The organism is Aeromonas sp. ZOR0001 (assembly GCF_000801015.1).
Classification (GTDB): domain Bacteria; phylum Pseudomonadota; class Gammaproteobacteria; order Enterobacterales; family Aeromonadaceae; genus Aeromonas; species Aeromonas veronii.
Window position 1 is genome coordinate 9,856 of sequence record NZ_JRJY01000080.1, and the last position, 57,671, is coordinate 67,526.

The 57,671-nt window shown below is 59.0% G+C and carries 53 protein-coding genes (1 of these 53 running past the window's edge); 23 read left to right on the forward strand and 30 right to left on the reverse strand.

What is annotated here, in order from left to right; genetic code table 11:
* The coding region (locus tag L972_RS21880; RefSeq protein WP_047438227.1) for a 4Fe-4S dicluster domain-containing protein at positions 1-1,612 on the forward strand (1,612 nt) is incomplete at its 5' end.
* A gap of 111 nt (positions 1,613-1,723) precedes the next feature.
* Here L972_RS21880 and L972_RS09900 read toward each other — a convergent pair.
* Positions 1,724-3,100 carry an MDR family MFS transporter gene (locus L972_RS09900; protein WP_193556525.1) on the reverse strand — a complete coding sequence of 459 codons (1,377 nt, stop codon included), beginning with the start codon at positions 3,098-3,100 and terminating at the stop codon, positions 1,724-1,726.
* A 173-nt stretch (positions 3,101-3,273) separates the two neighbouring features.
* On the opposite strand from L972_RS09900, the gene L972_RS09905 reads away from it, so the two are divergent.
* Positions 3,274-3,876 carry an HAD family hydrolase gene (locus tag L972_RS09905; RefSeq protein WP_047437942.1) on the forward strand — a complete coding sequence of 201 codons (603 nt, stop codon included), beginning with the start codon at positions 3,274-3,276 and terminating at the stop codon, positions 3,874-3,876.
* An 84-nt stretch (positions 3,877-3,960) separates the two neighbouring features.
* On the opposite strand, the gene L972_RS09910 is transcribed toward L972_RS09905, so the two are convergent.
* From L972_RS09910 to tapM, 19 genes are all read right to left on the reverse strand, one after another.
* On the reverse strand, positions 3,961-4,215 hold the full coding sequence (locus L972_RS09910; protein WP_047437943.1) for a hypothetical protein: 255 nt from the start codon (positions 4,213-4,215) through the stop codon (positions 3,961-3,963).
* Between the two features lie 234 nt (positions 4,216-4,449).
* On the reverse strand, positions 4,450-5,247 hold the full coding sequence (locus L972_RS09915) for a DUF1338 domain-containing protein (protein WP_021229798.1): 798 nt from the start codon (positions 5,245-5,247) through the stop codon (positions 4,450-4,452).
* A 59-nt stretch (positions 5,248-5,306) separates the two neighbouring features.
* Positions 5,307-6,776 (reverse strand): succinylglutamate-semialdehyde dehydrogenase, encoded by a 1,470-nt coding sequence (gene astD / locus L972_RS09920; RefSeq protein ID WP_047437946.1) that lies wholly within the window; start codon positions 6,774-6,776, stop codon positions 5,307-5,309.
* Positions 6,777-6,848: 72 nt separating this feature from the next.
* Entirely contained in the window at positions 6,849-7,868 is a 1,020-nt protein-coding gene (astA, locus tag L972_RS09925; RefSeq protein WP_005334994.1) for an arginine N-succinyltransferase, read from the reverse strand.
* A gap of 76 nt (positions 7,869-7,944) precedes the next feature.
* Positions 7,945-9,162: an aspartate aminotransferase family protein gene (locus L972_RS09930; RefSeq protein ID WP_047437948.1), complete on the reverse strand. Its 1,218-nt coding sequence runs from the start codon at positions 9,160-9,162 to the stop codon at positions 7,945-7,947.
* A 276-nt stretch (positions 9,163-9,438) separates the two neighbouring features.
* Entirely contained in the window at positions 9,439-10,020 is a 582-nt protein-coding gene (locus L972_RS09935; protein ID WP_021229795.1) for an aminodeoxychorismate synthase component II, read from the reverse strand.
* 21 nt (positions 10,021-10,041) lie between these two features.
* Entirely contained in the window at positions 10,042-10,257 is a 216-nt protein-coding gene (locus tag L972_RS09940) for a hypothetical protein (RefSeq protein WP_005334997.1), read from the reverse strand.
* Between the two features lie 118 nt (positions 10,258-10,375).
* Complete coding sequence (gene trpS, locus L972_RS09945; RefSeq protein WP_005362251.1) at positions 10,376-11,380, reverse strand: tryptophan--tRNA ligase; 1,005 nt, start codon at positions 11,378-11,380, stop codon at positions 10,376-10,378.
* A gap of 42 nt (positions 11,381-11,422) precedes the next feature.
* Positions 11,423-12,091, reverse strand: a complete 669-nt coding sequence (locus L972_RS09950; protein WP_021229794.1) for a phosphoglycolate phosphatase — start codon at positions 12,089-12,091, stop codon at positions 11,423-11,425.
* Positions 12,078-12,752, reverse strand: a complete 675-nt coding sequence (gene rpe / locus L972_RS09955; RefSeq protein ID WP_005335006.1) for a ribulose-phosphate 3-epimerase — start codon at positions 12,750-12,752, stop codon at positions 12,078-12,080. Before rpe ends, L972_RS09950 begins: the two co-directional genes overlap by 14 nt.
* Before the next feature lie 189 nt (positions 12,753-12,941).
* Entirely contained in the window at positions 12,942-13,814 is an 873-nt protein-coding gene (locus tag L972_RS09960) for a Dam family site-specific DNA-(adenine-N6)-methyltransferase (RefSeq protein ID WP_005335008.1), read from the reverse strand.
* A gap of 70 nt (positions 13,815-13,884) precedes the next feature.
* Positions 13,885-15,465 (reverse strand): SPOR domain-containing protein, encoded by a 1,581-nt coding sequence (locus L972_RS09965; protein WP_047437951.1) that lies wholly within the window; start codon positions 15,463-15,465, stop codon positions 13,885-13,887.
* Entirely contained in the window at positions 15,455-16,537 is a 1,083-nt protein-coding gene (aroB, locus tag L972_RS09970; RefSeq protein ID WP_005362254.1) for a 3-dehydroquinate synthase, read from the reverse strand. Before aroB ends, L972_RS09965 begins: the two co-directional genes overlap by 11 nt.
* A 14-nt stretch (positions 16,538-16,551) precedes the next feature.
* Complete coding sequence (gene aroK, locus L972_RS09975; protein ID WP_005335014.1) at positions 16,552-17,070, reverse strand: shikimate kinase AroK; 519 nt, start codon at positions 17,068-17,070, stop codon at positions 16,552-16,554.
* A 191-nt stretch (positions 17,071-17,261) separates the two neighbouring features.
* Entirely contained in the window at positions 17,262-19,487 is a 2,226-nt protein-coding gene (gene pilQ / locus L972_RS09980) for a type IV pilus secretin PilQ family protein (RefSeq protein ID WP_047437953.1), read from the reverse strand.
* 16 nt (positions 19,488-19,503) lie between these two features.
* Positions 19,504-20,037: a pilus assembly protein PilP gene (locus tag L972_RS09985; protein ID WP_005335020.1), complete on the reverse strand. Its 534-nt coding sequence runs from the start codon at positions 20,035-20,037 to the stop codon at positions 19,504-19,506.
* Positions 20,034-20,633: a PilO family type IV pilus biogenesis protein TapO gene (gene tapO / locus L972_RS09990; protein WP_005353996.1), complete on the reverse strand. Its 600-nt coding sequence runs from the start codon at positions 20,631-20,633 to the stop codon at positions 20,034-20,036. Before tapO ends, L972_RS09985 begins: the two co-directional genes overlap by 4 nt.
* Positions 20,630-21,208 (reverse strand): PilN family type IV pilus biogenesis protein TapN, encoded by a 579-nt coding sequence (gene tapN, locus L972_RS09995; protein WP_005353997.1) that lies wholly within the window; start codon positions 21,206-21,208, stop codon positions 20,630-20,632. Before tapN ends, tapO begins: the two co-directional genes overlap by 4 nt.
* Entirely contained in the window at positions 21,196-22,257 is a 1,062-nt protein-coding gene (tapM, locus tag L972_RS10000) for a PilM family type IVa pilus assembly protein TapM (protein WP_040066887.1), read from the reverse strand. The genes tapN and tapM overlap by 13 nt, the downstream gene beginning before the upstream one ends.
* Before the next feature lie 300 nt (positions 22,258-22,557).
* On the opposite strand from tapM, the gene L972_RS10005 reads away from it, so the two are divergent.
* Positions 22,558-25,029 (forward strand): penicillin-binding protein 1A, encoded by a 2,472-nt coding sequence (locus L972_RS10005; RefSeq protein WP_047437955.1) that lies wholly within the window; start codon positions 22,558-22,560, stop codon positions 25,027-25,029.
* Between the two features lie 49 nt (positions 25,030-25,078).
* On the opposite strand, the gene oxyR is transcribed toward L972_RS10005, so the two are convergent.
* The 4 genes from oxyR to L972_RS10025 all read right to left on the reverse strand — a co-directional run bounded on the left by oxyR (position 25,079) and on the right by L972_RS10025 (position 29,528).
* Positions 25,079-25,978: a DNA-binding transcriptional regulator OxyR gene (gene oxyR / locus L972_RS10010; protein WP_047437957.1), complete on the reverse strand. Its 900-nt coding sequence runs from the start codon at positions 25,976-25,978 to the stop codon at positions 25,079-25,081.
* Between the two features lie 155 nt (positions 25,979-26,133).
* On the reverse strand, positions 26,134-27,771 hold the full coding sequence (locus L972_RS10015) for a methyl-accepting chemotaxis protein (protein ID WP_021229786.1): 1,638 nt from the start codon (positions 27,769-27,771) through the stop codon (positions 26,134-26,136).
* Between the two features lie 176 nt (positions 27,772-27,947).
* Positions 27,948-28,592 carry a DsbA family protein gene (locus L972_RS10020; RefSeq protein ID WP_047437959.1) on the reverse strand — a complete coding sequence of 215 codons (645 nt, stop codon included), beginning with the start codon at positions 28,590-28,592 and terminating at the stop codon, positions 27,948-27,950.
* A gap of 75 nt (positions 28,593-28,667) precedes the next feature.
* The gene (locus tag L972_RS10025) at positions 28,668-29,528 is read right to left on the reverse strand and encodes a Vmh family MBL fold metallo-hydrolase (protein WP_047438199.1); all 861 of its coding nucleotides are present in this window, start codon (positions 29,526-29,528) and stop codon (positions 28,668-28,670) included.
* A 126-nt stretch (positions 29,529-29,654) separates the two neighbouring features.
* Here L972_RS10025 and L972_RS10030 point away from each other — a divergent pair, with 126 nt between their 5' ends.
* Positions 29,655-30,554, forward strand: a complete 900-nt coding sequence (locus L972_RS10030) for a LysR family transcriptional regulator (protein ID WP_005362277.1) — start codon at positions 29,655-29,657, stop codon at positions 30,552-30,554.
* Between the two features lie 66 nt (positions 30,555-30,620).
* Here the strand turns inward: L972_RS10030 and L972_RS10035 are convergent, their stop codons facing one another.
* The gene (locus L972_RS10035; protein WP_021229782.1) at positions 30,621-31,400 is read right to left on the reverse strand and encodes a BPSS1780 family membrane protein; all 780 of its coding nucleotides are present in this window, start codon (positions 31,398-31,400) and stop codon (positions 30,621-30,623) included.
* Between the two features lie 302 nt (positions 31,401-31,702).
* Between L972_RS10035 and L972_RS10040 the strand changes: the two genes are divergently transcribed.
* Complete coding sequence (locus L972_RS10040; protein ID WP_047437961.1) at positions 31,703-32,524, forward strand: peptidoglycan DD-metalloendopeptidase family protein; 822 nt, start codon at positions 31,703-31,705, stop codon at positions 32,522-32,524.
* Positions 32,525-32,612: 88 nt separating this feature from the next.
* Here the strand turns inward: L972_RS10040 and L972_RS10045 are convergent, their stop codons facing one another.
* Positions 32,613-33,950 carry an MATE family efflux transporter gene (locus L972_RS10045; RefSeq protein WP_047438201.1) on the reverse strand — a complete coding sequence of 446 codons (1,338 nt, stop codon included), beginning with the start codon at positions 33,948-33,950 and terminating at the stop codon, positions 32,613-32,615.
* 155 nt (positions 33,951-34,105) lie between these two features.
* On the opposite strand from L972_RS10045, the gene mscM reads away from it, so the two are divergent.
* The 10 genes from mscM to L972_RS10095 all read left to right on the forward strand — a co-directional run bounded on the left by mscM (position 34,106) and on the right by L972_RS10095 (position 46,525).
* Positions 34,106-37,387: a miniconductance mechanosensitive channel MscM gene (mscM, locus tag L972_RS10050; RefSeq protein ID WP_047437963.1), complete on the forward strand. Its 3,282-nt coding sequence runs from the start codon at positions 34,106-34,108 to the stop codon at positions 37,385-37,387.
* A 24-nt stretch (positions 37,388-37,411) separates the two neighbouring features.
* Positions 37,412-38,095, forward strand: coding sequence for a glycerophosphodiester phosphodiesterase (locus tag L972_RS10055; RefSeq protein ID WP_047437964.1), 684 nt, complete (start codon positions 37,412-37,414; stop codon positions 38,093-38,095).
* 154 nt (positions 38,096-38,249) lie between these two features.
* Positions 38,250-40,127 carry a methyl-accepting chemotaxis protein gene (locus tag L972_RS10060; protein ID WP_047437966.1) on the forward strand — a complete coding sequence of 626 codons (1,878 nt, stop codon included), beginning with the start codon at positions 38,250-38,252 and terminating at the stop codon, positions 40,125-40,127.
* A gap of 509 nt (positions 40,128-40,636) precedes the next feature.
* Positions 40,637-42,421 (forward strand): fumarate reductase (quinol) flavoprotein subunit, encoded by a 1,785-nt coding sequence (frdA, locus tag L972_RS10065; protein ID WP_047437968.1) that lies wholly within the window; start codon positions 40,637-40,639, stop codon positions 42,419-42,421.
* Complete coding sequence (locus L972_RS10070) at positions 42,414-43,148, forward strand: succinate dehydrogenase/fumarate reductase iron-sulfur subunit (RefSeq protein WP_005335057.1); 735 nt, start codon at positions 42,414-42,416, stop codon at positions 43,146-43,148. The genes frdA and L972_RS10070 overlap by 8 nt, the downstream gene beginning before the upstream one ends.
* A gap of 16 nt (positions 43,149-43,164) precedes the next feature.
* The gene (locus L972_RS10075) at positions 43,165-43,563 is read left to right on the forward strand and encodes a hypothetical protein (RefSeq protein ID WP_005335058.1); all 399 of its coding nucleotides are present in this window, start codon (positions 43,165-43,167) and stop codon (positions 43,561-43,563) included.
* A 10-nt stretch (positions 43,564-43,573) separates the two neighbouring features.
* Positions 43,574-43,930: a fumarate reductase subunit FrdD gene (gene frdD / locus L972_RS10080; protein ID WP_005335059.1), complete on the forward strand. Its 357-nt coding sequence runs from the start codon at positions 43,574-43,576 to the stop codon at positions 43,928-43,930.
* A 252-nt stretch (positions 43,931-44,182) separates the two neighbouring features.
* Positions 44,183-44,911 (forward strand): nucleoside recognition domain-containing protein, encoded by a 729-nt coding sequence (locus L972_RS10085; RefSeq protein ID WP_005335061.1) that lies wholly within the window; start codon positions 44,183-44,185, stop codon positions 44,909-44,911.
* Positions 44,908-45,375, forward strand: coding sequence for a YjiG family protein (locus tag L972_RS10090; protein WP_005335063.1), 468 nt, complete (start codon positions 44,908-44,910; stop codon positions 45,373-45,375). The genes L972_RS10085 and L972_RS10090 overlap by 4 nt, the downstream gene beginning before the upstream one ends.
* Positions 45,376-45,400: 25 nt before the next feature.
* Positions 45,401-46,525 (forward strand): M20 family metallopeptidase, encoded by a 1,125-nt coding sequence (locus L972_RS10095; protein WP_047437970.1) that lies wholly within the window; start codon positions 45,401-45,403, stop codon positions 46,523-46,525.
* Between the two features lie 88 nt (positions 46,526-46,613).
* Here L972_RS10095 and L972_RS10100 read toward each other — a convergent pair whose 3' ends face one another.
* The 3 genes from L972_RS10100 to L972_RS10110 form a co-directional block, all read right to left on the reverse strand.
* The gene (locus L972_RS10100) at positions 46,614-47,399 is read right to left on the reverse strand and encodes a substrate-binding periplasmic protein (protein ID WP_047437972.1); all 786 of its coding nucleotides are present in this window, start codon (positions 47,397-47,399) and stop codon (positions 46,614-46,616) included.
* A gap of 55 nt (positions 47,400-47,454) precedes the next feature.
* Positions 47,455-48,681: a winged helix-turn-helix domain-containing protein gene (locus L972_RS10105; RefSeq protein ID WP_047437974.1), complete on the reverse strand. Its 1,227-nt coding sequence runs from the start codon at positions 48,679-48,681 to the stop codon at positions 47,455-47,457.
* 107 nt (positions 48,682-48,788) lie between these two features.
* Entirely contained in the window at positions 48,789-49,382 is a 594-nt protein-coding gene (locus tag L972_RS10110; protein ID WP_047437975.1) for a TetR/AcrR family transcriptional regulator, read from the reverse strand.
* Positions 49,383-49,489: 107 nt separating this feature from the next.
* On the opposite strand from L972_RS10110, the gene L972_RS10115 reads away from it, so the two are divergent.
* Positions 49,490-50,413, forward strand: a complete 924-nt coding sequence (locus tag L972_RS10115; RefSeq protein ID WP_047437976.1) for an ABC transporter six-transmembrane domain-containing protein — start codon at positions 49,490-49,492, stop codon at positions 50,411-50,413.
* 28 nt (positions 50,414-50,441) lie between these two features.
* Positions 50,442-51,830: an NAD(P)/FAD-dependent oxidoreductase gene (locus tag L972_RS10120; RefSeq protein ID WP_047437978.1), complete on the forward strand. Its 1,389-nt coding sequence runs from the start codon at positions 50,442-50,444 to the stop codon at positions 51,828-51,830.
* Between the two features lie 31 nt (positions 51,831-51,861).
* Here L972_RS10120 and L972_RS10125 read toward each other — a convergent pair whose 3' ends face one another.
* A complete protein-coding gene (locus tag L972_RS10125; RefSeq protein WP_047437980.1) occupies positions 51,862-52,509 on the reverse strand; it encodes a class I SAM-dependent methyltransferase in 648 nt (215 codons plus the stop codon).
* A gap of 144 nt (positions 52,510-52,653) precedes the next feature.
* On the opposite strand from L972_RS10125, the gene L972_RS10130 reads away from it, so the two are divergent.
* The 6 genes from L972_RS10130 to L972_RS10155 all read left to right on the forward strand — a co-directional run.
* Complete coding sequence (locus L972_RS10130) at positions 52,654-53,328, forward strand: thermostable hemolysin (protein WP_047437982.1); 675 nt, start codon at positions 52,654-52,656, stop codon at positions 53,326-53,328.
* The gene (locus tag L972_RS10135; RefSeq protein WP_047437984.1) at positions 53,325-54,821 is read left to right on the forward strand and encodes an AMP-dependent synthetase/ligase; all 1,497 of its coding nucleotides are present in this window, start codon (positions 53,325-53,327) and stop codon (positions 54,819-54,821) included. Before L972_RS10130 ends, L972_RS10135 begins: the two co-directional genes overlap by 4 nt.
* Positions 54,818-55,471, forward strand: a complete 654-nt coding sequence (locus L972_RS10140; protein WP_047437991.1) for a TenA family transcriptional regulator — start codon at positions 54,818-54,820, stop codon at positions 55,469-55,471. Before L972_RS10135 ends, L972_RS10140 begins: the two co-directional genes overlap by 4 nt.
* A gap of 42 nt (positions 55,472-55,513) precedes the next feature.
* Positions 55,514-56,383 carry an SDR family oxidoreductase gene (locus tag L972_RS10145; protein ID WP_042082681.1) on the forward strand — a complete coding sequence of 290 codons (870 nt, stop codon included), beginning with the start codon at positions 55,514-55,516 and terminating at the stop codon, positions 56,381-56,383.
* A 1-nt stretch (position 56,384) separates the two neighbouring features.
* Positions 56,385-57,017, forward strand: a complete 633-nt coding sequence (locus L972_RS10150; RefSeq protein ID WP_047437994.1) for a tetratricopeptide repeat protein — start codon at positions 56,385-56,387, stop codon at positions 57,015-57,017.
* Between the two features lie 130 nt (positions 57,018-57,147).
* Positions 57,148-57,671 carry the 5' portion of a response regulator gene (locus L972_RS10155; RefSeq protein WP_005335091.1) on the forward strand. The gene runs 163 nt beyond the window's last position, so only the first 524 of its 687 coding nucleotides appear in the window; its start codon is at positions 57,148-57,150; the stop codon falls past the right edge of the window.

The following is a 57,671-nucleotide window of genomic DNA, read 5'->3' on the forward strand; positions in this document are numbered from 1 at the left end:
GACCGTCACCGCCGCCATGCTGGCTGGGCTGGGTGACAACCTGCCGGTCTCCGCCTTCCCGCCGGATGGTACCTGGCCAGTCGGCACCACCCGCTGGGAGAAGCGCAATATCGCCAAGGAGATCCCCATCTGGGAGGCGGAGCTATGCACCCAGTGCAACTACTGTGTCGCCGCCTGTCCCCACTCGGCCATTCGCGCCAAGGTGGTGGAAGCGGATGCGCTGGCCGCTGCTCCCACCACTCTCGATGCGCTGGATGTGAAATCCCGTGACATGCGCGGCCAACAGTACGTGCTGCAGGTGGCGCCGGAGGATTGCACCGGCTGCAACCTCTGCGTCGAGGTGTGCCCGGCCAAGGATCGCAGCAACCCGGATCGCAAGGCGATCAATATGGCTTCACGCCTCGCTCACCTCGACGAGCAGAAGGCCAACTACGACTTCTTCCTCGATCTGCCAGAGCGCAGCGCCGAGCAGCTGGAGCGCATCGACATTCGCACCTCCCAGCTCATCTCGCCGCTGTTTGAATACTCGGGCGCCTGCTCCGGCTGTGGCGAGACTCCCTACATCAAGCTGCTGACCCAGCTCTATGGCGATCGACTGCTGATTGCCAACGCCACCGGCTGCTCGTCCATTTATGGCGGCAACCTGCCTACCACCCCCTACACCACCAACGCAGAGGGGCGCGGGCCGGCCTGGGCCAACTCGCTGTTTGAAGACAACGCCGAGTTCGGACTGGGCTTCCGTCTCACCGTCGATCAGCACAGGGAGCGGGTGCGCCGTCTGCTGGCGAGCCTGGGCGACACCATACCGGTGGCGCTGCGCGAGGTGCTCGGCGATGCCACCCTGCCGGTTGCCGAGCAGCGGGCCCATATCCAGCAGTTGCGAGCGCTGCTGCAACAGAGCAAGACTCCGGAGGCCCTTGAGCTGGCTCGCGATGCGGACTATCTGGTGGAGAAATCGGTCTGGCTCATCGGCGGCGATGGCTGGGCCTACGACATCGGCTTTGGCGGGCTCGACCATGTGCTGAGTCTGGGGGAAAACATCAATGTGCTGGTGCTCGACACCCAGTGCTACTCCAACACCGGCGGCCAACAGTCGAAGGCAACCCCGCTTGGGGCCATCACCAAGTTTGGCGAGCAGGGCAAGCGCAAGGGGCGCAAGGATCTCGGGGCCAGCGTGATGATGTATGGTCACGTCTATGTGGCGCAGATCTCCCTCGGCGCCCAGATGAACCAGACGGTAAAAGCGATTCAGGAGGCGGAAGCCTACCCGGGCCCCTCGCTCATCATCGCCTACAGCCCCTGCGAGGAGCATGGCTACGACATGGCCGAGAGCCATGAGCAGATGAAACAGCTGACTGCCACCGGCTTCTGGCCTCTCTACCGCTTCGATCCGCACCGCGCTGACGAGGGCAAGTTGCCGCTGGCACTCGACTCGCGGGCACCCAATGCCTCGCTGGCCGAGACCTTGCGCCATGAGCCCCGCTTCCAGCGGCTGGAGCGCCAGCTGCCGGAGGTGGCCAACCAGCTCTATGAAGAGGCGGAGCAGGAGGCCAATCGCCGCTTCGCCTGGCTAAGCCAGCTGGCAGGCAAGGAGAGTCCGGCGCAGGAGTAACTCGCGCATGGCTTGATGGCAACAGCCACGCTATTCGCCAAATAACAATCAGGGCTCCCCGCGGGGAGCCCTGATGCTATCTATGGTGAGCCTATGTCGGCACAGGCCGGATCAGGCGCTGATGGAGGCCAGCTCGTGGCGCTTCAACGCCAGCAAGGTGATGAGCAGCGCCAGCGTGGCGATCAGTGCCATGCCGATATAGGTTGCGCTGAAGCCCGGGGCCAGCAGATCGGGGGCGAGCCGGCTCAGATCGCCATCGCTGCCGGCTGGCAGGCGGAAATGAAACAGCATGGAGCAGATGGCCACGCCGACGGCACCGCCAAGCTCCCGCCCGAAGTTGAACAGCGACATGCCGATGCCGCGATCCTGCCGTGGCAGGGCATTTTGCACCACCACCGAGAGGGCGGGCAGCACCAGACCCAGACCAATACCCGCAAACCCGAGCGCCAGTCTGACCCAGGCATCGAAGTGGATCTGCCACAGCGCCACCGCCGCCAGCGCAAACCCGACCGCAACAAAGCTTTTGTAGTGACCGGTACGGCCAATCAGCTTGCCACCGACAAAGGCCCCGGCGGTGATGCAAATCATGAAGATCACCATGCTCATCCCGCTCTCGCTGGCGCTCATCCCCTTCTGCCACTGCATCTGCAATGGCAGATAGACCAGCACGGCAAACATCAGCAACTGGGAGAGCATCACCAGCAGCACGCTCACCAGATAGCCGGGCAACCGGGCCAGATGGGCGGGCAATATGGGGTCGTGGGCACGCCGCTCAATCAGAATCAGCAGCAGCAGTGCCACGCCCAGCGCCGCCGAAAGCCAGACGGCGGGCAGCGCCGCCTCCGGCGAGAGCAGCAACAGGGTGAGCGTGGTGACGGTAATCAGCAGACCCGCCCCCTTCCAGTCGAAGCGACTGTGGCGACGCACGTTGAGCTGCTTGAGGTTGCGGTTGATGAGAAAGACCGCCAGCGCCCCGAGCGGCAGATTGATCCAGAAGATCCAGCGCCAGCTGAGCTGCTCGGTGAAGTAGCCGCCGAGCAAGGGGCCGGCGATGCTGGAGACCGCATAGACCGCTGAGATGTAGCCCTGATATTTGCCCACCTCCCGCGGCGGAATGGTATCGGCAATCACGGTAAACGCGAGGGCAATCAGGCCGCCCCCCCCCAGCCCTTGCAGCACCCGCGCAGCCAGCAGGGTCTGCAGATCCTGGGAGAGGGCGCAGGCCACCGAGCCCGCCAGAAACAGGCCGATGCCGATATTGAGCATCCGCACCCGGCCAAAGAGATCGCTCAGCTTGCCGTAGAGAGGTAGCACGGCGGTGGCCGCCAGCAGGTAGGCGGTGACCACCCAGGTGAGGGCGGCACCGGCGTGCAACTCGGCGCCAATCATGGGCAGCGGGGTGGTGACTATGCTCTTTTCCAGTGAACCGAGCGCGATCACCAGCGCCACACTGGAGAAAATGGTTTTGGGGGATATTTTCGAGGTCATAAGCGGACTCGCTGATCTGATATGCCAAAGTATCCGGCAATGAACGGATTATTGTCTCACAAATCAGCAAGAGATAGAAAAAACGGCGGCCACAATCTGCCCAACCATGAGGCCGATCCCACAAAACGCCGACCATTTCTGTTAGCCTGCTCTATTTGATTCGAGGAGCCCCCATGAGCGAGCGTGAGCAGTACGGGTTTGATCACTACGATGCCCTGATTTTCGATATGGATGGCACTTTGGTAGATTCCATGCCCCTTCATCTGGATGCCTGGGAGCTCACCTGCGCCGAATTCGGCATCCCCTTCGAGCGGGAACAGCTCTATCAGTACGGCGGCATTCCCACCCGCAAGATCATCGCCATGCTGGCCGAGCAGCAGGGGCTGACGGTGGATGTCGAGGCTTTTACCCGCCGCAAGATTGCCCTCTACATGGCGCACATCGACAAGGTCAGCGTCTTTCCCAAGATGTGGGAGCTGGTCAGGCACTATCACGGCAAGGTCAAGATGGGGATTGGCACCGGCTCACCGCGCAATCAGGCGGACTCCATCCTGAAAAGTACCGGACTCGACGCCTATATCTCGGTGGTGGTGAGCGCCGATGATGTCACCAACCACAAGCCGCACCCTGATACCTTCTTGCAGGTGGCCGAACTGCTCGGCGCCAATCCCGCCAACAGTCTGGTATTTGAAGATACCCGGATCGGGCTTGAGGCTGGCAAGGCGGCAGGGATGGATACCGTGCTGGTTATCGAAGGTGACCTGCACCAGCGGTAAAGTACTCAGGGCAAGCAGGCAAACCGATAAAATGGTGCCATCACAGTGGCACCATTTTTTATTCACGTGAGCATAGCGGCAGCGTCAGTGCCCGGACAGAGTTGCGATCGCAGCCGGAATAGCGGCCACCGTCAAACAAAGGGCGTTGGCCTCGTCCTGTAGTGCCTGATGAATGCGAAGCAACTCAAGGGCTTCGGCCGGAGTATCTGCAAAGGTGGGGGCGGCGATGGCGGCAAATCCCTGTTCGACTAGTTGACGACGCTCATCGCTATAGCTGGGTGCATTGGCATCTAGATAGGTAAGCGCCTGACCCTGCTTGAAAAAGTGATAGTTAGGCATCGATTGGCCCCGCAAAAATAAAGCGCCATTCTACTCCTTTTTGCTCCGCCGCCAGCGTCAATCTGTGTCGTCTCAAGTGATCTAGTTCACATTTTTATCAACAAATTTTCACCTGTTAGGCGCCGTCCAAATCCCCTCTTCACGCGGCGTCAGACAACACCCGATACCGTCACTCGGCGCCAAACAAAACGCCTCCACAAAGGAGGCGTTGCGACTGAAACAGGGTGGCTCCCGTTACATGGCATTCGTCGATTCGAAGATCTTGTCCGCCGAAGCCTCGACGAAGCCCGGATAGAGCACGCCATCGGCCTGCGGATAGCGCAGGGCAAACTCGTAGAAGCAGCTCGGGATGGTACGCACCCCATCGCTGAACGGCACCTCTGCTTTGTCGGCCATGGTGGAGGATTGCTCCAGCATCACCTGCGGATCCCCTTTCACCTCGCCACCCACGCTGTTGAGCACGAAACCCGCCGCCTTGAGCGCCGCATTGACCTGATGGATGGTGTCGAAATCCTTCAACTTGTTGATATTGACCGTGAAGTGGTTGGCACGATAGCCCCATGCTGCCATCCAGGCCGCATACTCGCTCTCCGCCAGCAGAGTCTGATAATCGGCATAGGAGACCTGCCAGGGGGCGCCGGTGTAGAGAAATGCCGGGGTATCGGTCAGATGATCGGGCACCTGATCCGCCAGCTTGTGGATGATGGCCTGCGCCGCTGGGGAGAGCTCTTCCACCTTCAGCTCGCTGATAAACACCTTGGGAGCGTCCGGATCCTGATGCTCGAAGTGCTTGGCGTAGAGCTTCTTGGCCTTGAAAACGTACTCGCCCTTCTGCTCGTAACCGAGCGCCAGGAAGTGGGCGGCCAGCTTCTCCAGCCCCAGCTTGGGCAGGTTGTAGGTACGAAACGCCACGTGATCGTTGACGATGGGCTCGCCGCCACCCAGCAGGGTGTGCACCTTGAGGGCGCTCGGGGTCACCTTGATGTAGTTGTCCCACAGATGGCTGAACAGGGTGTCGATATCCTTTTGCATCTCTCTTTCCTTTGATTGCGGGTACAGATGGGGGCACCGCTGGATGCCCCGTGTCGTTATTAGAAGCGCAGGCCGGGCGACAGTTGCTCCGGCATGGCGGCTTTGCTGTCTTCAACGGAGGCAACTGGGTAAGCACAGTAGTCAGCAGCGTAGTAGGCGCTCGCTCTGTGGTTGCCGGAAGCGCCGATACCACCAAACGGCGCGGCACTGGATGCACCGGTAATGGGCTTGTTCCAGTTGACGATGCCGGCGCGGATCCGCTTGAAGAAGTGGTGCCAGTCCGCCTCCTTGTCACCCAGCAGACCGGCCGAGAGACCATAACGGGTAGCATTGCCCTGATCGATGGCGGCATCGAAATCGTCATAGCGAATGAGTTGCAGCAGCGGGCCGAAGTACTCTTCGTCAGGCAGCGCGCTCACTGAGGTCACGTCGATAATGCCCGGGGAGACAAAGCCGGTGCCCGCTTCCAGGTGCTTGAGGGTAAGCAGGCTCTCGCCACCGAGGCGCTGCAGGTTGGCTTGCGCCTCGACCATGCCCTGTGCTGCCTTCTCGCTTATCATCGAACCCATGAAAGGCTGCTCGGCGGCGTCATAGAGGCCGACCTTGATCTGGCTGACCACCTCGATCAGTCGCTTGACCAGCGCATCGCCCCGCTCGCCGCGCTCGACAAACAGACGGCGGGAACAGGTGCAACGTTGACCCGAGGTTATAAATGCCGACTGGACGATGGCATGGACGGCGCCGTCGATGTCGCTCACATCTTTCACGATCAGCGGGTTGTTGCCGCCCATCTCGAGAGCCAGAATTTTGCCCGGCTGACCGGCAAACTGCTGATGAAGGAAATGGCCGGTGCGGGAGGAGCCGGTGAAGAAGAGGCCGTCGATATCGAGGTTGCCAGCCAGCGCCTTGCCAGTCTCTACCTCCCCTTGCACCAGATTGAGCACCCCCTTGGGCAATCCGGCCTGCTGCCACACCTTGACCATGGCTTCCGCGACCATGGGGGTCAGCTCGGAGGGTTTGAACACCACGGCGTTACCCGCAATCAGCGCCGGGACTATATGGCCGTTGGGCAGATGGCCCGGGAAGTTGTAGGGGCCGAACACCGCCACCACACCGTGGGGCTTGTGACGGACAAACGCCTTGGCGCCCGGCATGGCATTTTCAACGGTGCCGGTACGCTCGTCATGGGCACGGATGGAGATAGCAATCTTGCCCTGCATGGCGGCTACTTCGGTACGGGTCTCCCACAGCGGTTTGCCTGTTTCGCGGGCGATGGTCAGGGCCAGCGCCTCTTTCTGCTCGCCAAGCAGGTCGGCATAACGACGCACTATGGCCAGACGATCCTCAAGGCTCATGTCCGCCCAGTGGTAGAAGGCGGCACGGGCGGCATTGACGGCGGCATCCACCTGCGCCGCACTGGCGGCAGCCCCCTGCCAGATCACCTCGTTCTTGGCCGGATCGGTTGACTCGAACGGCTTGCCTTCACCGGCAAGCCACTGACCGTCGATAAATTGCACTAACTGGCTCATCCATTCACTCCCTGTCGCTGGCAGGCAGCCTCGGCTGCCTGTCTGATAATCGGTTTGCTTGTCCTGTTTGCCTCAGTCGAGGTCAACCACCCGCACCATGTCGCCATCCTGCACCTTGAGTGCCGCCGCCATCTTGGGCGGAATGATGGCTTCGTGCTTGTCGAGATCGACCCGGATATTGCCGTAGCAGGCGCGGTAATGTTCGAAACGGCTGTTGCAGATAAGGTGGGTCTTGCCACCGATGGGCTCGCCCACCAGCACCCGCAGCTTCTTGCTGCGGCGCACGCTGCGGATATTCTTCACGTCGCACTCGACGGTGGGGCCCGCATCGAAAATATCGACGTAGCCACGGTTCACGAAGCCCTCGTCCTGCAGCATCTTGATGGCCGGGCGGGTCTTCTCGTGGGTCTGGCCGATAACGGCCCGCGCCTCTTTGCTCAGCAAATTGACGTAGATGGGGTACTTGGGCATCAGTTCGGCGATAAAACGCTTCTTGCCGATGCCGGTCAGATAGTCGACGGTAGGAAAATCCATCGAGAAGAAGTGGGTTTGCAGCCACTCGTAGAAGGGGCTGTGACCGTTGGCATCGGAGACGCCGCGCATCTCGGCGAAGACGGTCTCGTCAAACAGCTCGGGGTGCTCGGCCATAAACAGAAAGCGGTGCTTGGAGAGCAGGCGGCCGTTGAGCCCCTCGCGGGCACATTCGCGCAAAAACAGGGTGCAGAGCTCGGAGTTGCCGGTGTAGTCGTTAGAGAGGGTCAGGGTTTCAACGACGTTGTAGATGCCGAGCTTGGGAGAAGAGTGCACCACCTTGCCGATGTGGTAGTTGTAAAACGGCTGGGAGAGGCCAACCGCGGCATCGATGGCACAGGTGCCGACCATCTCGCCGGTCTCCAGATCCTCAGCCACGAAGAAGTAGAGGCAGTCCCCCTTGCCGGCGGGCTTGTCGGAAAAAGTCTGGGTAGAGGCATCAATCTTGCGCTGCAGCAGCTCATCGTTGACGGGCAACGAGGTCATGCCGGTGCCGGACTCGATGGCGCAGGTCTTGAGCCCGGCAAAATCTTTTTGCTCGATGGGACGGATAACCAACATAAATGACAACTCCCTTTCATTGACGACAGGTGGGGTCCCGGCTCCTGCCGGGAGAGCTCCCCACCTCAATTTGGAATCAGGCGTTAACCACCTGGGCAACCGCCTTCTCGAAGCGGACCAACCCTTCCTTGATGTCCGCTTCCGGGATCACCAGTGAAGGGGCAAAACGAACCACGTTGGTACCGGCTACCAGTGCCATCAGCCCCTGATCGATGGAGGCCAGCAGGAAGTCGCGGGAGCGCCCCTTGTAGGCATCGCTCAGGGCCGCGCCCAGCAGCAGACCCTTGCCGCGGATCTCGCTAAAGCAGTGGTATTTGGCGTTGATTGCTTCAAGGCCATCGCGGAACAGCTGCTCGCGTTGCTTGATGCCAGCCAGCACCTCCGGAGTATTGATCACGTCGATCACCGCCTCGGCGACCGCACAGGCCAGCGGGTTGCCGCCGTAGGTAGAGCCGTGAGTGCCCACTTTCAGGTAAGAGGCGATTTCGTTGGTGGTCAGCATGGCGCCGATGGGGAAACCGCCACCCAGCGCCTTGGCGCTGGTGAGGATGTCCGGCGTTACGCCCAGACCCATATAGGCATAGAGATCACCGGTCCGGCCGATGCCGGACTGCACTTCGTCATACACCAGCAGGGCATTGTGTTTGTCGCACAGCTCGCGCACCCCTTTGGCAAACTCGTCGGTAGGACGAATGATGCCCCCCTCCCCTTGCAGCGGCTCCATCACCACGGCGCAGGTGTTGTCGGAGATCACCTCGGCCAGCGCCGCCAGATCGTTGTAGGGAACATGGGTAATGTCACCGGGCTTGGGACCGAAGCCATCGGAGTAGGCTGCCTGGCCACCAACGCTGACGGTAAAGAAGGTACGACCGTGGAAGCCCTGATTGAAGGCGATGATCTGGGTCTTCTGCTCACCAAACTTCTCGATGGCGTAGCGGCGAGCCAGCTTGAGGGCCGCTTCATTTGCCTCGGCGCCGGAGTTGCAGAAGTAGACCTTGTCGGCAAAGGTGGCGGCGACCAGCTTCTTGGCCAGACGCAGGGCCGGCTCGTTGGTCATGACGTTGGAGAGGTGCCACAGCTTCTCGCCCTGGGTTTTCAGGGCCTCGACCAGCTTGGGGTGACAGTGACCCAAACCGTTGACGGCGATGCCACCGGCGAAGTCGACATACTCGCGCCCTTCCTGATCCCAGACACGTGACCCTTCACCACGCACCGGGATGATCTTGGCGGGCGCATAGTTGGGAACCATCACTTCATCAAACACTTCACGTGTCACTGCCAACAACTCTGACATATAGCTCTCCTTCGATTCGGCGACAGAATAATCCACCGCCCAAAAGTTAAATCCGTGTAAACGTGACGGGATTATCACAGAAATAAAGTAAAAAGTCTGTAACAAGACGGCCTATAAGGAACAATGTTCGATTGCTCTTGAGATTTTAGGCAACCGCATTGCATAACGACTCAGGGGGGCTTGGCAAGAGATAATTTGGGCAGGAGAGGGGGTGAATAAAGTGTCAGGGAAATTTTTTTTGCCTTCTCTCGAACTTGAGAAGGCGATCACAACTTTTTATGAACGCGCCAGAAAGTTGGCCAGCAACTGATGGCCCTGCTCGCTCAAAATACTCTCCGGATGGAACTGAACACCCTCGATGGGGAGCCTCTTGTGGCGCAGCCCCATGATCTCGTCAAACGAGCCATCGGCATGCTCGCTCCAGGCGGTAATGTCGAAGCAGTCGGGCAGCGTGTCGCGCTCCACCACCAGCGAGTGGTAACGGGTCACCCGAAGCGGGTTGTTGAGCCCCTTGAACACCCCCTCATTGCAATGGCGGATGAGCGAGGTTTTGCCGTGCATTACCTGACGGGCACGGACTACGCGGGCGCCAAAGGCCTGCGCCAGCGACTGATGACCGAGACAGACGCCGAGAATGGGCAGCTTGCCAGCAAAGTGGCTGATGGCATCGAGAGAGATCCCTGCCTCATTGGGCGTACAGGGACCGGGAGAGATCACCAGAAAACGGGGGGAGAGCTGCGCTATGGCATCAAGCGTCAGTTCATCATTGCGCTTGACCACAACCTCTTGTCCCAGGGCGCCGAAATATTGCACCAGGTTCCAGGTAAAAGAGTCGTAGTTATCGATCAACAACAGCATGAGATAACCAACAGCGGAGAATTAACGATCGAGATAACGACCCTGTTCCATTTCCCGTTCACGCTGACACTCGGCCAGATAGATGGCGGCAGCAACGGCAGGGGTTTTATGGTGCTTGTCGATGGCATTGGAGACCATCAACTGCAGGGTATTGAGGTTTTTCGCCTTGCGAAATTTACGTAGCCAGTGACCTTTGTCACTCAGCTCTTCAGCAGAAATAGTTGGTTGAACAGGCATGCTTTCTCTTGGGGATATTACCCAGGTTGAAATAAAGAAATTAAACAAAATAGCCGGGCAGAAAATAAAGAAAGCCAGGCAAATACCCAGCTCTCTTCTACTACACCTTCCCAGTATGTCAGGCTCGAGGAACGAAGCCGACTACATCATATACGCTGGTCAGGGTTTTTTCAGCTCTTTCGCGCGCCTTTTGTGCGCCTTCTGCCAGAATCGCGATCAGATGGGCCTCATCCTGACGCAACTCGTGGAAACGGGCCTGGATCGGTTCCAGCAGCGCAACCACGGCTTCGGCGGTTTCGGTCTTGAGGTGACCGTACATCTTGCCTTCGAAGTGCTGCTCCAGCTCGGGGATGGAGCGACCCGTCACCCCGGACATCAGGGTCAGCAGGTTGGAGACACCCGGTTTGTTTTCCGGGTCGAAACGCACCACCGCCGGCTCGTCGGAATCGGTCACCGCACGCTTGATCTTCTTGACGATCTGCTTGGGATCTTCCAGCAGGCCGATGAAGTTGGCTTCGTTGTCATCCGACTTGGACATCTTCTTGGTCGGATCCTGCAGACTCATCACCCGCGCCCCTTCGGTCGGAATGAAGGGCTCCGGCATGGTGAATACCTCACCATAGAGGTTGTTGAAACGGGTGCAGATGTCGCGGGTCAGCTCCAGATGCTGCTTCTGGTCGTTGCCGACCGGCACCTGATTAGCCTGATAGAGCAGGATGTCGGCCGCCATCAGCACCGGATAACCGAACAGGCCGACGTTGACGTTGTTCTCGAAACGGGCGGACTTGTCCTTGAACTGGGTCATGCGCGACAACTCACCCATCTGGGTATAGCAGTTGAGGATCCAGCCCAGCTCGGCGTGCTGCGGCACGTGAGACTGGATGAAGACGGTGCTCTTCTTGGGATCGATACCGACCGCCAGATAGAGGGCTGCCGCGTCCAGACAAGCCTTGCGCAGTGCAGCCGGGTCCTGACGAGTGGTGATGGCGTGCAGATCGACGATGCAGTAGAGGCAGTCGAACTCATCCTGCATGTTGACCCACTGACGCAGGGCCCCCATGTAGTTGCCGATGGTCAGTTGACCGGAGGGTTGCGCTCCGCTCAATACGATTGGTTTAGTCATGAGAGTGTTAATCCTTGTTATTCAGCCAGCCCAGCTGCGCTATTAGACCAAAAGTGCATCGAGCTGGGCAAACTGCTCGAATACCCAGTCTGGATGGGAGTCGGCGATGGGACGGCCATAGTTGTAGCCGTATGTAAGACCCACCACCTTCATGCCAGCCGCCTTGGCCGCCAGCACGTCATTTTCTGAGTCGCCCACCATTAGAGTGCGAGCCGGGCTCACCCCCAACTCTTGGCAAGCGTGCAGCAAGGGCTCCGGGCTCGGCTTCTTGACCGGCACGCAGTTGCCGCCAAGCCAGAGTTCGAAACAATCGCTGATGCCAAGGGCATCGAGGATGGGTGCCACGAAATCGCTCGGCTTGTTGGTAACGATCGCCTGCTTGTAGCCCAGGCTTTGCAGGCGACGCAGACTCTGGGCCACCCCTTCATACATCGCCAGCCCTTGCAGCAGGCAGGCGTTGTAGTGCTGGAAAAAAATCGGTCTGGCCTTGGCAAACAGCTCGGGATCGGCCTCGCGATAGGCGAGCGCCCGCTGGATCAGCTTGTCAGCCCCGTTGCCGACCCAGGTACGGATCACCGCTTCATCAGCCTGCGCCAGATCGAGGTCTGCCAGAGTCAGATTGACCGCCAGCGCCAACTGGGCGGCGCTGTCAATCAGGGTGCCGTCCAGATCGAACAGCACCAAATCAAATGCGCGCTCAGCGTGTGACATGAGCCAGCTCCGCACGCATCTTGTCGATCACCGCTTTATAGTCAGGCTGGCTGAAAATAGCAGAGCCGGCGACAAACATGTCGGCGCCGGCTTCGGCGATCTCGCGAATGTTGTCGACCTTCACCCCACCATCGATCTCGAGGCGAATATCGCGGCCGCTCTCGTCGATCAGACGACGCACCTGACGCAGCTTGTCGAGGGTGCCGGGGATAAAGCTCTGGCCACCGAAGCCCGGGTTGACCGACATCAGCAGGATCACATCCAGCTTGTCCATCACATACTCGAGGCAGGAGAGCGAGGTAGCCGGATTGAGCACCAGACCCGCCTGGCAGCCCATCTCCTTGATGAGGCCCAAAGAGCGATCAACGTGATCGGACGCTTCCGGATGGAAGGTGATGAGGGAAGCACCCGCCTTGGCAAAATCGGGAATGATGCGATCCACCGGCTTGACCATCAGATGCACGTCGATGGGGGCCTCGATACCGTAGTCACGCAGGGCCTGACAGACCATGGGGCCAATGGTCAGGTTGGGGACATAGTGGTTGTCCATCACGTCGAAGTGAACCACGTCGGCACCGGCAGCCAGTACCTTGGCTACATCGTCACCCAGACGGGCAAAATCGGCAGAGAGGATCGAGGGGGCAATCAGAAAGTCTTTCATCAGCATCATCCATTGGCAGCCAGGGAGAAAAAGCGGCGCAATTTTAACGTAAAAGGCGGGCGAAAACGACTCGAATGCGGGGTAAATGGGGCAATCACCTCCCCTCCCCCAGCAACCCGGGTTATAGGACATCGGCACGGGCGCGGACTCGCCCATAAAAAACGGCGCCCCTGGGCGCCGCATGGTCTGTTACGTCAGTGGCAGCAGTTCACTGTCGCTGGGATAGTAGCCCTGCTCCGGTTCGATTCCGGGCGGATAGAGCGCCAACAACTCGGCCACCTTGTTGCGGGTGCCGCCATTGCGGCTGATGGTGCGCTTGACCAGGATCTCGTCGAGGCGGGCACCGCGATAAAGCTCACGAGTCAGCTCAATATCGTGGTTGCTGATCAGCACCGGCACCCCTTTGTGAGCGGCTGTGTGGCGGGCCAATCGCGCCAGGATCGCCTGATCATCCAAAGTAAACCCACCGGAGGCATAGGTGGTGAAGCTCGCCGTAGTGGAGAGCGGCGCATAGGGAGGATCACAGTAGATAACCCAATCCTCTTCGGCACGCTTGATGGCGTCGGCGTAGCTCTCGCAGATAAAGGTCGCCTTCTGCGCCTTTTCGGCAAAGGCCCACAGCTCTTTTTCCGGGAAATAGGGCTTCTTGTAGGAACCGAACGGCACGTTGAAGCCGCCCTTCTTGTTGTAGCGGCACAGTCCGTTGAAACCGTGACGATTGAGAAACAGGAACAAGAGTGCCCGCTCGAAGGTGGTCTCGGTCTGATTGAACTGAGTACGCAGCCGGTAATAGGCCGCCTTGTGGTTGTGCTCTGCCACAAACAGCTTGCGCGCCTCGGCAATGAAACTGTCCGGCGTCAGCTTGAGGTGGTTGTACAGGCAGATCAGATCCGGATTGATGTCGTTGAGCACATACGCGTCGTAGTCGGTGTTGAGAAACACCGACCCGGCCCCGACGAAGGGCTCCAGCAACACACGCCCGGCCGGCAGGCGCTCGGCGATCTCTTCAACCAGGGAGTATTTTCCCCCGGCCCATTTTAAAAAAGCGCGTGTTTTTTTCATGGAAATCCGGTGTGTAAGAAGGCAAGACCCAAAAAGGGGGACGATTCTACCCCCTTATCCGGTATCAAGGCTATTGCTTCAGCTCTTTTTGTACCTGTGCAAACGACTTGGGCCAGGGCTGGCCTTTCAGCAAGGCTGGCGGAAGCTTGCGAATGGCACTCTTGGCCTGGGTCAGACCGGCATAATCCCCTTGCAGCACCACGTACCAGGGGCTGCCACGGAATTTGGTCTGATAGACCCAGACCTTACCCGCCAGACCATGCTCGGCGACAAACTGATCCACCGCCTTGGTGTTGCTCGCCCCCATCAGCTGAACGCTGTAGTGGTTGCGCGGCTTCTTGTTCAAGGTGGCGACCGGTGTCAGGGCCACCTTGGGTGCTGGCGCGGCAACCAGCTCGTTGCTGGCGGTTTTGGTGGTGGCCGCAGGCGTTGCGGTTGTCGCCGGATTCAGTGCTTTGGAGGTACTGGCTGGCGCCGTGGTTGCGATTGCACCACTGGGGGCTGTGCCACTCGGGTTCTTGCCGGTCAGCTCGTCCACCACGTCAGTAGGCAGTGCGCCGCTCACCTTGGGTTCGGTCATCAGCTTTTGCACGACCTCGTCAGAGATCACTACCCGACGCCCTTCGTAATTGGTTGATTCGGTGGTCACGGTTTCGCTCTCCACCGATTTGGGCAGCACTTTCGCCTCCGGCTGCCAATCCTTCACCACCCCGTTGGGATTACTGGCTGCAGCGCTGTTTTGCGCGCCTTGTGCTGCGGCATCGGTATTCGAACCGCCTGCGGTGAGGGGATCGCCTCCCGCTACCGGGATCGGCAATGCCGTGTTCTGCGCCGGATCCTGCAGCGCCGGTTTGCTTTCATTGTCAAACAGCGCAGGCAGCAGGTAGCTCAGCGCCAGCAGGCCGCCAGCGACCAGCGCGATAGCAGTGGCAATCTTCTTGACAGGCAACTCCGCCTGACGCTTCTTGGGCCTTCTGTCGGTCATGATATCCTCCAGTAACTGCATGATGGTGGACGGATGTCCGTTCGCCGTTTTCAGGATCTCCTCCACTTGCGGCTTGGGCAAGAGGGTCGCCGGGATCTTGAGCTCTTTGGCTTTTTCATACAAGAAGATGCGCTGCTCGGGCGGGCTCAGTGGCGGCACTTCCAGCTCAAGGGCTGGCATGGCACGCCCTTTGAGCTGCGGTCGTTGGGTACGACACCAGACGTCACTGCCCGAGACGATAATGGCCAGCTGATGGGGCGCCGCCAGGGTATCGTTATGACGGATGATCGCCCACAACTCTCCCAGCAATTCGGCCGGCAACTGATCGGCCCGCTCTATCAGTAGCAACAGGGTGGCTGGCTTGCTCCCCTCCAGCATGCGAAAGAAGCTCTCCGCCAGCGCATCCTGTGGATTGAAGAGCGGGCGCGCCACCACCTGTGGCAATAACAGCTGACGCACATCCACCATCTTCATGGCAGGTGTACCAATCAGGCTTACCACCCGCACTTTTTCCGGCAACACGCCGAGCAGGGATTCGCACAGCGTACCGCGACCACAACCGGGTTTACCGGAGAGAAAAATGAAAGGGTGATTGAATTCAATCAGATGCAGCAGCCGGTCAACCAGCTGCCGCTGGGAAGGAAGTTTTAGCAGTTTATTCGTCACGACCAGACTCGATCACCGCCAGCAACTCGGCATCGGACACATCCCCCACCACCTGCGCATGGCCGATGCCAACCGGCAACACCAGACGCAGCTTGCCTTCCAGCACCTTCTTGTCACGGCGCATATGGCGAATAAAGGCAGCGAAATCCATCTCGGCAGGCGCATGAATGGGCAGATTGGCGGCCAGCAGCAGAGCGCGCACACGCGCAACGTCCGCTTCGCTCATATCGCCACGGGCCTGCGCAGTCCAGGCTGCCAGCATGGTGCCAGCGGATACTGCTTCACCGTGCAGCCAGTTGCCATACCCCTGCTCGGCCTCGATGGCATGACCAAAGGTGTGGCCCAGATTGAGCAGCGCACGGACGCCGTGCTCGGTCTCATCCTGACCGACCACATCGGCTTTGATCTCGCAGCAGCGTTTGATGGCGTAGGCCAGCGCGGCAGGTTCCAGCTGTTGCAGACGCACCATGTTCTGCTCCAGCCAGCTGAAGAAATCAGCATCCCAAATGATGCCGTACTTGATCACCTCGGCCATCCCTGCGGCAAATTCGCGGGCTGGCAAGGTACTCAGACATTCGGTATCGATAACAACTTGTTTGGGCTGATAAAAAGCCCCAATCATGTTCTTGCCGAGGGGGTGGTTGACCGCGGTTTTACCGCCGACAGAGGAGTCAACCTGGGAGAGCAGAGTGGTCGGGATCTGGATAAAAGGAATGCCACGTTGATAGCTTGCTGCCGCAAAGCCCACCACATCCCCGATCACGCCGCCCCCCAGAGCGATCAGTGTCGTATCGCGCCCATGGTTGGTTTCAAGCAGAGCAGACATGATCTGCTCAAAGGTCGCCAGGTTCTTGTACGCCTCGCCGTCGGGCAGGATCAGGTGTTCAACCTGAAAACCCGACAGCAGAGCGGTTACCTGTTCAAGATAAAGCGGAGCAACGACCGTGTTGGTCACTATCATCACCCGCTTGCCCTTGATGGTCGATACCAGCGCCTCGGGGCGCTGCAACAACCCTGCAGCTATCTCGATGGGATAGCTGCGTTCACCCAGTTCGACCTTCAACCGTTCCATGGACGTCCTCTAGATTACATACCGATCAGCTTTACAATTTGATTGGCAACGATTTTTGCGCTCTGGTCATCGGTGTGCACAACAAAGTCGGCAACCTCTTCATACAGGGCATTGCGCTCTTGTGCCAGACGTTCCAGCACTTCGCGTGCCGGTTCTTCGGTCTGTAGCAGAGGGCGGCGTTTGTCTCGCTGTGTGCGCGCCAGCTGCTTTTCGATAGTGGTTTCGAGGTAGACCACGATGCCGCGAGCAGACAACTTGTTGCGGGTTTCGCGACTCTTGATGGCACCGCCACCCGTCGCCAGCACGATACCCTGCTGCTCTGACAATTCGCCGATCACCTTCTCTTCGCGAATCCGGAAACCTTCTTCGCCTTCAACATCGAACACCCAGCCGATATCAGCACCACTGCGGCGCTCAATCTCATGATCTGAGTCGAAAAACTCCATATGCAGTTGTTCTGCCAGATGTCTACCTATGGTGCTCTTGCCCGCACCCATGGGACCTATCAGGAAAATATTGCGTTTCTCAGCCATGTCTTTTCGTTAGTAATTACAAACTGTACGACCCCGATGAATACTGGATCGGGGTACCTATGAACCTTATCTTGCGATGGATCAGGAGGGGGATTATCTCAATAGATATCGGGACTGGCAACCGCAGCCCTTACGCCCCAGCCTCATTGGGGCGTAAGGTTATATGTGTTTTACCTTCACATGTAAAGCATTCAGAAGGCGTCGGTGACTATCTTGGGCGTCACGAAAATCAGCAACTCCCGCTTTTTGTTCTCGCTGGTGGTCTTGCGGAACAGGGCCCCCAATCCGGGGATATCGCCAAGCAGCGGCACCTTGGTCACATCGCTCTTGATGGTCTGCTGATAGATGCCGCCCAGTACCAGCGTCTCGCCATTGTTCACCAACACCTGAGTGGTGATAGACTGGGCGTTGATGGAAACCGCATCACCGGTACCAGTCGGTACCGTTTCACCCTTGGTATCCTGGGTCACGGTCAGATCGAGAATCACCCGATTGTCAGGGGTGATCTGCGGAGTAACCTTCAGGCTCAATACCGCCTTCTTGAAGGTAACCGAGGTAGCGCCACTGGAAGAGGACTCCACATAGGGGATCTCGGTACCCTGCTCGATCAGCGCCGGTTTCTGGTTCGCAGTGGTCACGCGCGGACTGGCTATAATCTCGGCCTTGCTCTCTTTTTCCAGCGCCGACAACTCGAGATCCAGCAAGGTGCCATCAGCCAAACGGGCAACCTGGAAGGCCAAAGTACCGGCCGCATTGGTCACCGGCAGGTTGACGTTCAACCGATCGTCTGCTGTCGGTCTGGTAATTGTCGAGCCACCATTGTTGTTACCAGAGCCATCATTCCCCGCTATGGAACCGGACGTACTGTTGCCATGACCATCGTTTTTGGTCACTCCCCACCGCACCCCGAGCGCTTCATCAAAGCCGTCGTCAATGGTCACCATCCGCGCCTCGATAACCACCTGCTTGACCGGAATATCGAGGATATCGAGCATCCGTTTGATGCTGCTGATGACATCGGCGGTATCCTTGACCACCAGCACGTTGGTTCGCTCGTCAACGCTCACCGCACCACGGGGTGACAGCAACTTGGTACTTTCGGAAGAGAGCAGGGCAGCCACTTCCGAGGCCTTGGCATAGTTTATCTGCAGATATTCGGTATAGAGCTGCGCCAAATCAGCGACCTGATTGCGGCTCTCAAGTTGCTGCTTCTCGCGCGTTGCGATCTCTTCTGCAGGCGCTACCAGCAAGATGTTGTTATCCAGCCGCTTATCCAGACCCCGAACCTTCAAAATAATGTCGAGCGCCTGCTCCCACGGCACCCCATCCAGACGCAGGGTAATATTGCCCGCCACCGAATCAGTAGTTACCAGGTTAAGGTTGTTGAAATCTGCGATCAGCTGCAACACGGTACGGACTGGAATATCCTGGAAGTTCAATGAGATGGGCTTGCCCTGATACTGCTTGGATGCCGTGGCCGTCGTACGCTTTTTCACCTCGATAATGAAGAGCTTGTCTGCCTGATCGTAACGGTAATCAAACTGACCATTGATCGACAGTTCAAACAGGGTATCGCTCCCCTGCCGGGAGACTTCAACCTGAGAGACCGGCGTTGCAAAATCCTGCACGTTGATCAGATTAAGCAAACCATCCGGTACCCGAGTGCCATGAAACTTGGCCAGTACGGTCTGACCGCGGCTGCTCACATCAACAGCGGCCGAGCTGTTATCCAGCGTGACCAGGAACTCCCCCTGGCCATCTTTGCCACGACGAAAATCCACACCGGTAACCGAGTTGAAATAGGCGCCGCCCCCACTACTTTGATAGTTGTTGAGCACCGGCTTGCTGGCAGGCTGTGTGGCTACCGGCGTTGTCACGGGCGCAACAGGCATAGACCGGGCAACGACCTGAGGATTGAGCAGCGCCGAAGGAGAGGGTGTGGCCACCATAGCAGAGGGCGCTGGCACAGGAGTAGCCGAGGTTGCGGGTGCAATCAGGGCGCTCTCACCATTGATGAGCCCGGAAGAGGCCCCCTCGCCCAATGACACCAGTAATTTGTTCCCCTGTTGCTGCACCTGATAGGGAGCAAGCTGATCGAGTGCGATCTTGATATCCAGACCTGCGCCCTTACCCTCAACCTTGATATTATCTACCCCCAGGCGCTGGATCGGCAGCGGGTTCACTTTCAGCGCCCCTACCGCACCGGGAATATGCAACAACAGCTGATTGGGTTGGTAAGAGAGACGATCGGTAAAGCCCGTGACCGGCTCACTGAAACTGAGCTCCACCAGCAATTGATCGGCAAGCAGCGGATTGACCTTGATCTCCTGCAGGGTTGCCACTGCCCACGCCTGACTGAGGGCGCTGGCGCAAAACAGCAAAGCCACTTTGGATACACTCTCTATTGTTGTTCTCATTGCTGTTCGTCCCTGATTATTGTTTTTCTTGCACATTGGCCATTGCCAACTGGGTTTCTCTTGTTACCCAGCACCCCTTCCCGTCCGGAATGGTTTCCAGCAAATCCACGGCAGTGTCAGTGATCTTGATGACCCGGCCCTGATCAAGCCCCATATACTGGTTGAGCCCGACCCGCATCGATTTGCCATCCGGGGTGCTGATCAAGGCCCACAACTGACCCGCCTTACCCAAAGAACCATGCATCGACAGACTGGCCAGCGAATAATTTTCCAGCACCTCTTTCTCACGATCCATCAGGGTCTGTGCACAATCCGGCTGGGCCTTGGCAGTACTTGTACTTCCGACCGTCGCCTCAGGCTGGGGAACCATGAAGGGGCTGCGCAACTCGCGTTGCTGGTAGTGCATAGGGGCAAAAGGCTTGAGCTCGGGCAAGGGCTCGATAGGTATGGGTGGCCTTGCTTTGGTCTGGGCGACATAGCTATCCATGTCCTCCTGACCACCACACGCCGCTAGCAAGAGGGCAGGCAATAACCAGCAGATGCGTCTCATTGTTTCGGCTCCACTGTTTTACCGTTGTACTTGTAGGTCTTGGCCAGCATCGACATCGAAATCAGCTCCCCTTCATCCTTGCTCTGACCCAGAGTGAAGGAGTCAAGAATGACGATACGGGGCAAGGCGGCCATGTCAGCGGTGAACTTGCCAATTTGATGGTAAGTGCCCACGACTTCGATACGCATCGGTAGCTCTGTCGAAAACTCGTGCTTGACCTCAGGTTCCCAGTTGATCCGGTTCAATTTCAAGCCGTTGTCGGTAGCAATAAAGCTGATATCGTCCAGCAGACCGGCGACCTCATGGGTATTGGGCAACTGCTTGAGCTGGGTATCAACCAGTTGCTCAAGCTGAACCATTTGCGCCTTGTATGCCCCCAGGTTGGCAGCCAGCATCGCCTTGCTTTCAAACTGGGCTTTCAGTTCGGTCTCCTTCCCCGCTTCCTGAGTCAAACTGGTCAGTGAGTTGGCAATCACGTAGTAGTAGATGGCGCCGCCGGTCAACACGCAGCAGAAAAAGATGAAGACCCCTTTTGCCCATTTTGGCCAGCTTGCTATGTCATTGATATCCAACTCGTTGAGTTGCTGAAGGTTCATTGTTGCTCCTTGGCCACATTCCCTGCAGCCGCAGCATTGTTGGCGATCAGGAACATCATGGAAAACTGGCTCAATGACACTGGCGCAACATCAGCCGCAAAAATAGTGCTTATCTTTGCCTGACCCAACCAACCGGAACCATCAATCCGCCGCATCATGCTGGCCACTCGACCATAGGCTTCGGTCTTGCCATTAACATCAATAATATTGTTCTGCATCGAGAGGGTGTTCAGGTAAACCCCGTTGGGCACCAGTGAAGGCAGCTGATTGAAGAGGCGGACGGGCACATTGCGTCGCATCTGCAACTGCTCGATGAGCTGCATCCGATCGATCAGCTCCTTGCGACGCTCTTTGAGCAGACGGATCTCCCCCAGTTGGGCATCCAGAATAGTCATCTCCTGAACCAGCCGCTGGTTGCGCTGCTGTTGAGCAACGATCTGGCGATCAACCAGCCAGTTGGCAAAAAATCCCAGCGCGACCGTGGCCAGCACAAAAATCCCCAGCAAGGCCCCGAACTGTTTCTTTTGGCGCTGGGCCCGGGCTTCACGCCAGGGTAGAAGGTTTATATTTGACATGGTGTGAAACTCCTCAGAGCCAACCCGAATGCCGTCATATATTTAGCACCATGTACCAGCTCGGCCTCCCCTTTCGGCTTGCCAAACAGGGCGAACAGATCCGGGTGCAACACCTCGCAATTGACCTCTTCTTTTACCTGTACCAACAAACCGGGTAGCAGACTGCCTCCCCCCGTCAGCACCAGTTTTGCGATGTCGCGATAACCGGATGAACTGCAAAAGAGCTGGATATTGCGCCGCACTTGCTGCAGCAGCGAGTTGATGTGGGGCATCAGCACATCCAGCTCATGGTCAACAGGCAAGGTACCTTTGGTTTTAGCCTGCTCAGCCTCATCCAGCGTCATGCCATAAAAGGAGGAGAGCGCCTGGCTGTACTGATCGCCGCCGAAGTTTTGCAAGCGGGAGTAGATCACCTCTCCCTTGACCAGCGCCGCAAAGGTCATGGCACTGGCACCAATGTCGATCACTCCGATCGGCCGTTCACTCTCCTGCAATTCGGGCAGACAGGCCACCACGGCACGGCCCAGCGCATGGGCGCCCACATCCACCACCTTGACGGCAATACCGGCTTCGGCAAGGGCGCTGACCCGGCCGTTGACACTCTCGGTGCGGGCTGCGCTCAGCAGCACATCTTGACGATCTTCGCTATTGTTGGTGCTCAGCACCTCAAAATCGAGACTCACTTCATCGAGGGGGAAGGGAATGATCTGCTCGGCCTCCAGCTGCACCTGACTCTCCAGCTCCTTGTCGCTGAGGCGGGCATCAATCTGGATCACCTTGGTTATCACGTTGGAGCCGGTCACCGCAGTGGCGGCATAGTCGCTGTGAGTTGGGATCAGGCGCTTGAGAGTCTTGAGAGATTGGCTGACGCGCTCGATATCCTGCAATTGATAGTCAACCAGCGTCCCTTTCGGGGTGGCAATATCGGCGACCGATTCGAGATGAAGCTTGCCAGGTCGGCCACTGAGGGTAACGGCCTTGATGGTCTGGCTGCCAAAATCAATGCCCACCAGAGGGAGGAGGGATCCCTTGTTAAAAAGCCCAAACATATACACATCCATGCGTTATTTGGTTTTATTCCTGAACAGAGTGTAGGACACCCGATCAGAGGAGTGCTTCACTCATCCTAAATGCTCTAACTATCAATGTCATAAAGTTTATGTCGAAAAGTGACCCATCTCGCTTTCTTCATCGCAAGTGGCCCTCCTTGGTAATTGCTCCCTGTAGTGCTAACCTCTCGCATCCTTTTGAGGTGGGTGGCTCGCCACAGGAAAACCTCGAATTCCCGATGGCAAAAGGGCTATACTCTGCGCCCGTTGGCTAATTTTAAGACGATTGGTAGTTCTTCCATGCTGAAATGGCTCGTTCGCCTGTTTATTGTCATGATGCTGGGTGCAGTGCTGGGTGTTGCCAGCCTCATCGGTATCTACTTCTATATCAAACCCCAACTGCCCGATGTCACCGCACTGCGTGACGTCAAGCTGGCAACCCCGATGCGGGTTTACAGCCGGGATGGGGAGTTGATCGCCCAATATGGCGAAATTCGTCGCATTCCGCTGCGTCTGGACGAAATTCCGCAACCCATGATCGATGCCGTACTGGCGACCGAAGATGCACGTTTCTATGAGCACCCGGGCATTGACCCGATAGGTATCATTCGAGCTGCATCCGTCTGGGCTGTTTCCGGCCATGCCCGTCAGGGGGCCAGTACCATCACCCAGCAGGTTGCCCGCAACTTCTTCCTGAGCAATGAGAAGACCATCATCCGCAAGATCAAGGAGGTCTTCCTTGCCTGGCGGATCGAGCAGAATCTCTCAAAAGACGAGATCCTCGAACTCTACCTCAACAAAATCCCCCTCGGTTATCGCTCCTTCGGGATCGGTGCTGCGGCACAGGTTTACTTTGGTAAAGAGGTCAAGGATCTGGGACTGGACGAGATCGCCATCATTGCAGGTCTGCCGAAAGCCCCCTCCATGCTCAACCCCATCCGCTCCCCCGAACGCGCCTTTGCTCGCCGCAACGTGGTGCTGGGCCGGATGCTGGAAACCGGCAAGATCACTCAGGCCCAGTTTGACGAAGCGTCCAAAATGCCGATCAAGGCCCGTTTTCACGGCGCCGAAGTGACCCTGCACGCACCCTATCTGGGGGAAATGGTGCGTCAGAAGATGGTCGAGCAGTTTGGTGAAGATGCCTACACCATGGGCCTGCACGTCTACACGACCGTCTCTGCCGAACGTCAGCGGGCAGCAAGACAGGCACTGCTGGATGGCGTTTTTGCCTATGACATGCGCCACGGCTATCGCGGCCCGACGGCTCAGTTGTGGAAGGCTGGCGAGACAGCCTGGGATTACGAGCAGATCGTCGCTCACCTTGGCAAGCAGCCCACTTATGATCCGCTGATGGCGGCAGTCGTGACCAAGCTCGGTGATCGCAGCGCCACGCTGGTACTGAAAAATGGCAAGGAAGCAGAGCTCGGCTGGAACGGCATTAAATGGGCCCGCTCCTTTATTACCGACGACCGTCAGAGCTATGCCCCGAAATCGGCGCGCGATGTGCTGAAAGTCGGCGCCCAGATCTGGGTGCGGGAAGAGGGCGAAGAGTTGCTGCTGGCCCAAATCCCGGATGTGAACGCCGCGCTGGTTGCCATGAACCCGAAAAATGGGGCTCTGGAAGCACTGGTCGGTGGTTTCAGCTTCGAACTCTCCAAATTCAACCGAGTCGATCAGGCGCGTCGCCAGATCGGTTCCAATATCAAGCCTTTCCTCTATGCGACCGCGCTGGAGCATGGCTATACCCTGGCGTCGCTCATCAACGATGCGCCGATCAACCAGTGGGATCCGTCAAAAGGGCCCATGTGGCAGCCCAAGAACTCCCCGGCCGTTTATGATGGCCCCACCCCGCTGCGTCTGGGTCTGGCCAAGTCCAAGAACGTGATGTCGGTTCGACTGATGCGCGCCATCGGTCTGGATACCTATATCGACGGTCTGACCCGCTTTGGCTTCCCCCGCGACTTCATCTCTCCCCATGAGTCGCTGGCGCTGGGTGCTGCCGAATTCACCCCCCTCGAGGTAGTGCGTGGTTACTCGGTACTGGCCAACGGTGGCTTCCTGGTGACCCCATACTTCATCGACAAAGTGACCGACAGTCTGGAGAACACCCTCTATCAGGCCAATCCTGCTATTGCTTGCACCACCTGCGAACAGCAGGCCGCACCCGAGCAGAGCACACTGCCGGTGCCAACTGTTGATGGAGCCGCACAAGATGGCACGCAGACCCCTCTCGCGCCAACCATTGCCCCGCATACCATCAGTGCCCAGAGTGCGTTCCTGATCACCGACACCCTGAGCACAGCCATCTGGGGTGGCAACGGCTGGCGTGGTACCGGCTGGCGTGCAGCCCGCGACCTGAAACGTCACGACATCTCCGGTAAAACCGGTACCACCAACGAATCGCGGGATGCCTGGTTCTCCGGCTACACCCCGGACATCGTTGCTACCTCATGGATCGGTTTTGACAACCACCAGCGTGGCCTTGGCCGTGCCGAGTTTGGTGGTGGCGCCGCGCAGCCTATCTGGATCGACTTCATGAAAGTCGCCCTCAAAAAGCTGCCTGAGCACAAGATGCCGGTTCCCGAGGGGATCATGACGGTGAAGATTGATAGCGAAACCGGCCTGCTGGCAACCAGTGGCGGCACCGACGAATACTTCAAGGAAGGGACCGAACCGACCCGCTACGCAGCACCGAGCTCGGATGGCAATCAGGTCTACGGTGGTGACAACCCCGATGTAGAAGGGCCTGTCTCAACCGACGATATCTTCTAAGCTGCTCTCGCGGCAGAAGCAAAACCGGCAGCCTTGGCTGCCGGTTTTTTTATTGGGCCAACTGCTTGGTCATCAGCGTGGCGATCGAGGCGGCCAGCTCGTTGAAACAGGGGCGACGCACCGAGTAGTGGCGATAGAGCAGCGAGATGGTACGCCCCGGCACAGGGTCAACCACAGGTCGATAGCTCACCCCTCCCTCATCATGATCGGCAGGTACGGCCAACTTTGGCACCAAAGTCATGCCACTACCGGCGGCCACCATGTTGCGCAGGGTCTCGAGACTGGTGCCCTTGAAGCGTTGATCCTCACCTATCCCGCCGGCGAAACAGAATCCCATCGCCTGATCCCGCAAACAGTGGCCATCGGCCAGCATCAGCAATTTCTTGCCCTTGAGATTACCAAGCGGCACCTGTTTGGCCTGTGCTTCGGGGTGATGGCAAGGCACCGCCAGCCACATCGGCTCATGATAGAGCTGGATTGAACCAAACCCCTCCATCCCAGGCATCTCGGCCAGAATGACGCAATCCAGCTCCCCCTCTTCCAGCCGTTTGAGCAGGGTTTGAGTCTGCTCCTCATAGAGGTAAAACTCCAGCTGGGGAAAACGCTCACGCAGGGTCTGGATAATACGGGGCAACAGATAGGGGCCCACGGTCGGAATAAAACCGATATGGATTTCTCCGGACATCGGCTCGGAGAAGTGCTGACCGATGCTTTTGAGCTCGCGCACCTCCTTGAGCACCCGACGCGCCTGATGGGCCATGGCATCGCCAGCCGGAGTAAACAGCACCTTGCGCGAGGTACGTTCGATCAGAATGACCCCGAGTTCATCCTCCAGCTTGCGCAGCTGACCGCTCAGGGTGGGTTGACTGACAAAGCAGCGTTCGGCGGCTTTGCGAAAATGTTTTTCCTCATCCAGCGCCACCAGATATTCGAGATCGCGAAGATTCATACAGCAAGAGTCCTGCCTGGAAAATGGGCCATCAGCATGCACAATATCGTCCGGCGGGACAAGTCATCGGCTCGCAGTGAGCCTCTCTGGGTGCCCTTCAAAACAGAAAAGCCCGATCACCTTGCGGTAATCGGGCTGTTTGACTTGTCGAGGGATTACACCCTGAAACGGCGCACCATATCCTGCAGCTGGGTAGCCAGATGGTTCAGCTCGTTGCACGCCTGAGCCATCTGGGTGGCACCGGCAGCCACCTCTTCGGAAGCATGACTGATATTGACCACGTTGCGGTTGAGCTCCTCGCTCACCGCTCCCTGCTCTTCGGTGGCCGTTGCAATCTGGATGTTCATGTGGGAGATGCTGCTGACCGAGCCACTGATCTGGGAGATGGACTCGCCCGCTTCCCGCGCGGTAGCAACCGTGGTATTCATCAGCTCCTGACTCTGTTGCATGGTACTGCCCGCCTGTTCGGCACGCTGCTGCAACTCGGCAATGATGGTATTGATCTGGGAGGTAGAGTCCTGAGTGCGCTTGGCCAGAGTACGCACTTCATCGGCCACCACCGCAAACCCCCGTCCCTGCTCACCGGCACGGGCCGCTTCAATGGCGGCGTTCAATGCCAGCAGGTTGGTCTGTTCGGCAATGCCGCGGATCACCTCCAGCACCATGCCGATATTGCGGCTGTCATCGCCCAGTTGGCGGATCACCACCGCGGTACTCTCGATGGCACCGGCGACCCGTTCAATACGTTGAATGGAGTCATTCACCGTTTGCGCACCAAGTTCGGCCGTCTCACTGGCCGAGGTGGCGGCACTGGCCGCATCGCTGGTATTGCGAGAGACCTCCTGCACCGTGGCTTGCATCTCGTTCATCGCCGTCGCCAGCTGGTTCAGCTCATGTTGCTGAGCATTCATATTGTTGGCTGACTGCCTTGCTACGGCACTGATCTCTTCTACCGCAGAGCTCATCTGTACAACAGAACCGGATACCTCCCCAACCAGTTTGCGCAAGTTTTCTTGCATTTGCGCAAAGCCTTTCGCCAGTTGTCCTAATTCATCCTGATTAAACGCATTCAACTCCACACGATGAGTCAAATCACCAGCCGCGACGCTACCAACAAGTTCCAGCAAGCGATTAACGGGTCGTTTGATTTGCTGACTCAAATACCATGCAATCAACACCACGAAAATGAGAGTCGCTGCGCCAGTCAAGATACTGAGGAATTTGGAGCTGGTGTATGCCTCTTCACCTTGGGCATCCATCTCCTTGCCAATACGCTCATTTATCTCACGCAAATCCATCGTTAATTTTGTTGCCTGCTCCAGCGTGGTTCTGAGATTCCCTTGCAAAATCTCTCTTGTCTTGTCACTACTCTGTTTCACTGCCTGATATAGCGGGTCATGCGCTGTAAAAAAGGCATTTCCGGCAGTCTTCAACGCGTTAAAGGTTTGCTCTTCATCAGCAGCATTAAAAGCCAATCCGCCGTAATTAGCCGCAGCCTGCTCAAAACGTGCCTTTGAATCCATCACACCTTGTTGGGTTCGTTCAATATCCGCACTGTCGTTGTAGCCCATCGCGATCACCATAGATAATTGGAAACGCCGAGCATCAAGCAGTGCAATATGCATCTGACTTGCATAGCGAACAGAAGGGATAAGGTTCTCTGCCAATACAGTGTTTTGTTGATTGAGATACGACAGTCGTGAGACGCCATACCCGGCAAGCAGGCATACGCAAAGTGCCAGCACCGCAAAGCCAGTACTCAACTTCTGGCCTATGGACATATTCTGGAGCATAGATTCATCCTTAACTGCGTGTCATCGTTTAATGTCGGTTTTGATAGGAGCTATGTGTTCATGTTTTTGTAATTGAGCATAGCCGTAGAGCTGTGCTTTTGTAGTTTGCATAAGCACCATATATCGCTATCGACACGCAGAGAGGGCCACTTTAACTACCGCAGACTATTAACGGTTTACTCTATTGCACGCAACAGTCGTGGGATCAGCAACTCCGGCTCCCCCAGATACTGGTTGACCTCTATCCTTTCGAGTTTTCCCCCTCGTTCTATACCCAAAGTAGGATAACCCTGACCGCCTAGCCGCTTCATCCAGCCCTGGCTATCTGCCAGATGTTGCAGCAAGGGGGCCTGCAGATAAGCTTGCTGGAATGCCTCGGCTGCAATCCCCTGCTCTGCCGCCAGCGTGGCAAGAAACGCAGACTCACCAATCCAGATCCCGTCCCGATAGTGGGATTGCTGGATCCGGTGCAACATGGCCAGCCCATCGCCCCCCAATGTCGTGACTGCCAAAACCGCACGGATCGGCGGCTCGGAGTCCAGCAGACACCCTTCCCGCAGCAGCAGTTCGTTAAAGTAGCGTTCGCCAAAATGCTGGCCGGTCAGCGCTTCGATCCGCTGATCATGGGGGCGCACATAATCACGCAATGCCTCGCCCATCGGCTGACGGCGACTCCCCAGCCAGAGACCGCCCGCATGCAGATCGATCTTGAGCCCAGCAATGGTGGCGGCCGCCTGCAACAGGGGGGCGGCACCGTAGCACCAGCCACAGAGCGGGTCATAGACATAATGGAGGGTGGTTTGTTGTTCGCTCATCTTCATTCTCACTTCGATCTCGGATAAAAAACCGGGCCCTTAGGCCCGGTAAAAAAACACAGGGAAAGCAGGCTCAGTGGCTTACCACTTCATCTCGCCGGTATTGACCTTGGCACCGATGGCCAGACCATCGTCAACCGGCAGTGCCGGATAGGCCTTCTTCAGAGCCTCAATCAGCTCACTGGAGTTTTTCGCCTTGGCCAGCTCCTGTTCGAAACGCTCTACATAATCACGGGTAAAGCTCACAGCAGCAGTGCCTTTGGGAGCAGTGCCCAGGAAGTGGCCCGGTACCACACGCTCGGGTTTCAGGGCCAGCAGGTTATCCAGCGCCTTGACCCAGTTGCTGCGAGCCGCTTTGGTCTGACTGTCCGCCATCCAGACATGCACCCCGTGGTAAACCGGCACACCACCAAAAGCAGTCTTGATGGAAGGGGCCCAGAGGTAGGCATTCGGGGTGTTCATCTCTTTGATTTCAATCTTCTCGCCATCCAGCGTCAGGTGACTGGCGGTCATCACTTGCGGCACGGTCAGGCTCTTCGGTGCGCCCTTGCCGAGGATCGGGCTCCAGTAGCTCAGCTTGGCATCCTTGGTCTTGTTGATATGGTCAACCACATGCTGGTCGGCCAGCACTTTGACATCCGGGAACGCCGCCATGACCGGCTCCAGACCGAAGTAGAAGTCGGGGTCACCGGCACTGATATAGACAGTGGTCAGCTTCTTGCCGCTCTTCTTGATCATGTCGACCAGCGCCTGACCATTCTGCACGTCGAACTGGGCATCGATCAGGATGGCCTCTTTGTCACCGGTCACCAGTGAGGAGGAGACCGGGAAGATCGCCTTCTCGCCAGGGTTGTAGACGGTCACGCTCAGGGGGGCGGCCAGTGCGGCGCCACTCAGCAGGGTGGTCGCCAGAGTCAAGTTGCGGATCAGGGTGTTGTTCATCATCTATTCCTCATTAAGTATTCGGGGGTTCATTTGATGGACACAGTGTATTGGATCACTTAAGGTGCAAATACAGCATAAAAAGCGCATCACTGTTGCACATATCGAACATATAGAGAGCCATACATGGATCGACTGACCGCATTGCGGGTCTTTGTCAGCGTAGTCGAACAAGGGAGCCTGAGCGGCGCCGGAGAGAAACTGGATATGTCGCGCGCCATGGTGTCGCGCTATCTGGCCGAGCTGGAGAGCTGGATGGGCGCCCGCCTGCTGCACCGCACCACCCGTCGTCTGAGTCTGACCGGACCGGGAGAGGAGGCGCTGAACCGGGCCCGTGCCATGCTGGCGCTCGGCGAAGAGATGGAGCAGATCGCCGTGAAGGGGGATGACGCCCCAAAGGGGCAACTGCGGATCACCAGCAGCTACTCCCTGTCGGAAGCCTTGCTGGTCGGGGCTGCCAACGACTATCTGGCGCAATACCCGGGGACGGCCATCGACATTCTGCTGCTCGACAGAACCGTCAATCTGGTAGAGGAGCGGATCGATCTGGCGGTGCGCATCACCAACGACCTCGACCCCAATCTGGTGGCGCGCCGTCTCGGCACCTGCCACTCGGTGGTCTGTGCCAGCCCGGCCTATCTGGCCCGTCATCCGATGCCACACAAGGTGCAGGATTTGGCGCTGCACAACTGCCTCACCTACACCTACTTCGGCAAGAGCCTGTGGGAGTTCAATGGACCGGACGGTCCCGAGTCAGTGCCGGTCAGTGGTAACCTGAGCGCCAATATCTCCAACCTGCTGCTGGAAGCAACGCTGGAAGGCGCAGGGATCAGCCTGCAACCCCGCTACTCGGCCCAGCCCTATCTGGAGCGCGGGGAACTGGTGCCCCTGCTGACCGACTGGCAGCCCAAGCGCCTCGGGGTATACGGGGTGTATGCCACCCGCAAGCAGATGTCGCCGCTACTGCGCAGCTTCCTCGATTTTCTGCTGGCCCGCATGGCGGCGGATCCCATCTGGCAGGAGTAAGCACTCCGCACACCCAAACATAACGAAGGGGCCGCTGCGGGCCCCTTCTTCACTCTGATCCCTTGATTAGGCTTCAAATCCGAACGGTTCTGAGTGCGGCGCTTCCGGCTGCGCACTCTCGTCCAGGAAAATATCCCGATAAGCCACATAGATGGAGTAGTTGAGCGCCGGGATCACCACCAGCAGACCTACCAGCAACAGCACAGCGCCAAACAGCAACAAAATGGCTGAGAGCAGCCCCCACCAGAAGAAGGGCCACATATTGCGCCAGCAGCCGAAAAAGCTCAGCCGTACCGCCTGGATGATGCCGATATCGTGGTGGTAGATCAGCGCAGGAGCAAAGGTGACCCCCATCAGCACGGGAATGATGAGCAGCATACCCACCAGCAACACCAGCAGCAGCTGTTGCAACTGGCTGGCTGAGACCACCATGCTCTCGGGATCCTGCGTCAGCAGCGGGAGCAGCCCCCACATGGAGAGCAGACCGAGACAGACGAGGCCAACCAGGCTAAACAGCAGCAACACCAGCAGACCGCCGAGCATCAGCGGGGTCAGCTTGTGGCGAAAACCGGCGAAGAGATCGGCAAACTGCAGCGGCTCCCCCCGATAACCCCGAGCGGCGACCGCCACCCAACCCGCGCCCCACACCATGTAGAGCAGTTGGGAGATAAGGCCACCCGCCGGCAGTTGCTCCAGCAGCATGCCCACCATAAACCAGACCAGCACCATGGCCACGCTGATCCCCATCCCCTTGTTGAAGATATCGAACCCGCTGCGAACCCAGAGCCAGCCACGACCTGTCGTGTACCGGGCCGGAGTGGTGCGCAAAGGGGGTAATCCGTTCATATCGTCTCCTCGGAGTGTCGGTGGCATCAGTGCCGGAAGCCGATTCTAGAGCCAGGGCGGGGGCGACTCAATGGCGAAGCGGCCCGACCACGACATAAAACCTGACGCAGCTATGCACAAAAGGGGCGTCAGCCATGCCTCGCCTCTGGCTGCCCCGACTATAACGAGGCACAATCTGCCCCCTTCCCCAGCCGCGCCTGTCGTGGCCAGCATGCCGTGATCACCATTTAGTGATCGACGAATACCGGACAGGGGGTTGTCATCCCGCCATCCCGGGCGTTTTAACATCGAGTGGTATCGTCATGAGAGTTGTGTATTGTCTGTTGTTGTTACTGGCCAGCCAGTCAGCCCTGGCCGAGGGTTTTATCAGTCGCCTGCTCAACCATCCGGTGCCGGGTGGCGTTGCGGTGATCCCTCTTGGCGCATCTGCCACTGCCCCCACGGCCCGCTATCACGACAAACCCGTGCTGGTGGTACGCGAAGACAACCAGTGGATCGCCATCGTCGGCATCTCTCTCAAAAACCCGCTTGGGGCCCAGCAACTGACCACAGGTGATGGCCGTACTCTCGGCTTCACCGTCACCCCCAAGCACTACCGCGAGCAGCACATCAAGCTCAAAAACAGCCGTCAGGTCAATCCGCTCGCCGAGGATATGACTCGTATCAACCGCGAGCTGGCGGAGCAGACCCGGGCTTACCAGACCTTCAGCCCCAACCAGCCGAGCAACCTGATGTTCGACAAGCCGGTCAACGGCCCCCTCTCCAGCCCGTTTGGCCTGCGTCGTTTCTTCAATGGCGAGGAGCGCAATCCCCACTCCGGCCTCGACTTCGCCGTGGGCGCCGGCACCCCGATCAAGTCCCCCGCCGCCGGCAAGGTGATCCTGATCGGCAACTACTTCTTCAATGGCAATACCGTCTTTGTCGACCACGGTCAGGGGCTCATCAGCATGTTCTGCCACATGTCGAAGGTAGATGTGAAGCTCGGCCAGAGCCTGCCGCGTGGCGGCATCGTCGGGCGAGTCGGTTCGACCGGCCGCGCTACCGGCCCCCATATGCACTGGAACGTCAGCCTCAACGACACCCGGGTCGATCCCGCCATATTTATCGGTGCCTTCAAGCCCTGAATCGGCAGAGCCCGTTAACAAAACATCCTCTAACAAAACAGGCAGCCCATGGCTGCCTGTCTGCTATCTGCACGTCGTTCCTCATTGCCTATCCGGCCAGTGCGTGGGCGCCGGACTCCCGACGCATCGCCCGCCACATCACCAACACCAGCAATGAGCTGCACGTTGGCAATGCAAGCCAGACCCCGGGCACGCCCCACAGGGTCGAGAATCCCCACAAGAAACCGCCGATCAGCACCAGCTTGCCACCGGTGAGCAGGGAAGCGATGCGGGCCCGGTTGATGGCCTGGAAGTAGGTGGCCCCCACCAGCAGCAAGCCCTCCATCGGCAGCCCCCAGAAGTAGAGCCAGATCCCGAGGCTCGCCACCGGCAGCAGGGTGGCGTTGTCCCCGGCAAACAGATAGACCGCCGCCTCCGGCCACAGATAAAGCGGGAACATGGCGCACAGGGCGATCCCCAACGTCACTCCGAGTGCCAGATTGCGGATCCGCAGCACCCGCCGCCAGTGACCGGCGCCCGCGTTAAAGCTGGCGATGGGCTGGATACCCATGGCGATACCCTCAAACACCAGATAGAAGAAGGCCTCGGTGTAACTGATCACCCCGTAGGCCGCCACATGCAGCGAAGTACCCACCGCCAGCAACGCCTTGTTGTGCAGCGCCAGCACTACCGAGAGATAGAGGTACATCAGAAAACTGGATATCCCGAGGCGCACCGTCTCGCCCATCAGCCGCAGATCGGGGCGCAAGGTGTACCAGCTTATCCTCAGCTGGCTGCGCGGCGTGAAGAAGTGCCACAAGCAGGCGAGTCCCGTCACCGCCTGGGAGAGCATAGTGGCCGTCGCCACCCCGGCCAGTCCGAACGGAAACACCACCATCAGCAGATAATCGAGCAGCACGTTGAGCAGCCCCCCGACTACCATGATGAGGGTGACAAATCCGGGGCGGCCATCGTTGCGCAGCAGCGAGCTGAACGCCATCGACAGCACCGCAAAGACGCCCAGCCAGGCGTAGGCCTGCAGGTAGGAGAGCCCGGCGGTGAAGATCTCCCCCTCCGCCCCCATCCAGGCCAGCATGGGCTCGCCATAACGGATCCCGATAAAACTGAGCAGTGCCGAGGCAAGCAACACCATCACCAGGGCATTGCCGACGATATGGCGGGCTTTGGCCGGATTGCCCTGCCCCAGATAGAAGGAGACCAGCGACGAGGCCCCCATGCCGATCAGCGCCCCCACCGCATAGAGCACGGCGCAGATGGGATAAGCCAGCATCAGACCGGCCATGCCATCCTGACCCAGCACATGGCCAACGAAGATGCCATCGATGGTGACATAGATGCCGGTGATCAGCATGGCCGCCACGGTCGGGGTTACGTAACGCCAGAAAAGGCGAGATAGCGGGGCTGTGCCCAGATCAACAGCTGACATATTCGACTCGGTGGAGAGAAAGCAGCCGGGATCATAGCGAAACGGCAGCACGACTTCCTGTTATTTGTGTTATGAATCATTAATATAGACTGCTTTACCCGCCTCCCTGCCCTGTTTTAGGCTAGGGCCACCTCTTCTGAACGGAAACGAGCCTCATGTTGCAACGCCTGCTCACCCTCTTGCTGCTCTCCCTTATCTTGTTGCCGTCAGCCGTGCGCGCCGACGATGCCATTGCCCAGGCCGAATCCCTGTTGCAGAGCGTGCCCAAGAGCGATACCCCGGAAAACCAGAAGCTGCGGGAGAGCTATCAGCAGGCGCTGCAATTTGCCAGAGAGGCCGAGCGCTACCGGGAGCAGAGCAAAGCCTATCAGCAGATCCTCATCGATTACCCCAAGGAGTCGGCACGCCTCAAGGAAAGCCTGCACAACTATCAGCCCGCCGCTCGCCCGCCGCTGGCGAGCCTCAAGGAGGAGGCGCTGCGCCAGGCCATAGGCTTGAGCAGCAACCGCCAGCTCAACCTGCGCAAGGAGCGGCAGGGGGTGATGGACAGCCTCAACCAGCTGGAAAGCACCGGGCAGGAGTATCACCTGCGGGTGGATGATCTGCGCAAACAGCTGCAACTGACCCGCAGCCAGCTGGAGCGACTGAGCTTCAGCAGCGAATCGGATCGCCAGCAGGAGGCACAACTGCTGCTGACCAGAATGAAGGAGCAGAGCCTCTCCGACCGGATCCAGATGCTGGAGCTGGAGCAACTCTCTGCCCAGCAGCGCAACGATCTCGGCAAGCTGAAGCTGCAGGAGCTCAATCTGGCCATCGCCGACGAGGATGAGTGGCAAGCCAGCCTGCTGACCCAGCAGAACCAGCTGCGGCGGGAGAAGACCGAGCAGGCGCTGGAGGAGAGCGAGCGGCTGCGCAAACAACTCACCACCGACATGCCGCTGCTGCTGGAGCAACAACAGCAGAATCAGGCGCTCTCCATCCAGCTCGGCACACTGGAAGATCAGATTGAGCGGGTGCAGGACGAGCAGCGCAGCGTCGACAAGAATCTGTTTGAACTGAATGAGCTGGTCAACTCGGTACGCGAACAGCTGGAGTGGCTGCAGATCAGTAATGCCTACGGCGAGAACCTGCGCAGCAAACTCTCCGATCTGCCTCCCCAGTTCCCCCTCGACAAGCTGGAGTCCGCCATCGTCAGCGCCCGCATGGCCAAGTACCAGTATGAGAGCGAGCAGGATGGGCTCAAGGATACCCGCCAGCTGCGCGACAAGCTGATGGCCGAAGAGGAGGTGACGCTCGATCGGCCGCAACAAGCGGTGCTCGACAACCTGCTCAAGGCCCGGCGCCAACTGCTGACCCGGCTCAACGACGCCTCAGACACCCTCATTCAGGAGCAGACCCGTCTCAAGCTGCTCTACAGCCGCCAGAACAGCAAGATCGACGAGATCCGTGAAATAAGCGCCAGCCACCTGTTCTGGATGCCGGATGTGCGCCCCTTTACCCCACAGGTCATGCTCGGCATTCCCGCCGCGCTGACCCTGGCCTTCAACCCGGACAACTGGCTGCAACTGCCCTATGCCATCGCCGAGAACAGCCCGCTGAGCCTCACGCTGGCCGGTATTGGTCTGCTGGTGCTGGCCTGGAGCTGGTTCAAACTGGCCCGTCACCTGAGCCTCTATTGCGACCATATTGCGCCGCGGATCGGCAAGGTAACTCAGGACAAATTCAGCCTCACCAGCCGCTTGCTGCTGCGCTCCCTGCTTGCCGCCCTCCCCTTGCCCGCCATGGTGCTGATGGTGCGCGGCCTGCTCGAAGGGGCCTGGCAATACCCGTTTGCGGTGGCGGTGGCGCGCGGTCTTGGCGAGATCTGGTTTCTGCTGCTGGCACTGGTGATGGCCCGCCACCTGACGCTGGAGCGGGGGATTTTGATCCACCACTTCCGCTGGCCCCGGGAACAGGTGCAAAAGGTGTGGGGGCAGTTTCGCACCCTGCTGCTGGTGCTGATCCCGAGTTTCTTCGTGCAGGGGATGGCCAACAGCTATCAGGAGCACGCCTTCTACGACTCCCTCGGCCGGATGGCCTTCATGATCGGTGCACTCTGGCTGCTGCTCTTCTTTGCCCGTCTCAACCGGGAGCGATTGCCGCTCACCTGGGGCCAGACCGATATGACCAAGCCCCATCTGCTGCACCACTTCATCTGGAACAGCCTGATGCTGGCGCCGCTGCTGGCGGTGATCGGCGCCCTGTTTGGCTACTTCTATACCTCGCGCACCCTGCTGCGCCAGCTGGAGCTTAGCCTGCTGATGGGACTGGGTTGCCTGCTGGTCTACTATCTGGCCAGACGCTGGATGCTGATCCAGCGCCGCCGCCTCGCCTTCGAGCGTGCCAAGAGCAAGCGGGCCGAGATCCTGGCCCAGCGCGGCCGGGAAGAGGGGCATGACGAGCTCAGCTCCGAGACCCCGGACGTGGTGGAAGAGACTGAACTGGATCTCGATACCATCAGCGCCCAGTCGCTGGGACTGGTGCGCACCCTGCTGATGCTGGGCTTCACCATGCTGGTGGTGGTGCAATGGTCGGATCTCAACTCCGCCTTCAGTTTCCTCAGCAATATCGAGGTGTGGCAGGTGAGCAGCAAGATTGGCGGCATCGAGCAGCTCTCGGCCATCACCTTGCAGGATCTGATGCTGACCGCCTTCGTCTTCATTCTGACCGTGGTGACAGCCCGCAACCTGCCGGGGCTGATGGAGCTGACCCTGCTGCAACACCTCAGCCTCTCCCCAGGTACCGGCTTTGCCCTCACGACCACCAGCAAGTATCTGGTGATCCTGATCGGTGCCCTCACCGGCTTCTCCATGCTCGGCATCGACTGGTCGAAGACCCAGTGGCTGGTCGCCGCCCTCTCGGTGGGGCTGGGTTTCGGTCTGCAGGAGATCTTCGCCAACTTTGTCTCCGGCCTCATCATCCTGTTTGAGAAGCCGATCCGGCTCGGTGACACCGTCACCATTCGCGATCTCACCGGCACCGTCACCAAGATCAAGACCCGGGCAACCACCATAGTGGATTGGGATCGCAAGGAGATCATCGTGCCCAACAAGGCCTTCATTACCGAGCAGTTCATCAACTGGTCGCTCTCCGATGCCATCACCCGGGTAAAACTGCGGATCCGGATCGGCCTGACCCGGGATCCGAAACTGGTACAGCGCATTCTGGAGGAGTCCATCCAGGCATCGACCCTGGTATTGGAGACGCCGACGCCAGAGGTCTTCCTGATCGAATTCACCGACTCGGCACTGATCTACGAGATCCGCCTCTACGTCAACAACATGGATCACCGGATGCCCATCACCCATGAGGTTCATTCGCTGGTGCTGGAGAAAATGCAGCAGCAGGGACTTACCCTGCCCCATCAACAGATCGACATTCACCTGAGCCGCGGCTGATCCGCGAGGTAAAAGGAGCAGAACATGCAGATTATTGCCCACCGTGGCGCCAGCGGTCTGGCACCGGAGAACACCCTCAAGGCGATGGCCAATGCGCTGGAGCTGGGAGCATCAGCCATCGAGATCGACGTGCAGGCGGCCGATGGCGAATTGTGGGTATTCCACGACCGGCGGCTGGAGCGCTGCACCAACGGCAAGGGGGTGCTGACCGAACAATCCCGTTCCTATCTGGAGCAGCTCGATGCCGGTGAAGGAGAGGTGATCCCGACCCTGTGGCAGGTGATGGAGATCATCGCCGGACGCTGCGAGCTGCATATCGAGCTCAAGGGGGCTCATACCGCCGATGCGGTGGCAGCCCTGACCCGACGGGCAGAAGCCGAGCTGGGCTTTACTCCCGGCCAGTGGGTGGTCTCCTCCTTCCATCACCCGGAGCTGGCCCGATTTGCCGCCTTGCGGCCCGATATCCGGCTCGGTGCCCTGACCGCCAACCTGCCGCTCAACCTGGCGCAGTTTGCCGACAAGCTGGGAGCCTGGTCCATCAATTGCGATGTTGATTTTATCGACGCCGCGCTGGTCGATGATGCACATCGCCGGGGGCTCAAAGTTCTAGTTTATACCGTTGATTATCCAGAAGATTATGAAACGCTCTCTAGCATGGGGGTCGATGGAATCTTCACCAATCGACCGGATCGCTTTATCTCACCATGATGGGACGATACGCGTATGGATAAGCCCCCATTTAGGCACTAACTTTAATTTGTTGACCGGGGTAAAAAAAGTTCGACTACGGCCGATAGTAACAAGGCTATAACAATAATCAGATGCCACACACTTCAGACTGACGCTCATCAAGGATGTAACTATGAACTTATCCATTAAAAACAAGCTTGTTCTGGCTATCGGGGTCATTATTCTGGTGATCACCTGCCTGCAAGTCTGGTACAACACCTCGCAACTGCGCAGCGAGACCCAGCGACTGGTCTGGAACATCATCGACGAAAGCTCCATGGCCAACGTCAAGGGGATCTCCCGCTGGGTCGACTCCCGGATCAGCATGGTCAGCACCACCAAGGAAGCATTCGCCAAAGAAGACGAGCCCATCAGTCATCTGGCCCAGTCCATGAATGCCGGTGGCTTCGACCTGGTCTATGCCGGTACCGCAGACGGCAAGATGATCCAGAGCAAACCAACCGATTTGCCCGCCGGTTATGACCCACGTCAACGCCCCTGGTACAAGGACGCGGCCGCCGCAGGCAAGCTGGTCATTACAGCCCCCTATGCCGACATCTCCACCGGCCAGCTGATTGTCACCATTGCAGAGCCGTTCCAGCGCGGCAATACCCAGGGAGTCATCGCCGGTGACGTCTCCATCAGCTCACTGATCTCGGATATTCTGGCGGTCACCACCGAGGGCACCTACGCCATGCTGGTGGACAGCAATGGCACCATCATCGCGCACCCAGATGCCTCCCTGAGCCTGAAATCCGCTACCGCTCTGGCACCGGAACTGACTGCGGCCTACATCAATCAGGTCGCCCATGACGGCATGATCAACGAGCTGGTGATCAGCGGCAAGAAAGAGGTCTACGACTTTAATGCCATTCCCAATACCAACTGGTATTACGGCATGATGGTGGATGAAGAGATCGCCTACCAGTCGGTACGCCGCATGGTTACCTCCTCCCTCATTCAGGGGCTTATCACCATACTGATCGTGGCAGGCTTCTCCTATGTCGCCATCAACAGCTCGCTGGCCCCTCTGAAAACCCTGGGCGAAGCGATTGCCGATCTCTCCCGTGGCAACGGCGATCTGACCCGCCGGATCAAGATTGAACGTGTGGATGAAGTAGGCGCGGTTGCCAAACACGTCAACACCTTCATCGAGCGGATCCATGTGATGGTGCAGGATATCTCCAACTCCTCCGGCCAGCTCAACCAGCAGGCTAAGTCCTCCCACAGCATGGCGGAAAAAGCCAATCAGGGGCTGGCACGCCAGCAAAACGAGATCTCCCAGATCGCCACTGCGGTACACGAGATGTCGGCCACCGCGGTCGAGGTCGCCAGCAACGCCGAGCAGACCGCTGAAGCGGCCCGCAGCTCCTCCAGCAGCTGCGAGCATGGCAAGCAGGTGATCGCCCGCAACCAGCGCTCCATCACCGATCTGGCCACCCAGGTGGAACAGGCCTCCAACATCATTCAGGAACTGGAGAAAAACGCTCAGGAGATCAACACCATCCTCTCCACCATTCAGGGCATCGCCGAGCAGACCAACCTGCTGGCACTCAACGCCGCCATCGAAGCGGCCCGTGCCGGTGAACAGGGTCGCGGCTTTGCGGTGGTAGCCGACGAGGTGCGCGTCCTGTCACAGCGTACCCACAGCTCTACCGTCGAGATCCGCAATATGATCGAAACCCTGCAACGCAATACCCAGGGAGCGGTCAGCACCATGCACGAAGGCCAGCTGTTGGCCCAGAACAGCGTGGATGACGCCAACAACGCCACCCATGCGCTGGAACAGATCACCACCTCGATCAACCAGATCTCCGACATGGCGACCCAGATCTCCAGCGCGGCTGAGGAGCAGCGGGCCGTCACCGATGAGGTAAGCCGCAACATTCAGGCGGTGAAAGATGTCTCGGACGAACTGGCAGTGGATGCAGACAGCTCACGCCATCTCTCTGAACAACTTAAAAATATTTCGGGTGAACTGAGCAATCAGGTCGGTATGTTCCGCATTTGAGGATGAGCAAAAGGGGCCGTACAGGCCCCTTTTATTTTTCTAAATAGCGCTTAATTTTCAGTGAGTAATCTCACATTACCCGCCAAATACCCCGCCTTGAAATCCTTGTAATTCGTCTGGAATTATCAGATCACCGCCGTGGTCACCGCAGCATTTCGGATTACCTATTTCTATCCGAATGGGTGAATGCCAATAATTCTCATTAAAAAATTACAATAAAAAACTTAAAATTTTTTTCGCGAGTACCTAAAAAGAGAGGTGATTCGCATTTTATTGAAAGAAAACTACGTACAATCCAGAAGTTAAAGTGCTCGTAGCTAGGTGTTAAACTGCTCAGTAACACCAAAAAATGACGATAATAACGACATTTTCATCCAGGGATTTGGGTGTTTTATAGAAAAATAACCAATAAAAAGGGAATAAAACCTAGCAGTTTGACTTGCATCAAGCCTGAATTTTTTTCATAGAGCAAAATCGTGCCCAGCAAATCTATCCCTAAGGAGGCAGATGTGGATATTATCAAGACCGATGTGGCCATCATCGGTGCTGGCGGTACCGGCTTACGCGCCGCTATCGCTATAGCCGAATCACAGCCAGACCTGGACATCGCCCTGATTTCCAAGGTTTACCCGATGCGCAGCCACACGGTTGCTGCCGAAGGCGGCGCCGCCGGTGTCGTCCGTGATGACGACTCCCTCGAAAACCACTTCAACGATACCGTCTCCGGTGGTGACTGGCTGTGCGAGCAGGACGTAGTGGAATACTTCGTCAACAACGCGACCAAAGAGATGATCCAGCTGGAGCACTGGGGTTGCCCCTGGAGCCGCAAGCCGGATGGCAAAGCCAACGTGCGTCCGTTTGGTGGCATGAAGGTTCCCCGTACCTGGTTCGCCGCAGACAAGTCCGGTTTCCATATTCTGCACACCCTGTTCCAGACCTCCGTCAAATACCCGAGCATCAAGCGCTTCGACGAGCATTTCTGCCTTGATCTGATCGTGGACGACGGCCGTGTCCAGGGCGTACTGACCTTCGACATCCAGAACGGTATCACCCGCTTCATCCAGGCCAAATCCGTGATCGTGGCAACCGGCGGTGCTGGCCGTGTCTATCGCTACAACACCAACGGTGGCATCGTCACCGGCGACGGCATGGCACTGGCCTACCGTCACGGCGTACCGCTGCGTGATATGGAGTTCGTCCAGTATCACCCGACCGGTCTGCCGGGCACCGGCATCCTGATGACCGAAGGTTGTCGTGGTGAGGGTGGCGTCCTGCTGAACAAGGATGGCTACCGCTACCTGCAAGACTACGGCTTGGGCCCGGAAACCCCGATTGGCCAGCCGAAGAGCAAATACATGGAGCTGGGTCCGCGCGACCGTGTTTCCCAGGCATTCTGGCAAGAGCAGCAGAAAGGCCGCGTCATTCAGGGCCCGATGGGCGATGTGGTTCACCTCGACCTGCGTCACCTTGGCGAGAAGTACCTGAAAGAGCGTCTGCCGTTCATCTGCGAACTGGCCAAAGCCTACGTCAACGTGGATCCGGCCAAAGAGCCTATTCCGGTACGTCCGACTGCCCACTACACCATGGGTGGTATCGAGACTGACAACAAGTGTGCCACCCGTCTGCCCGGCCTCTACGCCGCGGGCGAATGTGCCTCCGTCGGTCTGCACGGTGCCAACCGTCTGGGTTCCAACTCCCTGTCCGAGATCGTGGTATTCGGCAAGCTGGCCGGTGAGCAGGCAGGTGAATTTGCCAAGACTCAGAAGCATGGCAATACCGAAGCCCTGGCCGCCAAGGCCGAGGCGCTCATCAAGCAGCACCTCTCCCTGATGGACATAGACGGTACCGAAAACCCGGCCGATATCCGCAACGAGCTGGGCATGTCCATGGAAGCCGGTGTCGGTATCTACCGTACCGAAGAGCTGATGCAGGGCACCATCGACAAGATCAACGAGCTGAAAGCCCGTTACAAGAAGGTCAAGATCAACGACAAGTCCTCTGTCTTCAACACCGATCTGCTGTACGCCATCGAACTGGGCTACATGCTGGACGTGGCTGAAGCCATGGCGCACTCCGCCATCAATCGTAAAGAGTCCCGCGGTTCCCACCAGCGTCTGGATGGTTACGAAGAGCGCGATGACGTGAACTTCCTCAAGCACACGCTCTCGTTCTACAAAAATGGCGAAACGCCCTCCATCGATTACTCCGATGTGAAGATCACTAAGTCCCAGCCGGCAAAACGCGTGTACGGCTCCGAGGGTGAGAAACAAGACGAGGCTAAGAAGAATGGCTGAGATGATTGAAATTGAGATCCTGCGCTACCGTCCGGAACAGGATAACGAGCCCTGGATGCAAACCTTCCAGGTGCCATACCAGAGAGAGATGTCTCTGCTGGACGCCCTGCAGTACATCAAGGATCACCTGGACTCTACCCTGAGCTTCCGCTGGTCCTGCCGGATGGCGATCTGCGGCTCTTGCGGCATGATGGTCAACGGTGTGCCCAAGCTGGGTTGCAAGGCTTTCCTGCGCGACTATCTGCCGGGCAAGATGACCGTCGAGCCGCTCAACAACTTCCCGATCGAGCGCGATCTGGTGGTCGACATGTCCGACTTCATCGAGAAGCTGGAGAGCATCAAGCCGTACATCATCCCGAGCGAGCCACGCAGCCTGTGTGATGGCGAGTACATCCAGACTCCGGCCCAGATGGCGCAGTACAAGCAGTTCTCCCAGTGCATCAACTGTGGTCTCTGCTACGCGGCCTGCCCGCAGTACGGCATCAACAAGAAGTTCACCGGTCCGGCGGCACTGGCTCTGGCCTATCGCTACAACGTCGACAACCGTGATGCCGGTGCCAAAGAGCGTATGCGCATCATCAGCCAGGACGAAGGCGTCTGGGGCTGTACCTTCGTGGGCTACTGCTCCGAAGTGTGCCCGAAAGGCGTCGATCCGGCGGCGGCCATCCAGCTTGGCAAGGTCGAAAGCGCCAAGGACTACATGATCGCCATGTTCAAGCCAGATTGAGAGCAGGATTGAGACCATGAACAACACTGATAGCAAACGTAAACCTTACGTCCGCGAAATGAAGAAAGACTGGTGGCTGAAGAACGCCTTCTACACCGGTTACATGATCCGTGAAGGCACCAGTATCTTCGTCTCCATCTACGCCGTTGTGCTGATGTGGGGCCTGATGCGCCTGGTTCAGGGTCAGGAAGCGTTCAACGGCTGGCTGGAATCCCTGCAAAGCCCGATCGCCATCCTGTTCCATGTCGTCGCTCTGGCGGCGTGCCTGTTCCATGCCAAAACCTGGTTCGCCCTGGCGCCGAAAGCCATGCGTATCTTCCGTGGTGAAGACCTGGTACCGGAGAAGCCGATCGTTCTCGCCCAGTATGTGGCGCTGGCGGTGGTGTCCCTGCTTGTCCTGATCATCGTGGCCTGAGGAGAAAACAATGAGACGTTCTGACGAACCAATTTACTGGGGTCTGTTTGGTGCGGGTGGCATGGTCGTTGCCATGCTGCTGCCGGTCATTGTCCTCATCACCGGTCTGCTGGTGCCCATGGGCATCATGGACGTGGAAACCATGAGCTATGACCGCGTGCACGCGTTCGCCAGCTCCTGGTGGGGTGCCTGCATCCTGCTGGTGATCATCGCCCTGCCAGTCTGGCACGGTATGCACCGTATCTACCACGGTCTGCACGATCTGGGGATCCACACCACCAAGCTGCACCACTATGTGTTCTATGGCTTTGCCTTCCTGGTATCTGCCATTAGTGTCGGCCTGCTGATGGTACTGGTACTCCAGTAATCACATCTGACTGATTGACCAAACCGGGCCAAGTGCCCGGTTTTTTATTGCCCCGCTATCCCGCCCCTGCTTTTTATTCACTCAAACAATTCGATAAAAACCAGATTATCGTCCAATCATATGGCGATCACAGTCACATAACCCCAATACATTCGTCATTTGCAGCAAACCATTTTGACCACCATCAATTTAGTGACACTTATATCAACTATAATTATTCAGATTAAATAATTATTCATATGGAGCTAGCTAATGACAGACAAAACACGCTCGGTGAGCATAGGCAGTTACCTGGCACTGGCCTTCGCCGTGGTCTTCTTCTCCGGACTGTTGCAATCCGGCGAGTGGTACGGGGTATTCGATTTCACCACGCTGAACGGTTCGTTCGGTACCATGGTCCAGAGCGTCAGCGAGAATGGTGACGGCATCAAGACCGCCATGACCGACATGCGCGGCAAGGGGGGCAACGGGGCGCGAGACGGCTTTCTGTTCGCCCTGACCCTGATCCCCACCGTGATGTTTGCCCTCGGTATGATCAATGTGCTGGAACACTACGGCGCGCTGGAAGCGGCCCGCAAGTTGCTGACCCCGCTGCTGCGTCCACTGATGGGGATCCCGGGCAATACAGGTCTGGCACTGATCGCCTCCCTGCAGAGCACAGATGCCGGTGCCGCCATGACCCGCCAGCTCAAGGATGAAGGGCTCATCACCAAGCGTGAAACCGACGTGTTCACCATGTTCCAGTTCTCCGCTGGTGCCACCATCGTCAACTTCTTCTCCTCCGGCGCCGTGCTGTTCACCCTGACGCTGGCAGATGGCAGCCCTGCGGTCAGCTCCTCCATCGGTCTGGCTGTCATCGTGATGTTCGCCTTCAAATTTGTCGGGGCCAACCTGTTCCGGGTCTACCTCAATATGAGCGAAGGCAAGCAGACCGATAACAACACCCAGCAGACCCTCAACACTCAGGAGCAAGCCAAATGAGCCAGGCCAACATCAAGAAACCCATCGTCACCGATATCTTCGTCGAAGGGGCCAAGAAGGGCTGGGTCATCGCCACCACCTCCACCGTACCCAACGTACTGATGGCCTTCGTCATCATCAAGGCGCTGCAGATCACCGGCGCGCTGGATGCCATGGGCGCCATCTTCTCCCCTGTCATGGCCATCTTCGGGTTGCCCGGTGAAGCGGCAGCCGTGCTGATCGGCGCCTGGATGTCGATGGGCGGTGCAGTCGGTGTGGTCATCACCCTGTTCGATCAGGGGATCCTCAACGGCACCCACATCGCCATTCTGGCGCCAGCCATCTACCTGATGGGCTCCCAGGTGCAGTACATGGGCCGCATCCTCGGCTGTATCGGCACCGAAGGGCGTTACATCCCCATCATGGTCGCCATCTCGGTACTCAACGCCTTCGGCGCCATGCTGGTGATGAACATCCTTCTCTGACCCGAACCTGATAGTGGAGCAAGCAATGACTTTTTCTCTGGATCAATACCTGACCGAACTGGCCCCGCTGATCAATCTGGATTGCGGATCCCTGCACCAGCCGGGCATTGCGGCAGTGGCCGACCTGATGGCCGCCAAATATGAGGCGATGGGCGGCTGGCAGATCAAGCGGGTCGACTGTGGCGCAGCCGGTGTGGGACTGGAGATCCGCAACCAGCCTGATGCGGCGCAGATCGATGTAATGCTGATCGGCCATATGGATACCGTCTTCCCCCTCGGCACCGCCGCCGCCCGCCCGATGAGCATCGATGGTGAGCGCGCTTACGGCCCCGGTGTCTCCGACATGAAATCCGGCCTGCTCAACATCGTCTATGCCCTGCGTGAACTGCCCCGCGAGGTGCGCGATCGCCTGAGCATCTGCGTCTGCATGAACCCGGACGAGGAGATCGGCTCCCTGCACTCCAGCGACTGGCTGGCAGCGGTGGCCAAACAGGCAAAACAGGTGCTGGTGGCCGAAGCGGCCCGCGCCGATGGCTCGCTGGTCAAGGCGCGCAAGGGGATGGCCCGTTATCGCATCGACTTCACCGGCAAGGCGGCTCACGCGGGCAACGAACCGCAGAAAGGGCGCAGCGCCATCACCGAGCTGGGCCACTGGATCCTCGCCATCAACGCCCTGACCAACTTCGAGAGCGGCACCACCCTCAACATCGGCATTGTCGAGGGGGGCAATGGCGCCAACATAGTGCCGGCCCATGCCAGCGCCGTGGTGGACGTCCGCTTCTGGGACAATCAGGAGTACCACCAGATCGACGATCATCTGCTGACCCTGGCCGAGCGGCCCCATCTGGACGGCGTCACCATCCAGCTGACCCGCGAGGCCCACAAACCGGCCATGGTGCCGTCAGAGGGCACTCAGGCACTGATGCAGCTGGTGGAGGAGTGCGGCGCCGAACTGGGGCTGCCCATTCGCTGGCAAGAGGTAGGGGGCGGCTCCGATGCCAACCTCACTGCCGCCCTCGGCATTCCCACTCTGGATGGTCTGGGCCCCATCGGTGCCGGTTTCCACAGTGACGAGGAGTATCTGGATCTGGCCAGCATTGCCCCGCGCATCGACCTGCTGGTGAAGGTACTGACCCGTCTGGCGGCCTGACAGCCTCTAACGTAAAAAAGGGCCAGCCGGTTTGCACCGGCTGGCCCTCTGTTTATCTGCTCCCCAGAATGACAGCACCCCTTCGCTATTACTCCATTGGTGGCAAGAAGCGGCGCATCACCTCATCCGTATGCCCCCCTTCCTGAAACGCCACCAGCGACTGATTGAGGATATTCACCAGCTGGTGGGCGCGGGGGGAGCCCTTGCTCACCAGCAGATAGAATCCCTTGCGGCTGGGCAGGGCGAGATTGAGCAACCCGCTCTCGCTGCGGTAAATGCCAAGGCTGATGCCTGCCACCAGAGGTTCGATTTCGCTTGGCAGAAAGTCGCAGCGATCCCGCTCCAGCATATCGAGCGCCTGCTGCAACTGTTTGACCCGGCGTGGCTCCTGCGCAAGCCCGTAGGGGGTGTAGTTGTAGCCAATCACCCCGCACACCCGGGAACGATTGACCGTCTGCAGATCTGGCGGTTCGGGGTAGCGGCGCTTGAGATAGAAGAAACCGAGGTGGGTGTAGTAGAGGGGAACGCTGTAGAAGGCAAACTCGGCCCGCTCCGGCTTGTAGCTGGCATCCCAGGTCAGCTCGCACAGACCATTCTGGCGATAATCCGCCAGCTCCTGCTGCACCCGCGCCCAGGGCAGATAGCGGATCTGGTGCGAGAGCCCGCTCTGTTGCAATGCATCGAGCACCAGCGTCGTCGCCGAACCTGTCAGGCGGCTGGTATCGGGCACCCCATCCTTACGCTCCCAGTAGGTAAAGGGGGCCCACTCGTTACCCTCCCCCAGACAGATCTTCACTGGTGGCTCTTGCCCCCATAGCGCGTGGGACAAGATGGCCATCGCCAATCCCGCCCACCATGTTGTCGCTCGTGTCATCTCCCGCTCCCGAACTGTTTATCCCTCTTGCAGCTTAGCCCAGAAGGGATTTTGCTCACTTTGCAGGGGCGCTTTCATGCCACAACGTCAGCAAATTGGCCGGAATGGCACCATAACGGAGCTGCGGGGTCTGGTGCCAGTCAGCCAGCTTTTGCAGGGCTTTCGCCAGATCCTGTGCAAGCGTGCGGGTCACTCTCACACCAGCTTCCAGATAGAGGCTCTTGATCTCGAAGATCCCCTGCTGGCGATGGGCCTTGGCATCCATCCTGCCCACCAGCTTGCCACGATGCAGCAAGGGCAACACGAAGTAGCCATACTGGCGCTTGGGGGCCGGGGTATAGCACTCGATGCGATAGTCAAAGTTGAACAGTTCACTGGCCCGTTTGCGATCCCACACCAGCGGGTCAAACGGCGACAAGGCCGTGGTATGGGTTGCCTTGAGGGTGCCCGCCTGTGCCCTTGCCAGCTCATCGGCCAGTGAGGCGTGCACAAAAGCGCCGTGCTGCCACCCCTCCACCCATACCGGCAACAGCTCCCCTTCGTCCGCCAGCTGATGGAGCAGGTCATCGTATTTGCCGCGCCGCAGCCGGTAGTAGTCCGCAACCCAACCGGTTTTGACCAGCCCCAGCGCCCGGCAGCTGGCGCGCACCATATCCCGCTGCGCCTGCTCGAAGCTCGGCAGATCCCGCTCGTCACGCCACTCGGGGATGACCCGCTCGGCCAGGTCATAGACCCGCTGAAAGTTGCGTCGCTCCCGCACCATCAGCTGACCTGTGGTAAAGAGCACCTCCAGATGACGTTTCTCCGGCTTCCAGTCCCACCAGCCGTTCCCCTTGCCGGTTGTGCGTTCAAAGTCAGCCGCCCGCACCGGGCCATGCTGACGAATACGCTCGATTAGCTGGCCAATCTCCTGCTGATGGGTAGCGAGCCAGTTGGCCGAAAACTTCCACCCCATGGCGGCAGGGTCGAGCATCCGGTGGCGCAGCAGCCGGTAATCCTCGCGGGGCACAAAGCAGGCCTCGTGGGCCCAATATTCGAAGATCTCGCCGTCAGCCAGCAGTTGCTCCAGCCAACGCGGTTCGTACTGGCCAAGGCGGCTAAAGAGCACCAGATAGGGGCTGCGCGCCACCACCGAGATGGTATCGATCTGCAGCAGCGCCATGCGGCGGATGGTGGCCAGCAGATCAGCCGGTGTCGCCTTGCTGCGACAGGGGGCGAGCAGCCCTTGCGCCGCCAGTTGCAGATGACGGGCATCTTGCAGTGACAAATGGGTAATCGACATCAACAACCGCTCCCTGGTATCTGACCATCGCGCGCCCGGCGGATGGCCAACAAAACCGGGGGAGGTACCACGCTGACATGCCTCCCCTCCCTTGTGTGCCTGCGCCGCTATGAGTGAGCCGGGGGCAAGACCAGCTGATTGACCACCAGCATGATCTCTTGATAAGTGGCCTCGACCGTCTCGGGGGTCGGCTCCAGAATAAGGTCATCGGCATAGCCGTTGATGAGCGAGGTGATCTGGCGCGCCAGTCGCTGGGCATCGCCCGCCACAAACTCGCCGCTGTCGATCCCCTTTTGCAGGATCTGCTCCAGCACCTCGCGCCACGCCAGAATGATTTTGCGGTAGCTCTCGGCAAACACAGGGTCGCGCAGCGACTCGTTCCAGGCATCCAGATAGATGGCCCAGGAGGCATCCTGACTGGTCGGCAGGTTGTCCCGCACAAAGAGCGGCAACGCTTCGCGGGCCGGCAGCGGCAACAGCCACTCCCGCTGCTCGGCGATCTCCTGATAGGTGAAACGCTCCACGGCGCAGAGGCAGAGCTCCTTCCAATCCTTGAAGTAGTGGTAGACGTGGCTGCGCGCCAGACCGGTGCGCTCGGCAATATCACGGGTTGACGATGCCGCCATCCCCTTCTCTCGAAACAGGGCCAATACGGCCTCGATGATCATCTCTTTGCGCTGTTCTGCTGATGGGCGTGCCATCTGACCTCCTGCGATATCCATCGTTCTGCTTGACTTTGAGCAGTCGCTCAAACAAACTTTGAGCACTCGCTCAAACTTAGCGTTTCCGACATCTTAGGAGATAACCCATGACAACACCAACCACTTCGGCAGCCAGTTGCGACGAGCAGGCTACGCCGTTGCCACACTCGGCCGGTCGTTCGCTGGGGGCGATTGCGCGGGCCAATCCCCTCAAGCTGGCGGGCACCTTCTCGCTGGTGGCCCTCGAAAACATCCTGCTGGTGGTCTACCCCCTGTTCGCCGGCTTTGCCATTGACGCCATCGTCAAGGGCCAGTGGTGGCAGGCCTCGAGCTACGCCCTCATCGTGCTGCTGTTCTGGCTGATCGGCGCCCTGCGCCGGGCGGTCGATACCCGCACCTTTACCCATATCTATGCGGCACTGGCGGTGCCGGTGATCCTGACCCAGCGCCAGCAGCAGGAGGGGCAATCCACCATAGTGGCGCGGGTCACCCTGGCGCGGGAGTTTGTCGACTTCTTCGAGAAACATATCCCGATCCTGGCCACCAGCCTGATCTCCATCGTCGGGGCGGCCGTGATGCTGATGGTGATCGAGTTCTGGGTCGGCATCGCCTGCATGGGGGTATTGCTGCTGTTCGGCCTGCTGCTGCCCGGCTTTTCGCGCAAGAACCAGCTGCTGCACGAGCGGCTCAACGATCGGCTGGAACACGAGGTCAAGCTGGTCACCCATGCCCAGCCAGCCAGCCTCGCCCGCCACTACCGCGCGCTGGCCTGGCTCCGTATCCGGATTTCGGATCGGGAGGCGCTCGCTTTTCTGGCGGTCGGCATCAGCGCCTCCCTGCTGTTCCTGCTGGCCATCACCATGCTGATGGCCCAACCCCAGGTCTCGGCAGGCCATGTCTATGCTGTGATGACCTACCTCTGGAACTTTGTCACCAGCCTGGATGAGGGGCCCGGTCTTGCCGATCAGCTGGCCCGGCTGAGAGACATAGGCCGCCGGGTCAACACCGCCCAACCCGATGAAATGATTTGATATTTTGTATCTGTAACCGGAGTAGAAGATGAATCCGACCACCCTCTGCCAACGAGCGTTGACCATGTGTATCAGCTGTTTTTTCCTCGCCGCCTGCGGCCCCAAAATGAGCGACTTTGAGCCCAACACCAGCTACTGGTTCAAGGAGAAACCAGCAGAGGAGAGTGCCCCGCTGGCACAAGATCTGAAGGTGGATATCGCCATCATAGGTGGCGGCTACAGCGGCCTCTCCAGCGCCTGGCATCTGGCCAAGGCCAATCCGTCGCTCAAGATTGCCATCTTCGAGGCCAAACAGGTCGGCAGCGGCGCCTCGGGCCGCAATGGCGGCATGGTGCTGCCGGGTTCCGAGGTGATGGACCTCTATGAAGAGGGGGAAGCGAGCAAGCGCCACTATGATCTGACGGTCGCCAGCATGCACAAGCTGCAAGCACTGGTTGAATCGACCGGCATCGATGCCGATATGAGGCTCGATGGTTATGTGGAGGCGATCCTCGATGAGGAGGATATTCCCGAGTACCGCGACTATGTAAAAACCGCCAATCGCCTCGGCATCCCGCTGCAATACTGGAACGCCGACACCACCGAAGAGAAACTCGGCACCGACCGCTATGTGGGGGCCGTCTACGACCCCAATGGCGGTCAGGTACACGCCATGAAGCTGGTTAACGCCCTGCACAAGGCGGTGGAGCAGGCGGGCGTCACCATCTATGAACAGAGCCCGGTGCTGGGGATCAAAGAGGGGAAGCAGATCGAACTGAACGTGGCCGACAAGTACAAGGTGACCGCCGACAGCATAGTGCTGGCGACCAACGGCTACACCTCAAAACTTGGCTACTTCAGCGGCCGGGTCTTTCCGGTACACGCCCAGAGCGCCGTGACCGAACCGCTTACCCGGGACCAGCTCAACGCCATCCAGTGGCAGAGCCGGATGCCCTTTTATGACACCCGCAACATCCTGTTTCATCTGGTATTGACCCCGGACAACCGGATCGTCATCGGCGGTGGCAATGCCGAGTACGTCTTCAACGATGGCCTCAACTACAAGGGAGACCTCAACCGGGTCAGCGCCATGATGATGAAAGAGCTGGTGACACTCTATCCGGCCCTCAAGGGGATCAAGTTTGAACAGGTGTGGGACGGGGTACTCGGCATGACCGGCGACAGCACCGAAGCAGTGGGGGTGATGGGGGATCACAAGAACATCTACTACGCCCTCGGCTACAACGGCCATGGCATCAACCTCTCCTTCCTGTTTGGCGACATCGTGGCCAGCCTCTATCAGGGCAAGGAGCACCCCTGGTTCAACCACGCCGAGCAGACGCTGCCGATGTGGCTACCGCCGGAGCCGTTCAAGTCAATCGGCGTCAAGTCAGCCCTGATGTACTACCAGTGGCAAGACAAGGGCTACGACCAGTAACCCACCAACGAGCAACAGAAAAAGGCACGCCTCAGGGCGTGCCTTTCTGCAATACCGCCACATCGGCATGAGGCAACTCAAGCTCGGCCTGCCAGCGAGCAGCCAGCACCCGAAACGACGCCTCGGCAAAGAAGACGATATGGGTAGGATCGTGGCGGTAACGCCAGTTCTTGAACCGCTCGTCACCGAGCACCCGCTGGGTCTGCAGCACCAGCAGGCCGCCGGGCTTGAGGCAATCCCACAACTGCGCCAGCACCGTGCGCGGCTCGGCAATATGCTCGATCACCTCGGTACTGGTGATGAAGTCGTACTGGTGCTCCAACAATTCGGGAAAATCGGCATAGAACTTATCATATCCAACCATGTCGTAACCCGCCTCACGCCCCATCGCCACCAGCGCCGGCCCCGGGCCACAGCCAAAATCGAGGCCACTTGCAGGAGTTGGCACCCGACTCAGTACCTCACCAAAGGCCCGCATCAGAAAGGTGCGATAACGGGGATCATCCACCCGATTGTCGTGACCGTCATAGACCGCCTTCTCCGCCGCCTCATCCAGATGATCCGCCTCATCCAGCCAGACCAGCTCGCACGCGAGGCAGCGATGATAGCGCTTGCCCGCCACCGGCAGGGGATAACTGCGATGGCTGGCACACAGGGGGCAGCTGACGGTGGATGACATGACGGTTCCTCTTGGTGGCTTCCTGTTGGATAACAGCGGCGCAGATTGCCTGCCCGCTGCCTCGCTGACAACTTTTTTTGCTCCTTAAGGGTTTCTTAAGTTTGCCCTTTAACTCTCAAACCATCGCAAGAGAAGGAGTCACCCATGACCATCGAGATCCAGGCCCCCTACCGATTGCTGCTAGCCAAGTCCCCGCAGCAGGTCATGGCACTGCAAACCTATATCCAGGCCGCCTACACCATCGAGTTCAACGCCCGCATCCCCCATTTCCTCCCCTGTCTGCTGGGGCTCTATCGGGCGGACGGGACGCTGGTCGGTGCCTGTGGTCTCAATCATGCCAGTGAGGGGGCTCTCTATCTGGAACAGTATCTGGAGCAACCCATCGAGGCCGCCATCAACACCCGCCTAGGAGTCTATCCGGCACGCAACCGCATTATCGAAGTGGGCAATCTGGCCTGCAGCGAACCGGGCAATGCCCGCCTGATGTTCGCGGCCCTGTGTCGTCTGCTATGTGAAAACGCCCTCGACTACGTGGTCTTTACCGGCACCGCCAAGCTGCGCAACAGCTTTGCCCGCCTGCAACTCAATCCGGTGGAGCTGGCCCCCGCACAGGCCCATCAGGTGGGGGCCGACGCCGATGCCTGGGGTGAGTACTACCGTTGCCAACCCAAGGTGATGGTGGGCGACATCAATCAGGGGCGCGAGGTGCTGGCCCAGCGCAGCCTGCTGCTCAATCTGCTGGCCCCCATGCCTACCCTGTTTGACGATGCCGGCAAGAGCAGTGATAACCAGCCCCATCAAAAAAGGTGCGCCCAATGAGCCTGTTCGACGCCATCGCCAAACATGCCCACGAGGCTCCGCAATCCCCTGCGCTGCTGAGCAGCCTGCAGCGTCTCGATTACCAGACCCTGTGGCAACAGATCCAGCGTCTGGCCAGCCAGCTGCAACAGCTCGACATCAGCCGTCTGGCGCTGCAACTGGACAACGGCCTGCCCTGGGCGCTGCTGGATCTCGCCTGCACCCGCGCCGGTATCGTGGTGATCCCGGTACCTCACTTCTTCAGTCAGGCCCAGCAGGCCTGGTTGCTGGAGAGCAGTGGCGCCGATGCGCTGGTGGGCCCACATCATCAGGGGTGGCATGCCGCCGAACCGCTCTCGCTAATCACCGGCGAGCTGCCGCTCTGGCGCCATACCCCGGCCAATCGACCAGCGCTGCCCAAGGGCACCGCCAAGATCACCTACACCTCCGGCACCACGGGCCAGCCCAAGGGCGTCTGCCTGTCACTGACCCAGATGATGGCGGTGAGCCATGCGCTGGCCGAGCGGGTCGCGCCAGCCAAGGTGGAAAAACACCTCACCCTGCTGCCGCTGGCGACCCTGCTTGAGAACATCACCGGCCTCTATGTGCCGCTGCTGACCGGCGCATGCAGCCGCATTCCATCCCTCGGGGAGCTCGGTTTCACCGGATCCAGTTCGCTCAATGCAGCCATGCTGGGGGAGGCGCTGCTACGCTGGTCGACCCACAGTCTGGTGCTGGTGCCCGAACTGCTGCGCCTGCTGCTGGCGCTCTGCACCAGCACACCGACGCTGGCCCAGCAGCTCAAGAGCCTGCGCTTTATTGCCGTCGGTGGTGGCAAGGTAGCACCCGACCTGATCAAACATGCCCGCCAGCTCGGCCTGCCGGTATACGAAGGGTATGGCCTCTCGGAGTGCGGCTCCGTGGTGGCGCTCAACAGCCCGGATGCTGACAAGCCCGGCAGCGTCGGCCGCCCCCTGCCCCACTGTCAGGTCACCATCGCCAGCGACGGCGAAATTATGGTGATCGGCAGTGCCATGCTGGGTTATCTCGGCAGCAACGAACCAACTCCCGAACAGATTGCCACTGGCGAACCTTCTGCCATGCAGATCGCCACAGGCGATCTGGGTCATCTGGATGATGAGGGCTACCTCCATATCACCGGGCGCAAGAAGAATGTCCAGATCACCGCCTTTGGCCGCAACTTCTCCCCCGAGTGGGTGGAAGCCGAGGCCCAGCTCTGCCCCGCCATCGCCCGCATCGTGGTTTTTGGCGATGGTCAGCCTGCCAACGTGGCGCTGATCCAGCCCCTGCCGGGCAAAGAGGCGGATCTGCCACGCCAGATCGCCGATCTGAACCAGCGGCTGCCCGATTACGCCCGCCTGCACTACTGGTTGCCGGTGGCACTCGACCAGCATCCCGGCCTGCTGACCGCCAACGGGCGCCCCCGTCGCAACGAGATTTACCAACACTTTTCCCGGCAAATCAGCCAATGCCTTACAGGAGAATCGTCATGAGCTTCTATCAGACTCTGCAACAAGCCACAGCCCAGGAGCGTGAGCATCTGTTCAACGCCCCCATCATCGAAGCCTGCCGCCGTGGTGATATCAGCCGTGACACCTATCTCGCCTTTCTGGCGCAGGCTTACTACCACGTGCGCCACACAGTTCCGCTCCTGATGGCCACCGGCGGCAAGCTGGGTCAGGAGTACGAGTGGGTGCGTGGCGCCATTGCCGAGTACATCGACGAGGAGTATGGCCATCAGGAGTGGATCCTCAACGATATCCGCGCCTGTGGCGGTGATGCCGAGACGGTGCGCCACGGCCAGCCCGGGCTGCCCATCGAGCTGATGGTCGCCTTCCTCTATGACCAGATCCAGCGCGGCAACCCCATGGGCTTCTTCGGCATGGTGCAGGTACTGGAAGGCACCAGTGTGGCCATCGCCCTCACCGTCGCCGACCAGCTGAAAAAGGGCCTCGGCCTGCCACCCCAGGCGATGAGTTACCTGAGCTCCCATGGCGCCCTGGATCAGGAACACCTCAAGTTCTTTGAATCCCTGATGGATCGGGTCGAGAGTCCGGCGGATCAGGCCGCCATCATCCACGGGGCCAAGGTGGTCTACCGCCTCTATGGCGAGATGCTCTACAACCTCACCGCCACACCGTAAGTCGGCAGCGGATCAGCAGACAGCAAAAAGGGAATCCATACCATGAACCTTGAAGGGAAACTCGTGCTGCTCACCGGCGCCAGCGGTGGCATAGGTGAAGAGCTGGCGCAGGAGCTGGCGGCCCAGGGGGCACACCTGCTGCTGCACGGTCGTCGCGGCCCGGCACTGGAGCGGCTGTGCAAGTCACTGCCTCATCCCGAGCGCCATCAGGTGGTGCTCGCCGACCTCGGCTCTGCGCAGGAGCGGGCCAAGCTGTTGCAACACCCGGCGCTGGAGGACGGGATCGACATCCTGATCAACAACGCTGGTTGCAACCAGTTTGCCTGGCTGGAAGATCAGAGCTTCGAGCAGGTGGAGCGCCAACTGCTGCTCAATATCGAGGCGCCCATCCAGCTCACCCGTGCCCTGCTGCCAACCATGCGCAAGCCGGGGATCATCATGAACATGGGGTCGAGCCTGGGCAGCATCGGCTACCCCGGTTACAGCGTCTACTGCGCCAGCAAATTTGCCCTGCGCGGCTTTAGCGAAGCGCTGGGACGTGAGCTGGAGGGGAGCGGCATCAAGGTGCTGCACTTTGCCCCCCGCGCCACCCGCACCAAACTCAATTCCGAAGCGGCTTACGAGATGAATGCAGCGCTCGGCACCCAGACCGACAGCCCGCAGGAGGTGGCCGAAGAGGCGGTCATCGCCCTGTGCAACGAAACCCGCCGCAGCTGGCTCGGCTGGCCGGAAAAACTGTTCGTGCGGCTCAATGCCCTGCTGCCCGGCATCGTCGACAAGGCGCTGGCCAGACAGCTGCCGATCATCAAACGTTATGCCCGTCATCTTCAGCCAGGGACGGCTGATGCCGGCGCCAACAGTGCGCCACAACCAGACTTGTCCCGCCCGATCCCGACCAAGAAGGAGCATTAATATGAACTTTTTCCGTCAATCAGTGACCTCTTGTGCCATCGCCATCCTGCTGGGGTCCTCCTCGGTCATGGCCGCGGGTGATGCCCTCGTCCCCATCCAGCAACAGTGGGCCGTCTGCCAGTATCAACAGACCGGCAAGACGAAAGAGAGCTGCCTCGAAACCCTGAGCACCCAGGCCGAAGCGGCCAGCGCCAAGGAGCCCTTTCGCGCCGATCTGCTGATCTGGTCGGCCATCGTCAAGAGCACCTGGGCTGGCGCCAAGGGCGGGCTGGGAGCGCTGGGGCTGGTGAAAGAGGCCAAGGCCAAGCTGGAGCTGGCGCTCAAGCAGGATCCCAAAGCGCTGGACGGCTCTGCCTACACCAGTCTGGGCTCCCTCTACTATCAGGTGCCCGGCTGGCCGGTCGGCTTTGGCGATGACGAAAAGGCAGAACAGCTGCTCAAGCAGGCGCTGACCATCAATCCGGATGGCATCGACCCCAACTTCTTCTATGGCGACTTCCTGCTGGATCAGGGTCGCAAGGCCGAGGCCAAAACCTACCTCGACAAGGCGCTGGCCGCCCCGGCCCGCCCGGGTCGCGAAGTGGCCGACGAAGGGCGCAGAATGGAGATCCGCGATCGGCTGGCCAAGCTATAAAACCCTGATGGATCAAAGAACTATTTAAACTCTGCCCACCAGCTTGCATACTGGTGGGTAGGGTTGTTTATGCCACGGCATGCCCTGGCGCTGAGCCAGATCGCCACACCCAACAAACAGGGAGAAAAGAATGCGGATCCTGCTGGTGGAAGATGATGTGATGCTGGGGGATGGCATGCAGGATGCACTGCGCCATAGCGGCTACACGGTGGACTGGCTGCAACAGGGGTTGCCCGCTCTGGCAGCCCTCAAGAGCGACGAATTCGCCGCCCTGATCCTCGATCTCAACCTGCCCGACATCGATGGCCTCAGCCTGCTGCGCAAGTTGCGGCGTGAAGGACACCAGCTGCCAGTGCTGATCCTCACCGCCCGCGATGCGCTGGACGATCGGGTGGTCGGCCTCGATGCCGGCTCCGACGACTACATGGTCAAGCCCTTCGCCCTGCAGGAGCTCAACGCCCGCCTGCGCGCCCTGGTTCGTCGCAGCAAGGGGCAGGCTCAGGCGGTGCTGGAGTATGGTGATATCCTTATCTATCCCGAATCCCAGCAGGTCACCTATCAGGGGGAGGCGGTCAAACTCACCCCCCACGAATACAAGTTGCTGCAGGAGCTGATCAGCCAGAGCGGCCGGGTGCTGAGCAAGGACCAGCTGCA

Coding starts and splice junctions, on each gene's coding strand:
- L972_RS10095 (WP_047437970.1), top strand. CDS start 45,401: ATGACTTTTTCTCTGGATCAATACCTGACCGAACTGGCCCCGCTGATC.
- L972_RS09910 (WP_047437943.1), bottom strand. CDS start 4,215: ATGCCTAACTATCACTTTTTCAAGCAGGGTCAGGCGCTTACCTATCTA.
- L972_RS10075 (WP_005335058.1), top strand. CDS start 43,165: ATGAACAACACTGATAGCAAACGTAAACCTTACGTCCGCGAAATGAAG.
- L972_RS09940 (WP_005334997.1), bottom strand. CDS start 10,257: ATGCCTGTTCAACCAACTATTTCTGCTGAAGAGCTGAGTGACAAAGGT.
- L972_RS10130 (WP_047437982.1), top strand. CDS start 52,654: ATGACCATCGAGATCCAGGCCCCCTACCGATTGCTGCTAGCCAAGTCC.
- trpS (WP_005362251.1), bottom strand. CDS start 11,380: ATGACTAAACCAATCGTATTGAGCGGAGCGCAACCCTCCGGTCAACTG.
- L972_RS10145 (WP_042082681.1), top strand. CDS start 55,514: ATGAACCTTGAAGGGAAACTCGTGCTGCTCACCGGCGCCAGCGGTGGC.
- aroB (WP_005362254.1), bottom strand. CDS start 16,537: ATGGAACGGTTGAAGGTCGAACTGGGTGAACGCAGCTATCCCATCGAG.
- astA (WP_005334994.1), bottom strand. CDS start 7,868: ATGTTGGTTATCCGTCCCATCGAGCAAAAAGATTTTGCCGGGCTCAAG.
- L972_RS10045 (WP_047438201.1), bottom strand. CDS start 33,950: ATGTCAGCTGTTGATCTGGGCACAGCCCCGCTATCTCGCCTTTTCTGG.
- L972_RS10005 (WP_047437955.1), top strand. CDS start 22,558: ATGCTGAAATGGCTCGTTCGCCTGTTTATTGTCATGATGCTGGGTGCA.
- L972_RS10100 (WP_047437972.1), bottom strand. CDS start 47,399: ATGACACGAGCGACAACATGGTGGGCGGGATTGGCGATGGCCATCTTG.
- oxyR (WP_047437957.1), bottom strand. CDS start 25,978: ATGAATCTTCGCGATCTCGAATATCTGGTGGCGCTGGATGAGGAAAAA.
- L972_RS09900 (WP_193556525.1), bottom strand. CDS start 3,100: ATGACCTCGAAAATATCCCCCAAAACCATTTTCTCCAGTGTGGCGCTG.
- L972_RS10150 (WP_047437994.1), top strand. CDS start 56,385: ATGAACTTTTTCCGTCAATCAGTGACCTCTTGTGCCATCGCCATCCTG.
- L972_RS09905 (WP_047437942.1), top strand. CDS start 3,274: ATGAGCGAGCGTGAGCAGTACGGGTTTGATCACTACGATGCCCTGATT.
- L972_RS10105 (WP_047437974.1), bottom strand. CDS start 48,681: ATGTCGATTACCCATTTGTCACTGCAAGATGCCCGTCATCTGCAACTG.
- L972_RS10040 (WP_047437961.1), top strand. CDS start 31,703: ATGAGAGTTGTGTATTGTCTGTTGTTGTTACTGGCCAGCCAGTCAGCC.
- L972_RS09935 (WP_021229795.1), bottom strand. CDS start 10,020: ATGCTGTTGTTGATCGATAACTACGACTCTTTTACCTGGAACCTGGTG.
- frdD (WP_005335059.1), top strand. CDS start 43,574: ATGAGACGTTCTGACGAACCAATTTACTGGGGTCTGTTTGGTGCGGGT.
- L972_RS09950 (WP_021229794.1), bottom strand. CDS start 12,091: ATGTCACACGCTGAGCGCGCATTTGATTTGGTGCTGTTCGATCTGGAC.
- L972_RS09930 (WP_047437948.1), bottom strand. CDS start 9,162: ATGTCAGAGTTGTTGGCAGTGACACGTGAAGTGTTTGATGAAGTGATG.
- mscM (WP_047437963.1), top strand. CDS start 34,106: ATGTTGCAACGCCTGCTCACCCTCTTGCTGCTCTCCCTTATCTTGTTG.
- aroK (WP_005335014.1), bottom strand. CDS start 17,070: ATGGCTGAGAAACGCAATATTTTCCTGATAGGTCCCATGGGTGCGGGC.
- astD (WP_047437946.1), bottom strand. CDS start 6,776: ATGAGCCAGTTAGTGCAATTTATCGACGGTCAGTGGCTTGCCGGTGAA.
- L972_RS10055 (WP_047437964.1), top strand. CDS start 37,412: ATGCAGATTATTGCCCACCGTGGCGCCAGCGGTCTGGCACCGGAGAAC.
- L972_RS10030 (WP_005362277.1), top strand. CDS start 29,655: ATGGATCGACTGACCGCATTGCGGGTCTTTGTCAGCGTAGTCGAACAA.
- rpe (WP_005335006.1), bottom strand. CDS start 12,752: ATGAAAGACTTTCTGATTGCCCCCTCGATCCTCTCTGCCGATTTTGCC.
- L972_RS10125 (WP_047437980.1), bottom strand. CDS start 52,509: ATGTCATCCACCGTCAGCTGCCCCCTGTGTGCCAGCCATCGCAGTTAT.
- L972_RS10035 (WP_021229782.1), bottom strand. CDS start 31,400: ATGAACGGATTACCCCCTTTGCGCACCACTCCGGCCCGGTACACGACA.
- tapO (WP_005353996.1), bottom strand. CDS start 20,633: ATGAACCTTCAGCAACTCAACGAGTTGGATATCAATGACATAGCAAGC.
- L972_RS10140 (WP_047437991.1), top strand. CDS start 54,818: ATGAGCTTCTATCAGACTCTGCAACAAGCCACAGCCCAGGAGCGTGAG.
- L972_RS09915 (WP_021229798.1), bottom strand. CDS start 5,247: ATGCAAAAGGATATCGACACCCTGTTCAGCCATCTGTGGGACAACTAC.
- L972_RS09985 (WP_005335020.1), bottom strand. CDS start 20,037: ATGAGACGCATCTGCTGGTTATTGCCTGCCCTCTTGCTAGCGGCGTGT.
- L972_RS10020 (WP_047437959.1), bottom strand. CDS start 28,592: ATGAAGATGAGCGAACAACAAACCACCCTCCATTATGTCTATGACCCG.
- L972_RS10110 (WP_047437975.1), bottom strand. CDS start 49,382: ATGGCACGCCCATCAGCAGAACAGCGCAAAGAGATGATCATCGAGGCC.
- L972_RS10115 (WP_047437976.1), top strand. CDS start 49,490: ATGACAACACCAACCACTTCGGCAGCCAGTTGCGACGAGCAGGCTACG.
- L972_RS10135 (WP_047437984.1), top strand. CDS start 53,325: ATGAGCCTGTTCGACGCCATCGCCAAACATGCCCACGAGGCTCCGCAA.
- L972_RS10025 (WP_047438199.1), bottom strand. CDS start 29,528: ATGAACAACACCCTGATCCGCAACTTGACTCTGGCGACCACCCTGCTG.
- L972_RS10070 (WP_005335057.1), top strand. CDS start 42,414: ATGGCTGAGATGATTGAAATTGAGATCCTGCGCTACCGTCCGGAACAG.
- tapN (WP_005353997.1), bottom strand. CDS start 21,208: ATGTCAAATATAAACCTTCTACCCTGGCGTGAAGCCCGGGCCCAGCGC.
- L972_RS10060 (WP_047437966.1), top strand. CDS start 38,250: ATGAACTTATCCATTAAAAACAAGCTTGTTCTGGCTATCGGGGTCATT.
- tapM (WP_040066887.1), bottom strand. CDS start 22,257: ATGTTTGGGCTTTTTAACAAGGGATCCCTCCTCCCTCTGGTGGGCATT.
- L972_RS09960 (WP_005335008.1), bottom strand. CDS start 13,814: ATGAAAAAAACACGCGCTTTTTTAAAATGGGCCGGGGGAAAATACTCC.
- L972_RS10015 (WP_021229786.1), bottom strand. CDS start 27,771: ATGCTCCAGAATATGTCCATAGGCCAGAAGTTGAGTACTGGCTTTGCG.
- L972_RS10120 (WP_047437978.1), top strand. CDS start 50,442: ATGAATCCGACCACCCTCTGCCAACGAGCGTTGACCATGTGTATCAGC.
- L972_RS10090 (WP_005335063.1), top strand. CDS start 44,908: ATGAGCCAGGCCAACATCAAGAAACCCATCGTCACCGATATCTTCGTC.
- L972_RS10085 (WP_005335061.1), top strand. CDS start 44,183: ATGACAGACAAAACACGCTCGGTGAGCATAGGCAGTTACCTGGCACTG.
- pilQ (WP_047437953.1), bottom strand. CDS start 19,487: ATGAGAACAACAATAGAGAGTGTATCCAAAGTGGCTTTGCTGTTTTGC.